Source organism: Dactylosporangium sp. NPDC050588, assembly GCF_040654975.1.
Lineage (GTDB): Bacteria > Actinomycetota > Actinomycetes > Mycobacteriales > Micromonosporaceae > Dactylosporangium > Dactylosporangium maewongense.
The window spans coordinates 1-56365 of sequence record NZ_JBFAJA010000037.1 but is presented as its reverse complement, the minus strand read 5'-3'; the positions used below and the strand labels follow the sequence as shown (position 1 = coordinate 56365).

At 72.2% G+C, this 56365-nt stretch carries 54 protein-coding genes and 1 pseudogene (1 of these 55 cut by a window edge); 40 read left to right on the top strand and 15 right to left on the bottom strand.

Translation table 11 applies throughout. The annotated features are described in order from the left end of the window. Positions 1 to 1407: the 3' portion of a CocE/NonD family hydrolase gene (locus AB0I21_RS25650; protein ID WP_360564772.1), read on the top strand. 243 nt of this gene lie to the left of the window's left edge; 1407 of the gene's 1650 nt are visible here — the last part of the coding sequence; its start codon lies beyond the left edge, outside the window; the stop codon is at positions 1405 to 1407. Here AB0I21_RS25650 and AB0I21_RS25645 read toward each other — a convergent pair. After that, positions 1398 to 1727 (bottom strand): hypothetical protein, encoded by a 330-nt coding sequence (locus AB0I21_RS25645; protein WP_344503486.1) that lies wholly within the window; start codon positions 1725 to 1727, stop codon positions 1398 to 1400. The genes AB0I21_RS25650 and AB0I21_RS25645 overlap by 10 nt on opposite strands. Positions 1728 to 1731: 4 nt before the next feature. Further along, positions 1732 to 2829 carry a winged helix DNA-binding domain-containing protein gene (locus AB0I21_RS25640; protein ID WP_360564771.1) on the bottom strand — a complete coding sequence of 366 codons (1098 nt, stop codon included), beginning with the start codon at positions 2827 to 2829 and terminating at the stop codon, positions 1732 to 1734. 183 nt (positions 2830 to 3012) lie between these two features. Here AB0I21_RS25640 and AB0I21_RS25635 point away from each other — a divergent pair, with 183 nt between their 5' ends. Then, complete coding sequence (locus AB0I21_RS25635) at positions 3013 to 3222, top strand: hypothetical protein (protein ID WP_360564769.1); 210 nt, start codon at positions 3013 to 3015, stop codon at positions 3220 to 3222. A 19-nt stretch (positions 3223 to 3241) separates the two neighbouring features. On the opposite strand, the gene AB0I21_RS25630 is transcribed toward AB0I21_RS25635, so the two are convergent. The 3 genes from AB0I21_RS25630 to AB0I21_RS25620 all read right to left on the bottom strand — a co-directional run bounded on the left by AB0I21_RS25630 (position 3242) and on the right by AB0I21_RS25620 (position 5458). Beyond that, on the bottom strand, positions 3242 to 3799 hold the full coding sequence (locus AB0I21_RS25630) for a DUF6745 domain-containing protein (protein ID WP_360564767.1): 558 nt from the start codon (positions 3797 to 3799) through the stop codon (positions 3242 to 3244). Positions 3800 to 4301: 502 nt separating this feature from the next. Beyond that, complete coding sequence (locus tag AB0I21_RS25625) at positions 4302 to 5138, bottom strand: hypothetical protein (protein ID WP_360564765.1); 837 nt, start codon at positions 5136 to 5138, stop codon at positions 4302 to 4304. After that, on the bottom strand, positions 5138 to 5458 hold the full coding sequence (locus AB0I21_RS25620) for a hypothetical protein (protein WP_344503490.1): 321 nt from the start codon (positions 5456 to 5458) through the stop codon (positions 5138 to 5140). Before AB0I21_RS25620 ends, AB0I21_RS25625 begins: the two co-directional genes overlap by 1 nt. A 258-nt stretch (positions 5459 to 5716) precedes the next feature. Between AB0I21_RS25620 and AB0I21_RS25615 the strand changes: the two genes are divergently transcribed. After that, on the top strand, positions 5717 to 6694 hold the full coding sequence (locus tag AB0I21_RS25615) for a hypothetical protein (protein ID WP_360564763.1): 978 nt from the start codon (positions 5717 to 5719) through the stop codon (positions 6692 to 6694). A gap of 188 nt (positions 6695 to 6882) precedes the next feature. Further along, positions 6883 to 7629: a methyltransferase domain-containing protein gene (locus AB0I21_RS25610; protein ID WP_360564762.1), complete on the top strand. Its 747-nt coding sequence runs from the start codon at positions 6883 to 6885 to the stop codon at positions 7627 to 7629. Positions 7630 to 7846: 217 nt separating this feature from the next. On the opposite strand, the pseudogene AB0I21_RS25605 reads toward AB0I21_RS25610, so the two are convergent. Beyond that, positions 7847 to 8290: pseudogene (locus tag AB0I21_RS25605) on the bottom strand (SRPBCC family protein); the annotation flags it as partial. Positions 8291 to 8395: 105 nt separating this feature from the next. Here AB0I21_RS25605 and AB0I21_RS25600 point away from each other — a divergent pair. Then, positions 8396 to 9244 carry an MHYT domain-containing protein gene (locus AB0I21_RS25600; RefSeq protein ID WP_360564760.1) on the top strand — a complete coding sequence of 283 codons (849 nt, stop codon included), beginning with the start codon at positions 8396 to 8398 and terminating at the stop codon, positions 9242 to 9244. 9 nt (positions 9245 to 9253) lie between these two features. On the opposite strand, the gene AB0I21_RS25595 is transcribed toward AB0I21_RS25600, so the two are convergent. Beyond that, positions 9254 to 10378, bottom strand: a complete 1125-nt coding sequence (locus AB0I21_RS25595) for a sigma-E factor regulatory protein RseB domain-containing protein (protein WP_360564758.1) — start codon at positions 10376 to 10378, stop codon at positions 9254 to 9256. 98 nt (positions 10379 to 10476) lie between these two features. On the opposite strand from AB0I21_RS25595, the gene AB0I21_RS25590 reads away from it, so the two are divergent. The 7 genes from AB0I21_RS25590 (at position 10477) to AB0I21_RS25560 (ending at position 20380) form a co-directional block, all read left to right on the top strand. Next, positions 10477 to 11136 (top strand): response regulator transcription factor, encoded by a 660-nt coding sequence (locus AB0I21_RS25590; protein ID WP_203849905.1) that lies wholly within the window; start codon positions 10477 to 10479, stop codon positions 11134 to 11136. Further along, positions 11133 to 12476 carry an ATP-binding protein gene (locus AB0I21_RS25585; protein WP_360564755.1) on the top strand — a complete coding sequence of 448 codons (1344 nt, stop codon included), beginning with the start codon at positions 11133 to 11135 and terminating at the stop codon, positions 12474 to 12476. Before AB0I21_RS25590 ends, AB0I21_RS25585 begins: the two co-directional genes overlap by 4 nt. Before the next feature lie 18 nt (positions 12477 to 12494). Further along, positions 12495 to 13070, top strand: coding sequence for a MerR family transcriptional regulator (locus tag AB0I21_RS25580; RefSeq protein ID WP_360564753.1), 576 nt, complete (start codon positions 12495 to 12497; stop codon positions 13068 to 13070). Further along, positions 13067 to 15553: a VIT domain-containing protein gene (locus AB0I21_RS25575; protein ID WP_360564751.1), complete on the top strand. Its 2487-nt coding sequence runs from the start codon at positions 13067 to 13069 to the stop codon at positions 15551 to 15553. The genes AB0I21_RS25580 and AB0I21_RS25575 overlap by 4 nt, the downstream gene beginning before the upstream one ends. 1690 nt (positions 15554 to 17243) lie before the next feature. Then, positions 17244 to 17825 (top strand): phosphoesterase PA-phosphatase, encoded by a 582-nt coding sequence (locus AB0I21_RS25570; RefSeq protein WP_360564750.1) that lies wholly within the window; start codon positions 17244 to 17246, stop codon positions 17823 to 17825. A 63-nt stretch (positions 17826 to 17888) separates the two neighbouring features. Beyond that, positions 17889 to 19868: a threonine--tRNA ligase gene (thrS, locus tag AB0I21_RS25565; RefSeq protein ID WP_360564748.1), complete on the top strand. Its 1980-nt coding sequence runs from the start codon at positions 17889 to 17891 to the stop codon at positions 19866 to 19868. After that, the gene (locus tag AB0I21_RS25560) at positions 19865 to 20380 is read left to right on the top strand and encodes an HIT domain-containing protein (protein WP_344503500.1); all 516 of its coding nucleotides are present in this window, start codon (positions 19865 to 19867) and stop codon (positions 20378 to 20380) included. The genes thrS and AB0I21_RS25560 overlap by 4 nt, the downstream gene beginning before the upstream one ends. A 3-nt stretch (positions 20381 to 20383) precedes the next feature. Here AB0I21_RS25560 and AB0I21_RS25555 read toward each other — a convergent pair whose 3' ends face one another. Next, positions 20384 to 21397: a hypothetical protein gene (locus tag AB0I21_RS25555; protein WP_360564746.1), complete on the bottom strand. Its 1014-nt coding sequence runs from the start codon at positions 21395 to 21397 to the stop codon at positions 20384 to 20386. 38 nt (positions 21398 to 21435) lie between these two features. On the opposite strand from AB0I21_RS25555, the gene AB0I21_RS25550 reads away from it, so the two are divergent. After that, the gene (locus tag AB0I21_RS25550; RefSeq protein WP_360564745.1) at positions 21436 to 21891 is read left to right on the top strand and encodes a GNAT family N-acetyltransferase; all 456 of its coding nucleotides are present in this window, start codon (positions 21436 to 21438) and stop codon (positions 21889 to 21891) included. 15 nt (positions 21892 to 21906) lie between these two features. Here the strand turns inward: AB0I21_RS25550 and AB0I21_RS25545 are convergent, their stop codons facing one another. Next, a complete protein-coding gene (locus AB0I21_RS25545; protein WP_360564849.1) occupies positions 21907 to 24069 on the bottom strand; it encodes an elongation factor G-like protein EF-G2 in 2163 nt (720 codons plus the stop codon). 189 nt (positions 24070 to 24258) lie between these two features. Here AB0I21_RS25545 and pgsA point away from each other — a divergent pair, with 189 nt between their 5' ends. From pgsA to AB0I21_RS25500, 9 genes are all read left to right on the top strand, one after another. Continuing rightward, positions 24259 to 24942 carry a phosphatidylinositol phosphate synthase gene (gene pgsA, locus AB0I21_RS25540; protein ID WP_360564743.1) on the top strand — a complete coding sequence of 228 codons (684 nt, stop codon included), beginning with the start codon at positions 24259 to 24261 and terminating at the stop codon, positions 24940 to 24942. Continuing rightward, positions 24939 to 25853: a phosphatidylinositol mannoside acyltransferase gene (locus AB0I21_RS25535; RefSeq protein WP_360564741.1), complete on the top strand. Its 915-nt coding sequence runs from the start codon at positions 24939 to 24941 to the stop codon at positions 25851 to 25853. The genes pgsA and AB0I21_RS25535 overlap by 4 nt, the downstream gene beginning before the upstream one ends. 17 nt (positions 25854 to 25870) lie before the next feature. Then, the gene (locus AB0I21_RS25530) at positions 25871 to 27010 is read left to right on the top strand and encodes a glycosyltransferase family 4 protein (RefSeq protein ID WP_360564847.1); all 1140 of its coding nucleotides are present in this window, start codon (positions 25871 to 25873) and stop codon (positions 27008 to 27010) included. Between the two features lie 29 nt (positions 27011 to 27039). Continuing rightward, positions 27040 to 27507: a hypothetical protein gene (locus tag AB0I21_RS25525; RefSeq protein ID WP_344503507.1), complete on the top strand. Its 468-nt coding sequence runs from the start codon at positions 27040 to 27042 to the stop codon at positions 27505 to 27507. 221 nt (positions 27508 to 27728) lie between these two features. Further along, positions 27729 to 28637 (top strand): pyridoxal 5'-phosphate synthase lyase subunit PdxS, encoded by a 909-nt coding sequence (gene pdxS / locus AB0I21_RS25520; protein ID WP_344503508.1) that lies wholly within the window; start codon positions 27729 to 27731, stop codon positions 28635 to 28637. Positions 28638 to 28645: 8 nt separating this feature from the next. Continuing rightward, on the top strand, positions 28646 to 29302 hold the full coding sequence (pdxT, locus tag AB0I21_RS25515) for a pyridoxal 5'-phosphate synthase glutaminase subunit PdxT (RefSeq protein WP_360564739.1): 657 nt from the start codon (positions 28646 to 28648) through the stop codon (positions 29300 to 29302). 3 nt (positions 29303 to 29305) lie between these two features. Then, positions 29306 to 30061: a YebC/PmpR family DNA-binding transcriptional regulator gene (locus tag AB0I21_RS25510; RefSeq protein ID WP_344503509.1), complete on the top strand. Its 756-nt coding sequence runs from the start codon at positions 29306 to 29308 to the stop codon at positions 30059 to 30061. Between the two features lie 123 nt (positions 30062 to 30184). Further along, positions 30185 to 30415, top strand: coding sequence for a hypothetical protein (locus AB0I21_RS25505; protein WP_360564737.1), 231 nt, complete (start codon positions 30185 to 30187; stop codon positions 30413 to 30415). Beyond that, the gene (locus AB0I21_RS25500) at positions 30412 to 30819 is read left to right on the top strand and encodes a PIN domain-containing protein (RefSeq protein WP_360564735.1); all 408 of its coding nucleotides are present in this window, start codon (positions 30412 to 30414) and stop codon (positions 30817 to 30819) included. Before AB0I21_RS25505 ends, AB0I21_RS25500 begins: the two co-directional genes overlap by 4 nt. Positions 30820 to 30840: 21 nt before the next feature. Here the strand turns inward: AB0I21_RS25500 and AB0I21_RS25495 are convergent, their stop codons facing one another. Both AB0I21_RS25495 and AB0I21_RS25490 read right to left on the bottom strand, forming a co-directional pair. After that, positions 30841 to 31518, bottom strand: a complete 678-nt coding sequence (locus AB0I21_RS25495) for a response regulator transcription factor (protein WP_360564733.1) — start codon at positions 31516 to 31518, stop codon at positions 30841 to 30843. Continuing rightward, on the bottom strand, positions 31515 to 32645 hold the full coding sequence (locus AB0I21_RS25490; RefSeq protein ID WP_360564846.1) for a sensor histidine kinase: 1131 nt from the start codon (positions 32643 to 32645) through the stop codon (positions 31515 to 31517). The genes AB0I21_RS25495 and AB0I21_RS25490 overlap by 4 nt, the downstream gene beginning before the upstream one ends. Positions 32646 to 32811: 166 nt before the next feature. Here AB0I21_RS25490 and AB0I21_RS25485 point away from each other — a divergent pair, with 166 nt between their 5' ends. After that, a complete protein-coding gene (locus AB0I21_RS25485) occupies positions 32812 to 34089 on the top strand; it encodes a hypothetical protein (RefSeq protein WP_360564731.1) in 1278 nt (425 codons plus the stop codon). A gap of 132 nt (positions 34090 to 34221) precedes the next feature. On the opposite strand, the gene AB0I21_RS25480 is transcribed toward AB0I21_RS25485, so the two are convergent. Genes AB0I21_RS25480 through AB0I21_RS25465 form a run of 4 tightly spaced genes read right to left on the bottom strand, consistent with a single transcriptional unit; the run spans position 34222 to position 38716 of the window. Next, complete coding sequence (locus tag AB0I21_RS25480; RefSeq protein ID WP_360564729.1) at positions 34222 to 35373, bottom strand: cytochrome P450; 1152 nt, start codon at positions 35371 to 35373, stop codon at positions 34222 to 34224. Further along, a complete protein-coding gene (locus tag AB0I21_RS25475; RefSeq protein ID WP_360564727.1) occupies positions 35370 to 37019 on the bottom strand; it encodes an FAD-dependent oxidoreductase in 1650 nt (549 codons plus the stop codon). Before AB0I21_RS25475 ends, AB0I21_RS25480 begins: the two co-directional genes overlap by 4 nt. Before the next feature lie 34 nt (positions 37020 to 37053). After that, a complete protein-coding gene (locus AB0I21_RS25470; protein WP_360564726.1) occupies positions 37054 to 38061 on the bottom strand; it encodes a sensor histidine kinase in 1008 nt (335 codons plus the stop codon). Between the two features lie 7 nt (positions 38062 to 38068). Next, a complete protein-coding gene (locus tag AB0I21_RS25465; RefSeq protein WP_344503517.1) occupies positions 38069 to 38716 on the bottom strand; it encodes a response regulator transcription factor in 648 nt (215 codons plus the stop codon). A gap of 146 nt (positions 38717 to 38862) precedes the next feature. Between AB0I21_RS25465 and AB0I21_RS25460 the strand changes: the two genes are divergently transcribed. The 17 genes from AB0I21_RS25460 to AB0I21_RS25380 all read left to right on the top strand — a co-directional run bounded on the left by AB0I21_RS25460 (position 38863) and on the right by AB0I21_RS25380 (position 56314). Continuing rightward, positions 38863 to 39474 carry a GtrA family protein gene (locus tag AB0I21_RS25460; RefSeq protein WP_360564724.1) on the top strand — a complete coding sequence of 204 codons (612 nt, stop codon included), beginning with the start codon at positions 38863 to 38865 and terminating at the stop codon, positions 39472 to 39474. Then, a complete protein-coding gene (locus AB0I21_RS25455; RefSeq protein ID WP_360564844.1) occupies positions 39410 to 40540 on the top strand; it encodes a glycosyltransferase in 1131 nt (376 codons plus the stop codon). The genes AB0I21_RS25460 and AB0I21_RS25455 overlap by 65 nt, the downstream gene beginning before the upstream one ends. Continuing rightward, positions 40530 to 42134, top strand: coding sequence for a glycosyltransferase family 39 protein (locus tag AB0I21_RS25450; RefSeq protein WP_360564722.1), 1605 nt, complete (start codon positions 40530 to 40532; stop codon positions 42132 to 42134). Before AB0I21_RS25455 ends, AB0I21_RS25450 begins: the two co-directional genes overlap by 11 nt. A 16-nt stretch (positions 42135 to 42150) precedes the next feature. Beyond that, complete coding sequence (locus tag AB0I21_RS25445; protein ID WP_360564720.1) at positions 42151 to 43638, top strand: hypothetical protein; 1488 nt, start codon at positions 42151 to 42153, stop codon at positions 43636 to 43638. Positions 43639 to 43643: 5 nt separating this feature from the next. Then, positions 43644 to 44693: an ATP-binding protein gene (locus tag AB0I21_RS25440; RefSeq protein ID WP_360564719.1), complete on the top strand. Its 1050-nt coding sequence runs from the start codon at positions 43644 to 43646 to the stop codon at positions 44691 to 44693. Next, positions 44693 to 45352, top strand: coding sequence for a response regulator transcription factor (locus AB0I21_RS25435; RefSeq protein WP_360564717.1), 660 nt, complete (start codon positions 44693 to 44695; stop codon positions 45350 to 45352). The genes AB0I21_RS25440 and AB0I21_RS25435 overlap by 1 nt, the downstream gene beginning before the upstream one ends. Before the next feature lie 190 nt (positions 45353 to 45542). After that, positions 45543 to 46673: a glycoside hydrolase family 5 protein gene (locus AB0I21_RS25430; protein WP_360564715.1), complete on the top strand. Its 1131-nt coding sequence runs from the start codon at positions 45543 to 45545 to the stop codon at positions 46671 to 46673. Positions 46674 to 46726: 53 nt separating this feature from the next. After that, complete coding sequence (locus AB0I21_RS25425) at positions 46727 to 47599, top strand: alpha/beta hydrolase (protein WP_360564713.1); 873 nt, start codon at positions 46727 to 46729, stop codon at positions 47597 to 47599. A 130-nt stretch (positions 47600 to 47729) separates the two neighbouring features. After that, on the top strand, positions 47730 to 48941 hold the full coding sequence (locus AB0I21_RS25420; RefSeq protein WP_344503526.1) for a substrate-binding domain-containing protein: 1212 nt from the start codon (positions 47730 to 47732) through the stop codon (positions 48939 to 48941). Between the two features lie 60 nt (positions 48942 to 49001). Then, entirely contained in the window at positions 49002 to 49745 is a 744-nt protein-coding gene (locus AB0I21_RS25415) for an ABC transporter ATP-binding protein (protein ID WP_360564842.1), read from the top strand. A 100-nt stretch (positions 49746 to 49845) separates the two neighbouring features. Then, entirely contained in the window at positions 49846 to 50568 is a 723-nt protein-coding gene (locus AB0I21_RS25410; protein WP_360564711.1) for an ATP-binding cassette domain-containing protein, read from the top strand. Continuing rightward, positions 50565 to 51452: a branched-chain amino acid ABC transporter permease gene (locus tag AB0I21_RS25405; protein ID WP_360564710.1), complete on the top strand. Its 888-nt coding sequence runs from the start codon at positions 50565 to 50567 to the stop codon at positions 51450 to 51452. Before AB0I21_RS25410 ends, AB0I21_RS25405 begins: the two co-directional genes overlap by 4 nt. Beyond that, on the top strand, positions 51449 to 52543 hold the full coding sequence (locus AB0I21_RS25400) for a branched-chain amino acid ABC transporter permease (RefSeq protein WP_360564708.1): 1095 nt from the start codon (positions 51449 to 51451) through the stop codon (positions 52541 to 52543). The genes AB0I21_RS25405 and AB0I21_RS25400 overlap by 4 nt, the downstream gene beginning before the upstream one ends. A gap of 203 nt (positions 52544 to 52746) precedes the next feature. Next, the gene (locus tag AB0I21_RS25395) at positions 52747 to 53505 is read left to right on the top strand and encodes an ABC transporter ATP-binding protein (protein WP_344503530.1); all 759 of its coding nucleotides are present in this window, start codon (positions 52747 to 52749) and stop codon (positions 53503 to 53505) included. Next, positions 53492 to 54184, top strand: a complete 693-nt coding sequence (locus AB0I21_RS25390; protein ID WP_360564706.1) for an ABC transporter ATP-binding protein — start codon at positions 53492 to 53494, stop codon at positions 54182 to 54184. The genes AB0I21_RS25395 and AB0I21_RS25390 overlap by 14 nt, the downstream gene beginning before the upstream one ends. Before the next feature lie 11 nt (positions 54185 to 54195). After that, positions 54196 to 55437 carry an ABC transporter substrate-binding protein gene (locus AB0I21_RS25385; protein ID WP_360564704.1) on the top strand — a complete coding sequence of 414 codons (1242 nt, stop codon included), beginning with the start codon at positions 54196 to 54198 and terminating at the stop codon, positions 55435 to 55437. Positions 55438 to 55441: 4 nt separating this feature from the next. Then, on the top strand, positions 55442 to 56314 hold the full coding sequence (locus AB0I21_RS25380; protein ID WP_360564702.1) for a branched-chain amino acid ABC transporter permease: 873 nt from the start codon (positions 55442 to 55444) through the stop codon (positions 56312 to 56314). Positions 56315 to 56365: the final 51 nt, after the last annotated feature.

Genomic DNA, 56365 nt, shown 5'->3' with positions numbered 1-56365 from the left:
TCGTGCCGGGGCACGTCGGACTCCGGCGGCACGTTCGAGCCGCTGCTGCAGGAGCGCGAGGACGGCCTCGACACCCTCGACTGGTTGCGGTTGCAGCGTTGGTACGACGGCCGCCTCCTCACCTACGGCCCCAGCTACGTCGGTTTCGTGCAGTGGGCGCTCGCGGCCGAGGCGGGCGACGAGCTCAAGGCGATGGCCACGATCGTCACCGCCTCCGACTTCGGCCCGCCGACCTACGCCGGCGGCGCCTTCTCCCTCGACACCGTGCTCACCTGGTCGGCGATCCTCGACGCGCAGCGCGGCACCCGGCTGGACAACGCCGTCGACCTGCTGCGAGGCCAGCCGAGACTGCAGCGCGGCCTCGCCCGCGTGCCGCTCGCCGAGGCGGACCGCATCACGACCGGCGCCGAGGTCGAGTTCTTCCAGCGGTGGCTCGCCGAGGCCGATCCCACCTCCCCTTACTGGACTCAGCGCGGCCACGCCCACACCCTGCCGAAGGTCACCGCGCCGGTCCTGATGATAGGCGGCTGGTACGACATCTTCCTGCCATGGCAACTGGCCGACTACACCGCGTTACGAGCGGCGGGTCTCCGGCCGCACCTCACCGTCGGCCCGTGGCACCACGGCAGCGCCGGGCTCTTCCAGCACTCCGCGGCCGAGGCCGTCGCCTGGTTCCGCGCGCACACCGGCGGCCCCGAAAGCATCCGCGAACAGCCCGTCCGGGTCCACGTCGGCGGCACCGACACGTGGCGGGAGCTGCCGGAATGGCCTCCCGCGGACGGTGGGACGCGCCGGTGGCACCTGGGCCGCGACGGCGGCCTGAGCGCCACCGCCGAGCCGGACGGCGAGCGGCTGGAAGGGTTCACGTACGATCCGAAGGACCCGACGCCGGCGCTCGGTGGCCCGCGGCTCATCGGCAAGATCTCCGGCCGGCGCGACAACCACCCGCTCGAGGCTCGACCGGACGTGCTGACGTTCACGTCCGAGCCCCTCGAGGAGCCCCTGGAGGTGGTCGGCCCGATCGCCGCGGAGATCACCGTCCGGGCGGCCTGCGTCCGGCCGGACGGCACGGCGTTCACCGACCGCGACCTCGTGCCGCACTTCGACGTGTTTGTCCGGCTGTGCGAGGTGGACGAGCAGGACCGCTCGTGGAACATCTGCGACGGGCTCGCCCGCGCCACCGGTGGCGGCGGGGTCGAGGTGCGGGTGGATCTGTGGCCGACCGCGTACCGGTTCGCGGCCGGGCGCCGCATCCGGGTCCAGGTCAGCGGCGGGGCGCACCCGCGCTTCTCGCGCAACCCGGGCACGGGCGCGCCGCTCGGTCATGAGCTGGAGCTGCGCGCCGTCCGGCAGGAGATCCTGGCCCCGTCGTCGATCATCCTGCCGGTGCCGGGGCCTCAGTCCTGAAACGTGGAGGGGCCGACGTCGGTGTAGGTGCCGGAGTCGGCGTCCCACTCGAACTGCCGCCCCTCGGAACCCGCGCTGACGACCTTGCCGAACGCCGGGTAGCGCTCGACGAGCCACTCCAGGTCGGGCATGAGCAGCTCACCCGCGTCGGCGAGCTGCTCGTCGGTCTCATCGCCGACCAGCAGGTTCCACCCGCTGGCCTTCCGCCCGTCGGGCGCGGCCGGCAGGGTCGCGTCCTCGGGGTCGTGGTACACGTACCCAGGGAGGAGCGACTCGTCCTCCACCAACCGCCGCGACGCGAACGCGATCAAGTAGCTCATGCGCTCAAGTATCCCCGCGCTCCACGGTGACCTCGGCGGTGGGGATGCCCCGCGCGGCCGCCGCCCGCTGCGCCTCCTCGTCGATCGCGGCCCGCACCGGCGCCCGCAGCGGCCCCCACGCCGACACCGTCACCGCCAGCCGCTTCCCCGCGACCTTCGCCCGCCACGACCCCGCGAGGTCCCCGTCGACCAGCAGCGCCCCGGGGTTGCCGAGCACCCGCCAGACCTCCCTCTCCCGTTCCTTCTGCGGCGTCAGCACGCCGCGGTCCCGCGCCTGCAGGAACGGATCGGACGCCGGCAGCAGCCGCACCCCGCGCACCGGCCCGGCGTCCAGCAGGTCCGCCAGGCACTCCTCGGGGATCCACGTCTTGCGCCCGTCGACGCTCACCTCGGCCAGGCCATCCGGCCACGCCGGCTTGATCGCCGTGACGGTCGTGCCGAGGTACTTCGCGACGTCGCTGGGCGTCGCGGGTCCGAGCAGCCGCAGGTACGCGCGGATCAGCCCCGACGGGTCGCCCGGCCCCTCCGGCACGGGCGGCGGGTCGTCGATCGGCAGCAGCACGCTGGTGGCCGCCGCCTCGTCGAGCTGCACCCCACCCGCGAGCCCGGCCTGCTGGAACACCGACCCGGCGATGTGCGTCGCTTTGCACGGCCCGCAGTGGTACGTCAACGCCTCCGGGACGAGGTCGCTGACGCCCCGGCTCGCGTCACCCTTCGACGTCGGCCCCTTGACCACCGCCGCGAACGCCTCGGCCGTCGCCCGGAACGCCCCGATCCCCAGCTTGCCGCCGTCGGGGATCTGTTTGCTGCCGAACCTGGCCTCCGCGTCGGCGTCGCTCACCGGCCACAGCGCCGCGACCAGCCCCGGCAGGTCCGCCCGTCGGTGCAGGTGCCGTGCGCCCCGGGTCGACCACACCATCGCGAGGTCCCCGTCGAACCTGCTCGTCCGCGCGGCGAGGGCCTGCCGCGCCGTCCCGGCCGGCACGTTGGGCACCCCGAGGTCGAGCACCGCGAGGTCACCCGGGTCGGTGTCGACCCGCTCGTGCAGCTGGTTGGCGACGGTCCGGTACGCGAGCACCTTCGCCCGCCCCACGCTCGGCATCACCCCATTCTCGTGGCCCACAGCTCCCCCCGCATCCCAACTCGCGACGCCCGTCACCCCTCGGGACCGCGAAGGGGGCCGCGGCGCCCATGCCACGGCGCCCGCCGCAAGGCGGTGAAGACGACCGTGCACGGCGCCCGGCGGCCTTGCGCACGGGCCCGAACCCGGCGGACGATTGTCGGTATGACGAGCGACACGGCGGAAGACGGCTCGGCCAGGATCACGTTCAGCGATCCGGACCTGGCCTTCCTGCGGCATGCCAGGTTCGGCGAGCTGCCCGCGCGCGTCCGCCCCAGCGACACGGTCGAGCTCGTCGAGACCGACCCGAAGCGCGACTGGCCGGACCTCGGCCCGAGCCGCGCGCAGGTCGAGGCGCAACACGGCGGCGGCTGACCCCGCCGGCCCGCGCCGGTCAGGTCTCGACCAGCGGCTGGTACTCCTGCTCGGTGAGCCCGAACGTCCAGGCCACCCCCTCCCGAGGGGTGCGGGTGGTCGGTGGGACGCGCAGCCAATAGATGCGGCTGGTGCCGTCGGGCTCCGGGGTGCTGTTGATGACCTCCACCATGGTGAGCGGCTCGTCGTCGGCGAAGCGCAGCTGCCACAGGACGCCGCACGCGTCGGAGCCGAGCCGCCGCGCGCCCGCTTCCCGCAGGTAGCGCTCATAGCCGAAGTGCTCGAGCATGACGCGCCGCAGCTCGGCGTTGCGCTCCGCGGCGATCTCGGCGTGGGTCAGGCGGGCGAGCCGGTGCACGAGCTCCGAGGGGATCGGCATGCCGCGCCACGCGTGCAGCGCGAACCCGTCGCCGTAGCGCAGCGCGGGCGTGTCGGCGGCGTGCAGCCGCCCCACGTTGTCGCGGTGCAGCTCGACGGGCCGGTCGGTCAGGATGGCGACGTTGGCATACGGCCACCACCACCCGGCGGACCGCGCCACACCCGCCAGCCCCGCGAGCCGCTGCGCGGCACGCAGCACTGCGGTGTCGGCCCTGCCCCCGTCGGCCCGCGCGCCGTCGACCCGCTGGGCGTCGACCCCGAAGCCACCGACCGGGTATGCGGCTCCCGCGCCGCTGGCCGGGCGGCCGCCGGCCTGAGCACCTCCGCCCCCTTCGCCGCGCCGGAGGCCGTCGCCCTGAGCGTTGCCGGCCGCTGGGCCGTCCCGGAGGCCGTCACCCTGGATGTCCTCGGCCCATCCGCCGCCCCGGACTTCTCCGGCCCCGCCGCCGCGCGGGCTGTCGGCCCGGAGCCCACCGCCCCGCGAACTGCCGGCCCAACCACCGGGAGCGCCGCCGCGCAGGGAACCACCCAGCCTGGAGCCCCCACCCCGCGAACTGCCGCCCCACCCTCCGCCCCGGGAACCGTCGCCCAAGGAAGCACCGGACGCAGAGCCCTGAGCGCCATCACCCAGGGACGCACCGGACGCGGAGCCCTGAGCGCCGTCACCCAACGACGCGCCGGACGCGGAGCCCTGAGCGCCATCACCCAGGGACGCACCGGACGCGGAGCCCTGAGTCACCCAACGACGCGCCGGACGCGGCGTCCCGGCCGTCGGAGCCGGCGTGCACGGAGCCGCCCGAGCCCGGACCGCCGTCCCGCGGCAGAGGCGGGGCCAGCGCGCCGGGTGTGTCGGCGCGGGAGGCGGCCGCGTCGAAGGCGGCGAGCCAGCCCGCGTCGTGCTGGCCGGAGACGGCGTCGAGCAGGACGGTGCGGGCGTGAGCGGGCAGCTCGCTGCGCAGGTGGGTCCGCAGCGGGGTGGCGACGCGGTCGTTGACCATGCGCCACACGTCGGCGCCGCAGGCGGCCCACAGGCGGGCCCAGCCGTCGGGGCCGAGCGACTCGTGGACCTCGGCGCGCGCGGCGGCCCACGGGGTGGTGCGGACGGCGGCGCGGACCGAGACGCCGGCCGTGCCCGGGACGGGTGGGCAGCCCTGGGCGCGCAGCTCCTCGGCCACGAGCACGTCGTCGTCGCTGAACGAGGCCGCGGCCCCCACACCCAGGCGGGTGGTGGGCAGGGCGAGACCGGCCCGGGCGGCGCGGCGGGCGGCGGTGGTCATGGGTCGCGGGGCGGCGGCCGGGCCCGGCAGGTCGCGGCGGCCGGTGAGCAGGGCGGCCGCCCTGGCGCCCGCGGCCGGTGAGGCGAACCACACGATGTGCGCCGGCTCGGGCAGGCCGGCCGAGCGGTAGGCCAGGCGGACCGCCTCGGCGGCGGCCTCGCGGTCGGCGGGCGCGGTCGACAGGCCCGCGGCGAGCCACTTCGCCGCGTTGGCGCCGAGCGCCGCGGCGCTGGTCTCGGAGGTGAGCGGGGTCGTGGTCATCAGTCCGCCACCGGACGCCACGAGCCGGGCACGTATTCGCGCTGGCGGATGATCCGGTACGCCCCGGCGGGGATCGCGATCGAGCCGTGCTCCTCGTGGACGACCCTCGCCTTGGACACGACCTTGACGAAGAGCCGGTCGATGTCGTCGCGGTCGGCGAGCAGCAGCGTGTCGGGCCCGACGATCACGTGGGCGTGGCCGGTCGCCTCGCCACGGGCGAGGATCATGCGGCCGGAGCGGTCGCGCGGGGCGGGCACCGCGGTCGCGGGCACCTCACCCGCGGCGATGGGCACCAGCAGGACGTCGCCTTGTCGATACACGGCCGTACCTCCAAGAAAGAAGCCGAACAAGAACAGCCGAACCAGCCGAACAAGCGCACGATAGCGCCGGGGTACGACACTTTTTCACGCCCGTCGAAGGCCGGGGACCCATGGACCTCGGTCAAGCTCAATACGGCACCTGTGCGGCCCGCGCGTAACTCGACAAAAAGGAATATCGACTCGAAACCCTCGAACAGGGTCGCGTAATCCCCGAAAAGCAGCGACCATGAAGACCTCCTGGGGCAAGAGGGGTGCATCATGCAGTCGACGCTGGCGGTCCTGTGCCCGTTCGCACCGCGCCTCTCGCCGCACGCCGACCTCGTCCAGCGCTGGTCGCTGCACTGGGCCACCCGGCACGGCCTGCTCGACCGCGCGGGCGCCCGGGCCGCGTTCGCCAGGGCGAGGTTCGCCAACCTGATGGCCCGCACCTACCCCGACGCCGCACCCGCCGACCTGCGGCTCGCCACCGCCTGGCTGATCAGCGTCTTCGCCCTCGACGACCGCCTCGAGCGGGCCGGCGACCCGGCGGCGACCAGGCGCCTCGTCGACGAGGTCATGCAGCTGCTCGGCGACGACGGCGAGGACCCGAAGGGCCACCTCAGGGCCGTCGCCGAGGTGTGGCGGCGCACCAGGCAGCGCGTCGGGCCCGCCTGGCGGGAGCGGTTCGTCGCCCACGTCGGCGACTATCTGGAGGCCACCGTCTGGGAGGCCGGCAACCGCGCCGCCAACCGTCCGCCGCCCGTCGCCGAGTACCGCACCATGCGCTTCCGCACCGCGGCCATCGACATGTTCTTCGACCTCATCGAGCCCATGCACGGCGTCGAGCTGTCCCCGGGGGTGTTCGAGGACGCGGACTTCGCCGTGATGCGCCGCTCCGCCGGGATGATCACCGCGATCTTCAACGATCTCGTGTCGTGGCCGAAGGAGGAGGCCGCCGGCGATCACCACAACATCGTGCTCGCCCTGCGGCACGAGCGCCGGCTGCCGGTGGAGGCGGCGGTCCGCGTGGCGGTCGCCGAGCACGACGCCCTGGTGGAGGAGTTCATCGCGGCCCGTGAGCGGTTCCAGGCCGGGCCGCTCGCGGGCGACTTCGCGGTCGCGGCCGTCGCCGGCGACTTCGCGCACTGGATCCGCGGCAACGTCGACTGGTCGATGGAGTCGGGCCGTTACACGCCCTCGGAGAGCACGACCCCGGCGGAGACGAGGGTCCCCGCGCAGCGCCGACCCGTCGAATAAGCGCTTCCGGCTGTCGATGCGTCGCTGGTACCGTCGGCGCAACAGCTTCTTGGAGGATGCCATGCCTGCCCGGGACACGGTCCCGGGTCGCCGGTGAACCACGGACCCGACGCGGTCCGATGGTCTGCCGAGGTGTGCCCGGGCGACGCAGAGACCCCGATCGTGCGCATCCAAGAGGAGATCCTCAGTTGTCCCAGCACGTCCAGTCCGCGTGGTACGCGGACTTCTTCACCGAGCTCCCGAACGAGTTCTGGCGCCGCGTCGCCGGACCCGAGATGACCGCCGCCGACGTCGACTTCATCGAGACGAGGATCAGACCCGGGGCACGGGTGCTCGACGTGCCCTGCGGCAGCGGCCGGCACAGCCTCGCCCTCGCCGCCCGCGGCCACCGTGTCACCGGTGTGGACATCTCCGAAGAGGCCGTCGCGCACGCAGTACAGGCGAAGAACGGCCTGGAGGTCGAGTTCAGGGTCGCCGAGATGCGGGACATCCCGCGGACCGGCGAGTTCGACGCCGTGCTGTGCCTCGGCAACAGCTTCGGCTACCTGGAGCCGGCCGAGCTGCCCGAGTTCGTGGCGGCGGCGGCCGCGGCGCTGCGCCCCGGCGGCTGGTTCGTCGTCGAGTTCAGCGCGGCGGCGGAGTCGGTCCTGCCCGGCTTCACCAGGGCGGACCGGGTGATGCGCACCGGCGACATCACCGTCGAGACGAGCACCGACTACGACGTGGTCGCGAGCCGGATGCTCAGCACCTACACGTTCACGCGCGGCGAGGAGCGGCTCACCGCGACCGCCGTGCACCACGTCTACACCAGCGGGCACCTCGGCGAGCTGCTGCGCGCCGGCGGGTTCGCGGACGTGGAGCTGTTCGGCGGGCCGGACGGCGCACCGTACACCCTGGGCAGCGGCCGGCTGCTCAGCACGGCGCGCCGGCGGTAGCCCCGGCACACAGCACGCCGGCCGGTCAGCGCGAACGCTGGCCGGCCGGCTTTTCCGGTGCGGTGGAGAGTGGAGCTCAGATGGCGTGCCGGGAGTCGTCCGCGTCCGGCATGCGCGTGACGTCAGTGCTCTGCGTGAGGTCGGGCGCGGCCTGGACCGCGTCGCCGTGCAGCCACGAACCGGGTTTCGGTGCGGCGGGAGCCGTCGAGGGGGAGGCCACGTCGCCGCGCCAGGCCCCGGTCTCCGTGCCCCGGTGCTCGATGAACTCGCGGAAGTTCGCCATGTCGGACTTGATCACCCGGTCCACGATGCCGACCTTGTCCGCGACGTTCTCGACGAAGCCCTCCGGGTCGATGTCGAGCTGCGCGGTCACCCTGCTGTGCGTGTCGTCGAGCCGGTGAAACGTCACCACACCGGCGTGCCGGGGGCCTTCCGTCGACGTCCAGGCGACCCGTTCGTCCGGGTGCTGCTCGGTGATGCGCGCGTCGAACTCACGCCGTACACCGCCGAACTCCACCACCCAGTGCAGCCTCGTGTCGTCGAGCTGGCGGATCTCCCGCACGCTGTGCATGAACGCCGGGAACTCCTCGAACTGGGTCCACTGGTTGTAAGCGGTCCGGACGGGCACGGCCACGTCCACGCTCTCCACAACCTGACTCATGTGTGCTCCCCTTACTCTCGGTGCTCACTCTCAGCTACCCCCGCAGGGTGAGGGCAAACGCGCACAGGTTGTCCGACCGACCCACCCATCGCGCTGGCTGAATGGGTGATCGTGGAGCACTTCGCCTACGGCGCCATCACGCCGGCGCTCGCCCTCGTCCTGTCATTCCTCGGATGCCTGCTCGGCGTGTTCATCGCCGCCCGGTCCAGGGCGTCCAGCGGCGGCGGCAGAGCCCGGTGGCTGACACTGTCGGCCGTCGGCATCGGGGGAGCGGGCAGCTGGGTGCCGCACTTCATGGCGCTGCTCGGCACCGACGTGCCCGACGGGGTGGTCCGCTACGACGTGCCGATCACGGCGCTCGGTTTCGGCATCGCGGTGGTGGTGTACTGCCTGGGCCTGTACATCGTCGGCTTCGGCCGGCCGTCGCTGTGGAAGGTGCTGCCGGCCGGGCTCGTCACCGGCGCCGGTATGGCCGCGGCGTACAGCACCGCGCCGCTCGCGATGCGTGTCGCCGGGACCGTCGGCTACGACCCGGCGACCGCCCTGGCCGCCCTCGTCGCGGCGGTCGTCGGGGCGACGGTGTCCCTGTGGTGCGTGTCGGCGGTCCGCGGCAACAGGGCGCTCGGCGTCGCCGCGGCGATCATGGCCCTGGCGGCCTGCAGCACGCATTACGCGGTGATGACCGCGGTGCGGGTCGACGCCGTGCCGTCGAGCGAGCCGGTCAGCGGTGCGAGCCCGCTGGCCCTGCTCACGCCGGTCTGCGTGGTCGCCTGCGTGCTGCTGAGCGTCCTGGCGTACGCGACGGTCGGCTTCTCCGTGCGGCAGAACACCGAGTCCGAGGAGGAGCTGCTGCGGCGGGCCCGCGACATGTACTCCATCGCGACGCTGCACCGCGCGGCGGCGGCCCGGCACGAGGAAAGGGACCGGGGCAAGGCCGCCCCGGTCCCTCAGTGATCTCGTTGCCTACTTGAGCGCGGCCGCCGGGTCCGCGGCCACCTGCGAGAGCCGCTCCGGGGTCACCGCGCCGGCCAGGATCCGGCCGTCGTCGGTGATCAGCACGCTGAACAGCTTGCTGTTGAACGTCCGGCCGCCGTTGCCCAGCGGGAGCTGGTTGATGGCGTCCTGCACCTTCTTCTCCTCGGCGGGGTCCGTCGAGGCCTGCCCCGGCTGCCCGGTCCGCACGACGAAGACCGAGGTCCAGCCGGTGCCGATGACGGTGCTCTTGGGCTGCTCACCGTTCTGCTGGCCGTTGTGCTCCGGCTGCTTGCCGGCGCCCTCGGCCTTGCCCGGGTCCGCCTCCTCGACCTTGGTGCCGGCCGGCGGGTTGAACACGAACTGCGAGTCGTCCGGCCGGGCGAAGCTCACCTGCGTGAACGCCACCTCGAACGCCGGGTTGGAGTCGCCCTTGGCGAGCACCTGCACCCGCAGCGGCAGCTTCTCCTGCGCGTCGATGGCCAGGCGGATCTGACCGATCGTCGACGCCGTGTCACGCGGGCGCAGGATCAGCTCGTACGCGTCCCGGCCGGCGATCTTCGCGGAGTTGCCGATGGAGACCTGCGTGGTCGGGTCGATCGCCTTGAGGGCGAGGTCGGCCGCTTCCTGAGGACTCTTCGGCAGCTCGCTCGGGACCGGACCCTTCTGCGTCGGGTCCGCCTCGGCGCCGTTCTTCTTGTAGTGCTGCGCCGTCGCGGACTTGCTGTTCCAGGTCCAGGTGTCGGAGCCGTTGTGGATGATGTCGCTCTGCCCCTGCGTGCCGAGCAGCGACAGCCGGGCCTTGTCAGGTCCCGAATACCACACCCGCAGGGTGTGCTTGCCCGACACGAGCGACGTGAGCTCCGAGCTCTGCTCGCCCAGCAGCGACGGCAGGGCCGGCAGGCCCAGGTCGGCGCGCTCGACGACGGTGCCGGACAGGCCGTCCAGCTGCGCGGTCTGCAGATCGACCAGCAGCTGCGCGGCGGTGCGCGGCGGCAGGTTCGGCTCGGCGGCGACGGCGAGGGTCTTTGCGGCCACGCCGGCACCCACCACGGCGACCGCGGCGACCGCGGGCACCGCCCACCGTAGGACAGGTCGTGACGTGAACTTCGACATTGGGTACACCTCCTGCCGACCATGGTGCGCGGGGTCGGCTGTGACATCGCTGAGACCGCCTGTGCGTTCCCACAGCACAGCGTGCCACGCTGGTGCACGTGAGGCTGCTGGTGGTCGAGGATGAGATCCGCATGGCGGGGGCGCTGCAGCGCGGCCTGCAGGCGGAAGGGTTCGCCGTGGACGTCGCCGGGGACGGGCCGACCGGCCTTGAGCTGGCCAGACACGGCGGCTACGACGCGGTGATCCTGGACATCATGCTGCCCGGCCTGTCCGGGTACCGGGTGGTCTCCGCGCTGCGCGCGGAGAAGAACTGGGTGCCGGTGCTCATGCTGTCCGCGAAGGACGGCGAGTACGACCAGGCCGACGGCCTCGACTGCGGCGCCGACGACTACCTGACCAAGCCGTTCTCGTACGTGGTGCTGGTCGCCCGCCTCCGTGCGCTGCTGCGCCGCGGCGCGCCGGAGCGGCCGAGCGTCCTGACGGTCGGGGAGCTGACCCTGGATCCGGCGCGTCGGCGGGTCACCAGCGGCGGCGAGGAGATCGTGCTGACGGCGCGGGAATACGCGCTGCTGGAGTACCTGATGCGCCGCCCCGGGCAGGTGGTGTCGAAGACCGAGCTGCTCGATCACGTGTGGGACGCCAGCATCGACACCGCGCCCAACGCCGTCGAGGTCTACGTCGGCTACCTGCGGCGCAAGCTGGGTCGCGACGCCCTCGAGACGGTCCGCGGCGCCGGATACCGGCTCAGGTCAGCATGATCTGGTGGTCGCGTCTGTCGCTTCGAGGCCGGCTGGTCCTCCTCGGTACGAGTGGGCTGGTCGTCGGGTTGGCGATCGCCGGCGTGGCGATGGCGACCGCGATGACGTACAGCTTCCGGGGCACCCTGGACCGCTCCGCCGACACCACGATCGCTGAGATCGCCGCCATGCTGGAGGAGGGCTCGACGCTGCCGTCGCCGCTGCCCGCCCCGGCGGGGCAGGTCGTGCAGGTGCTCGACGCCCAGCACCGGGTCGTCGCCGGCGACCGGAACGCCGACCTGCTCGTGCCGTTGCTGCATCGCGACGAGATCGACAAGGCCCTGCACGAGCGGATCACCGTGTCCGGCGACCGGGCGCTGCAGCCCGACCAGTTGCGGGTCACCGTGCGGCAGGTCGAGGACGGCCGGATCGTCGTGGTCGCGGTGCCGCTGGGCGACTACAACCGCAGCCTCGAACTGCTCAAGACGTCGTTGTGGGTGACGTACCCGGCGCTGGTCACCATCCTGGTCGCGATCGCCTGGAAGGTCGTCGGGCAGGCGCTGGCGCCCGTCGACCGGCTCAGCGCGTCCGCCGAGCGGATCACCGGCGCGGCGACCGACGAGCGGCTGCCGGTGCCGCCGTCCAGCGACGAGATCCAACGGCTTGCGGTGACGCTCAACCACATGCTGGACCGGCTCGCGACGACCCGGGCCAGGCAGCGGTCCTTCATCGCGGACGCGGCGCACGAGCTGCGCAGCCCGCTGGCGAGCATGCGCATCCAGGTCGAGGTGGCGCAGCAGCTCGGTGACTGGCAGACCGTCGGCGACGACCTGCTGACCGACCTGGACCGCCTGTCCCGGCTGGTCGACGACCTGCTCCTGCTGGCCAGGGCGGACGAGCGTGACGGGCGGCGGGTGGCGCGGGAGCCGGTCGAGATGCAGAGCCTGCTGAGGACCTTGGCGAAGCGGTACACCGGCGTCGACGTCGAACCGTCGGGCGAGTCGCTGTGGGTGGAGGGCGAGCAGGACGCGCTCATCAGGGTGGTGCTCAACCTCGCCGACAACGCGGTCCGGCACGCCCGCAACAAGGTGGTGCTGCAGGCGGAGTCCGACGGCCAGGAGGTCGTTGTCACTGTCACCGACGACGGGGAGGGCATCCCGGGGCCGCTGCGCGAGCGGGTCTTCGACCGCTTCACCCGCCTCGACGACGGCCGCGCCCGCGACGCCGGCGGCACCGGCCTCGGCCTGGCGATCGTGCGTGAGCTGGTCCGGCGGCACGGCGGCACGGTGCGGCTGCTGGACGCGCGGCCGGGGGTGCGGGCCGAGGTCCGGCTGCCCCGATTTGTTGACAGTGTCATGTGACAGTGTCATGATTGGCGGGTGACCGCGACAGGATGGACGCTTGACGAGCTGACGGCACGTGTTGCCGCCGCGCTCGAGGGCACCGCCTATGCGGGCGCACCCAACGGTCGGGTGCGCGACGTTCCCGACGCCCGTGCCATCAGGTGGTATGCGACGATCGGCCTCGTCGACCGCCCGACCATGCGGGGCCGCACCGCGCTCTACGGTCCGCGACACCTTGCGCAGCTGGTGGCGATCAAACGTCGCCAGTCGGAAGGCAGGCGGATCGCCGACATCCAGATCGAGCTTGCCGAGGCACCCGACGCTGTCCTGTGGGAGATCGCCGACCTGCCGAAGCACGAGCAACCCAGGACACGGTTCTGGGCCGAGCCGCCCGCACCGCACACACCGCCGCCACCGGCGCCGCCGCCCGCACTGCTCAGCGGGGTGCCGCTGGGCGGTGACGTGACGCTGCTGCTGCCCGGCACACCTGGGCCCGACGACGTGGCCGCCATCCAGACAGCCGCCAAGCCGCTGCTGGAGCTGCTGGCAGCGCTGGGTCTGGCCAACGGACTGACGCGTGATACGAGTGCCGAGCTAGGGAGTGGGCAATGAGAGTCGCCACGATGACCGAGGCCGAGGCCCAGCGGGTCGCCGCCCCGAAGGATGACGCCGGTCTCGGCGCGCTGCGCACCGAGCGGGGCAACCTGCCGCTCGACCGGATCGACGTGCGCACGGCCATCACCGGCCTGGTCGCGCGCATCGACCTCACCCAGGAGTTCGTCAACGTCCACGACGTGCCCCTCGAGGCCACCTATGTCTTCCCGCTGCCCGACCGGGCGGCCGTGACCCGCATGGCGATGACCGCCGACGGGCGGGTCGTCGAGGCGGAGCTGCAGGAGCGCGGCGCCGCCCGCGAGACCTACGACCGCGCCGTCGCCGCCGGCCAGCGCGCCTCGATCGCCGAGGAGGAGCGGCCCGACGTGTTCACCATGCGCGTCGGCAACATCCTGCCCGGCGAGCGGGTCAGCGTGTCACTGTCACTGGCGGGCCCGCTGGCGTTCGAGGACGGCGAGGCCACGTTCCGATTCCCGCTGGTCGTCGCCCCGCGCTACATCCCCGGCGGTGCCCTCGACGGTGACAGTGTCGGCGCCGGACACGCCCTGGACACCGACGCCGTGCCCGACGCCTCCCGCATCACGCCGCCGGTCCTGCTGCCCGGCTTCCCCAACCCGCTGCGCCTGAGCATCGACGTCGACATCGACCCGGCCGGGCTGCCGCTCGGCGAGGTCCGCTCCAGCCTGCACGCCGTGCAGCAGACCGAGCGCACCGTGTCGGTGCGCCCCGGCGAGCGGGCCGACCGCGACTTCGTGCTCCGGCTGGCCTATGGCGCCGGCGAGGCCGGGCTCGCGGTGGTGCCCGACGCCGAGGGCGGCGAAGGCACCTATCGGTTGACGGTGCTGCCGCCGGAGTCGCAGGCGCCGCCGAAGGCCAAGGACGTGGTGCTGCTGCTGGACCGCTCCGGCAGCATGGGCGGCTGGAAGATGGTCGCCGCGCGCCGCGCCGCCGCCCGCATCGTCGACACCCTCACCGCCACCGACCGCTTCGCCGTGCTGTCCTTCGACGACCGGGTGGAGACACCCGATTCGTTGCCGTCCGGCCTGGCCGACGGCACCGACCGGCACCGCTTCCGGGCCGTCGAGCACCTGTCCCGGGTCGACGCCCGCGGCGGCACCGAGCTGCTCCAGCCGCTCATCGACGGGCTGAAGCTGCTCGACGCCGCGACCGGCGACCGCGACCGGGTGCTCGTCCTGGTCACCGACGGCCAGGTCGGCAACGAGGACCAGATCCTGCGGACCGTCACGGGCGCGCTGCGCGGGGTGCGGGTGCACACCGTCGGCATCGACCAGGCCGTCAACGCCGGGTTCCTCGGGCGTCTCGCGATCGCCGGCGGTGGCCGCTGCGAGCTCGTCGAGAGCGAGGACCGGCTCGACGAGGCCATGGACCGCATCCACCGGCGGATCGGCGCGCCCGTCGTCAGCGGCGTCACCGTCACCGCCGAAGGGCTCGACCTCATCGACGGCACCCAGGCACCAGCCAGACTGCCCGACGTGTTCCCCGGCGTGCCGTTCGTCGTCACCGGGCGGTATCGCGGCCCGGCCGGCGGCACGCTCACCGTCGCCGGCACCATGCGCGACGGCACCCCCTGGTCGACCACCGTCACCGCCACCGAGCACGACAACCCGGCGCTCACCGCGATCTGGGCCCGCGCGCTGCTGCGCGACCTGGAGGACGCCTATGTCGCCGGGCCCGGCGCCCGCTGGGCCGCCACCAGCGACGACAACCAGCTCGAGCAGCGGATCACCGCGGTGTCGCTGCGCTTCGGGGTGCTGTGCCGGTTCACCGCGTATGTCGCGGTCGACAAGCGGGTCGTCACCGACGGCGCCGAGCCGCGCCAGGTGGTGCAGCCCGTCGAGTCGCCGGCCGGCTGGGAGCTGCCGACGGCGGTGCCCCCACCGCCGCTGCACCCGACGGCGATGTCGTATGCCTCGGCCGCGCCGGACCTGGCCCGGGCCGTCGCGATGCCCGCACCCGCACCGGGCGGCCCGCCGCCGATGCCGCCGATGGCGCCGCCACCGGCCCCGGGCGGCACCGTGCAGCGCAAGACGGCGACCGGTGGCGGCAGCGTGTTCGCCCGTCCCGCCGGCGGTGTCGCGCGGGCACTGCGCGGCCGGGGCTCGGTCCGCCCGCAGGCACCGGCCTCGGCGCAGCCCGCGGCCCAGCCGTCGGTCGAGGCGGAGCGCCAGCGCGCCGACTCGGCGGAGCTGCGCCAGCTCGCCGCCGAGGAGGCCCGCCGCCTGCGCGCCGCCGCCGACCGCCCCGACTTCGAGCGCCGCGAGCTGCTCGAAGACCTGGGCTCGCGCCTGGCGGTGCTGGGCATCGGCGTCCTGCGCCTCCTGGCCGACCGCCTCACCCCGGAGGCCATCGCCTCCCAGCCTCTCGACGAGCTGTGGCAGCAGGTCCTCGAGGAGCTCGACAAGGTCTCGGGCGACCACCCCGACCCGCCCAAGTCCAGGGGCGCCTTCTGGAAGCGCTGACCAGCCCCGGCGCCGCGGCCGCGCAGCACCCGCCGCGGCGCCACGGGCCTCCAGCGTCGATCCCGGCGCCATCCGGTCCTGGCTGCGCCGCCGCCGGGTCTCGGCTGCCGTGCCGCCGGGTCTCGGGTGTGGCTCAGGCGGGTCTCGGCTGCGGCGTTGACGGGCGTCGGGTGTGGCTCAGGCGGGTCTCGGCTGCGGCGTTGACGGGCGTCGGGTGTGGCTCAGGCGGGTCTCGGCTGCGGCGCTGACGGGCGTCGGGTGTGGCTCAAGCGGGTCTCGGCTGCGGCGCTGACGGGCGTCCGGTGTGGCTCAAGCGGGCTTCGGCGTGGGTCGCGGCGCCGTCGGGTTCCGGTGTCGGTTGCTTCGCCGTCGGGAGCCGCTGCGGCCGCGGCCGGGTGTCGGTTGCTGCACTGCGAGGCTGGCTGTAGCAGTCGTCGCGGCGCCTTCGGGTTCGGTGCCACCGCTCGGGCACGTCACCGAGCTTCGGCGCCGTCGGGGTCGGCGTTGGCTTCGGCGTCGTCGGGCTCCGGTGCTGGTCGCGGCACTGCTGGGCTCCGGCGTGGATGACGGTGCCACCGCTCGGGGTGCGCTACCGCTCGGGGTGCGCTACCGGGCTTCGGCGCCGTCGGGGTCGGCGTTGGCTGTGGCGTCGTCGGGGCTCCGGTGTCGGTTGCGGCGTCGTTGGGATTCGGCGTGGATGGCGGTGTTGGCGGGCTCCGGCATCCGTCGCCGCCGCGCCGGACCGCGGGTCTCAGCTCCACCCCTTGGTGCTGAGCCCGGCCGCGGTCGGGTGGGTGACCTGGGGACCTCGGCGGTGCGTGAGCTGAGGACGTCGCGCCGCGCCCAGGGCCTGACCTGGGGAGTCCGGCCTGCGTGAACTCGGGGCAGGGCGGAGCAGAGCGGGGCGCATTGATCGCTGGCACTTAGAGATCCGGCCGATTGAACGCCGGCTGGTTGGGCAGTGGCTCGGGGTTCGCCGGGCCGGTTGAGCGCAGACCGGTCGGGCAGTGGCTCAGAGCCGCCAGGCGGGTCGGGCGCGGGCCGGCCGGGTAGCGGCTCGGAGGTTCGGCAGGCCGGGTCGGGCGCGGGCGGTTGACAGGCGCCGGTTCGGCAGGGGCTGGTCCAGGAAGCGGCTCGGCGATCGACAGGCCGGTCCGCGGCGGGGCCGGCTGGGTTGTGGCTCGGGGCTTGGCGGGCTGAGCTGGGCAGGGGCTCGGGTTCGGCGGTCCGCGGCGGGGCCGGCTGGGTTGTGGCTCGGGGCTTGGCGGGCTGAGCTGGGCAGGGGCTCGGGTTCGGCGGTCCGCGGCGGGGCCGGCTGGGTTGTGGCTCGGGGCTTGGCGGGCTGAGCTGGGCAGGGGCTCGGGTTCGGCGGTCCGCAGCGGGGCCGGCTGGGTTGTGGTTCGGGCTTGGTGGGCTGAGCTGGGCAGGGGCTCGGGTTCGGCGGTCCGCGGCGGGGCCGGCTGGGTTGTGGCTCGGGTTCGGCGGGCTGGGTCGGGCGCGGGACGGGACGAGTGTTCGGTCGATCGAGGGTCGGCCGGGCATGTGGCGCTGGACGGATCGGGGCGTCGGCGCTGGTCGGGGTGTGCCGGTCGATGTGCTTCAAAACGGGGGAGCGCATCGGCCGGCATGGCTCGGGGGGTGGGGGTGTGCGCGGATCGTGGGGTGCTGCGGGGTTCTGTACGGTACGGCGGTGATCGTGCAGCGGATCGCTCGTGGGGTGACCGAGGTGCTGGCGCCGGCGGTGCTGGTGTCGGTGCTGCTGGTGCTGCTGGCGGTGCACGGGGCGCCGAGCGTCGGACGCGGGCTGCTGCTGGGGGTCGCCGCGGCGGTGTTCGAGAGTGTGCTGCCGTTCCTGTACATCCTGCGCGGCGTGCGGCGCGGGGAGCTCACGGACCGGCATGTGGGGGATCACCGGCAGCGGCGGGGGCCGTTGCTGGTCGGGCTGGTGTCGGTGGCGGTCGGGTTCGTGGTGCTGGTCGGGCTGGACGCGCAGCAGGAGCTGCTCGCGGCGGTCGTCGCCGGTGGGGTGGGGCTGGTCGTCGCGGCGGTCGTCAACCACTGGTGGAAGATGTCGATCCACACGGCCGTGGCCGCGGGGGCGCTGGTGATCCTGATGCTGGTCTACGGCTGGCTGTTGATCGTGACGGCGCCGCTGGTGGGGCTGGTCGGATGGTCGAGGGTGGCGCTGAAGGACCACACGGTGGCGCAGGTCGTCGTCGGGGCCGTGGTGGGCGCGGTCGTGGCGGGCGGGGTGTTCTCGGCCCTGCGGTGACGCGGCGGATAGAGTTTGCGGGGAATCAGACCTCTTCACGCTTGGGAGCAGACCGTGTCCACAGTGCGCTCGAATACCATCGTGGTCACGGCCGGCACGACCGCCGCCGCCGCGGTCGCGGAGGCCGGGCTGCCGACCAGCGGGCCCAAGGCGATCGTCGTCGTCCGTGAGGCCGACGGCCGGCTCCGCGACCTCGACTGGACGCCGGAGCAGGACACGGAGGTCGAGGCCGTCGACCTGTCCTCGCCGGACGGGCTCAACGTGCTGCGCCACTCGACCGCGCACGTGCTGGCGCAGGCCGTGCAGGACCTGTTCCCGGAGGCGAAGCTCGGCATCGGCCCGCCGATCGAGCACGGCTTCTACTACGACTTCCAGGTCGCCAAGCCGTTCCACCCCGATGACCTGGACAAGCTCGAGAAGCGCATGCAGGAGATCATCAAGTCGGGGCAGAAGTTCCGCCGGCGGCGGTTCGACTCGGTCGAGCAGGCCAAGGCCGAGCTGAAGGACGAGCCGTTCAAGCTGGAGCTCGTCGACGTGAAGAGCGACGTCGACGACAAGGAGGTCATGGAGGTCGGCGGCGGCGAGCTGACGATCTACGACAACCTCGACGCGCAGTCGGACAAGGTCTGCTGGTCGGACCTGTGCCGGGGGCCGCACCTGCCGAGCACCCGCATGATCCAGGCGTTCAAGCTGACCCGCGTCGCCGCGGCGTACTGGCGCGGGTCGGAGAAGAACCCGCAGCTTCAGCGCGTCTACGGCACCGCGTGGCCGACCCGCGACGCGCTGAAGGAGTACCAGAAGCTCCTGGAGGAGGCGGCGCGGCGCGACCACCGGAAGCTCGGCGCGGACCTGGACCTGTTCAGCTTCCCCGACGAGATCGGCTCCGGGCTCGCGGTCTTCCACCCGAAGGGCGGCATCATCCGCCGGGAGATGGAGAGCTACTCGCGGCAGCGGCACGAGGAGTCGGGCTACGAGTTCGTCAACACGCCGCACATCAGCAAGTCGAACCTGTTCCAGACGTCGGGCCACCTGCCGTACTACGCCGACACGATGTTCCCGCCCATGGAGATGGAGGGCGCGGAGTATTACCTGAAGGCGATGAACTGCCCGATGCACAACCTCATCTTCCGGGCCCGCGGTCGGTCCTACCGTGAGCTGCCGCTGCGCATGTTCGAGTTCGGCACGGTGTACCGCTACGAGAAGTCGGGCGTCGTGCACGGCCTGACCCGGGTGCGGGGCCTGACCCAGGACGACTCGCACATCTACTGCACCAAGGAGCAGATGGCCGGCGAGCTGCGCGGCCTGCTGCAGTTCGTGCTCGACCTGCTGCGCGACTACGGCCTGGACGACTTCTACCTGGAGCTGTCCACCCGCGACGACTCGCCGAAGTTCATCGGTGAGGCCGCGGAGTGGGAGGAGGCGACCGAGGCGCTGCGCAACGCGGCGCTCGAGTCGGGGCTGGAGCTCGTGCCGGACCCGGGCGGCGCCGCGTTCTACGGGCCGAAGATCTCCGTGCAGGCGCGCGACGCGATCGGCCGGACCTGGCAGATGTCGACGATCCAGGTCGACTTCAACCAGCCGAAGCGCTTCGAGCTGGAATACCAGGCGTCCGACGGCAGCCGGCAGCAGCCGGTGATGATCCACCGGGCGCTGTTCGGCTCGATCGAGCGGTTCTTCGGCGTGCTGACCGAGCACTACGCGGGCGCGTTCCCGGCGTGGCTCTCGCCGGTGCAGGTGGTCGGCATCCCGGTGCGCGCCGACCACGGCGACTACCTGGCCGAGTTCGCGGCGCGGCTGCGCAAGGAAGGCATCCGGGTCGAGGTCGACCACTCCGACGAGCGGATGCAGAAGAAGATCCGCACCGCGCAGCAGCAGAAGATCCCCTTCATGGTGATCGCCGGCGACGACGACGTCACCGGTGGCACCGTGTCGTTCCGCTACCGTGACGGCTCCCAGCGCAACGGTGTCGCCCTCGACGAGGCCGTCGCGCACGTGGTGGAGGTCGTCAGGTCCCGCACGAATGTGGGACCCTCGGCGGCATGACGACGGGTACGCCGGACGACATCGAGCGGTTGTGGACCCCGCACCGGATGGCCTACATCAAGGAGGACCGGGCGGGGGACCACGACGAGCCGACGGGGTGCCCGTTCTGCCGGGCGCCCGGCCTGCCCGATGAGGACAGCCTCGTCGTCGCCAGGGGTGGGCTCGTGTTCGCGGTGCTCAACCTGTACCCGTACAACCCCGGCCATCTGATGGTCTGCCCGTACCGGCACGTCGCCGACTACACGGACCTGACCGCGGACGAGACGGTGGAGCTGGCGACCTTCACGCAGGCCGCGATGCGCGCCGTGCGCCGGGCCAGCGGCGCGCACGGCTTCAACCTGGGCATGAACCAGGGCTCGGTCGCCGGCGCCGGCATCGCCGCCCACCTGCACCAGCACATCGTGCCCAGGTGGGGCGGCGACACCAACTTCATGCCCGTCGTCGGCCGGACGAAGGTCCTGCCGCAGCTGCTCACCGACACCCGGAAGCTGCTGGCGTCGGTCTGGGAGTAGCGCTCAGGACAGGTGCGCCACGGCCTCGAACGCGGGGTCGTGGCGCAGCTTCACCTTGGCCTTGCCGCCCGGCCAGCCGGCCGCGGCGGCCTTGACCTTCTCGCCGGCGCCGGACGTGCCGTCGAGGTAGCAGTGCAGGATGCGCCGGCCCGCGGTGGTCTCCTGCGCGACCATCTCGCCGGCGCCGCCCAGCGCCGCCTCGAGCGGCCCGTCCTCGAACGCCCGCAGCTCCTCCAGGGCGTCTTCGGTGGGCAGGCCGGCCTCCTCGGCTCGGTAGGGCAGGATCACCGCGGCGTGCGTGTCGAACCGCGGCCAGCGCGCCGACCGCAGCGGCCGCTGCGCCATCCCGGTCAGCGGGGCGCCGTCGACCACGGCGGAGAAGACGGCCCAGGTCGGCTCCCGGTGCCGCTCGCGCAGGTCGTCGACGGCGGCGGCGAGCTCGAGCGGGTCCCGCGCGCCGTCGGGCTCGTCGGCGCTGAAGCCGACCGACCCGACCCACAGTTCGACGCCCTCCTCGCCGAGCAGCCAGTCGAGGGCGAGGAACGTGATCTGGCCGCGGACCGGCTCCGGCAGCTTGCGGAACAGCGGGTGGTAGCCGACGACGTCGATCGCGGCGGAGTCCTCGTCGGGCGTGAACGCGAACCGCAGCAGCGCGAGGTCCAGCCGGGCGCCGGCGATCTCGATCGTGGCCGTCAGCGTGTCGTGGTCGGGCTGGCGCGCGGTGTGGAACTCCCACTCCGGGTCGGCGGCCGGGGCGAGCGCGCCCCAGCGGGCGACGACCGCGCGCAGCTCAGGGTTGCCGCCGGGGGAGACGACCAGCGCGTGCGTGGCGGTCGTGCCCTTGCTGAACTCCCAGGTCAGGTCCTTGTGGATGGCCGCGACCCGCTTGCTGATCTGCGGGGTGAGCGGCTCGAACTCGCCGGTGGAGATGGCGTCGATCACGGCCTGGCGGATCGTGGGCCACCAGGCCCAGAACTCGACGACCGGGTCCTGCTTCCTGCCCCGCGAGAAAATCATGCCGCGCAGTGTAGGCGGACCTGGCATCGTCTGGTGTCGTGCGAGTGGAGCTGTACGACGGTGACCGGGCCGGCCTGCGGTGGTCGTTCGAGCTGGCCGAGGACTCCGCCGTCGAGCTCGACGGCTATCTGGACGAGGGGCGGGTCCTCGTCGCCGTGCAGGACGGGCGGATCGTGGGGCACCTGCAGCTGGTCGGCCTGGAGATCAAGAACATGGCGGTCGTGCCGGAGCGCCGCGGCACCGGTGTCGGGGCGCGGCTCATCGAGGCCGCCGTCTCGCTGGTACGGGCGGAGCACGGCGGGACGATGCTCGTCGCGACCGGTGCCGCCGACGTCGGCAACCTGCGCTTCTACCAGCGGCAGGGCTTCCGCTTCCGGTCGGTGGAGCGCGACGTCTTCACGCCCGCGAACGGGTACCCGGCCGGCATCATGGTCGACGGGATCGAGCTGCGGGACCGGGTCTGGCTGGACCGGGAGATCCGGCCAGACCCGTGAACCACTCGGCGCCGCTCAGCGGGTCGCGGCGTGCTCCTTCTTCACCGCGTCCGCCAGGTGCGTCGGCATCGGGTCGTGCCGGGCGAACGCGCGGGTGAACGTGCCCGAGCCGGACGTCATCGCCCGCAGCTCCACCGCGTACCGGACGAGCTCGGTGGCGGGCACCTCGGCGTGCACGAGGGTCCGCTCGTGCCCGGCCGGGTCCGGCTCGTTGCCCAGCACCCGGCCGCGGCGGCCGGACAGGTCGCTCATGACCGCGCCGACGAACTCGTCGGGGACCCGGATCCAGACCTCGTCGATCGGCTCGAGCAGCGTCGTCTGGCCCTGCTCGGCGGCCTCGCGCAGGGCGAGCGCGCCGGCGGTCTGGAACGCCGCGTCGGACGAGTCGACGGAGTGCGCCTTGCCGTCGAACAGGGTGACCCGCACGTCGACGACGGGGTAGCCGGCGACCATGCCGCGCTCCATCTGGTGGCGGACGCCCTTCTCCACCGACGGGATGTAGTTGTGCGGCACGACCCCGCCGACGATCTTGTCGACGAACTCGAAGCCTGACCCGCGCGGCAGCGGCTCGACCTTGATGTCGCAGACCGCGTACTGTCCGTGTCCGCCCGACTGCTTGACGTGCCGCCCGTGGCCCTGGCTGGGCGCGGCGAACGTCTCGCGCAGCGCGACCCGCACCGGCTCGGTGTCCAGCTCCACGCCGCCGGAGCGCAGCCGGTCGAGCACGACGTCGGCGTGCGCCTCGCCCATGCACCACAGCACCAGCTGGTGGGTCTCGGAGTTGCGCTCCAGGCGCAGCGTCGGGTCGCCGGCGACGAGCCGGCCGAGGTTCTTCGCGAGAGCGTCCTCGTCGGAGCGGGTCTTCGCGACGATCGCGATCGGCAGCAGCGGCTCCGGCATCACCCACGGCGCCATGAGCATCGGGTCGTCCTTGCCGGAGATCGTGTCGCCGGTCTCCGCCGTCGTCGACTTGGTGATCGCGACGATGTCCCCGGCGACCGCGTACGGCACCTCCCGCAGCGCCGAGCCGAGCGGCGAGAACAGGTGCGCGAACCGCTCGTCGGCGTCGTGGTCGGGGTGGCCGCGCTCGGCCATGCCGTGCCCGGAGATGTGCACCGGGCTGTCGGGGCGCAGCGTGCCGGAGAAGACCCGCACGAGGGAGACGCGGCCGACGTACGGGTCGATCGTCGTCTTCACCACCTCGGCGATGAGCGGGCCGTCCGGGTCGCAGCGCATCGGCGCGTGCGGGTCGCCCGCGATGTCGGTGACCGGCGGCACGACGTGCTCCAGCGGCGACGGGAACCCGCTGGTCAACACCTCCAGGAGGGCGTCGAGGCCGAGGCCGGTCTGCGCGCAGACGGGCACGACGGGGTAGAAGGTGCCGCGGGCGACCGCCTTCTCCAGGTCCTCGATGATCACCGACGTCTCGATGACCTCGCCGCTGACGTAGCGCTCCATGAGCGTCTCGTCCTCGCTCTCGGCGATGATGCCTTCGAGCAGGCTGTTGTGCGACTCCTCGATCGCCGGCAGGTGCTGCGGCTCCGGGTCGCGGACCGACGGCGGGTAGCCCGCGGAGTAGTCGAAGACCCGGTGGGTGACCAGCGCGATGAGGCCCTCGACCGCGGTGCCGTCGTCGCCGAGCATCGGCAGGTACAGCGGCAGCACGTTGTCGCCGAACGCGTCCTGGCAGAGCTCCAGGGTGTCCTGGAAGTCGGCGCGCGGGTGGTCGAGGCGGGTGACGGCGACCGCGCGGGGCATCCCGACGGCGGCGCACTCCTCCCACAGCGCGGCGGTGGCGGCGTCGACGCCGTCGACGGACGACACGACGAACAGCGCCGCGTCGGCGGCCCGCAGGCCGGCGCGCAGCTCCCCGACGAAGTCGGCGTATCCCGGGGTGTCGAGCAGGTTGATCTTCGTGCCGTCGTGGAGGACGGGGGCGCAGGACAGCGTCACCGACCGCTGCTGCCGCACCGCCGCCGGGTCGTGGTCGGTCACCGTGGTGCCCTCGGACACCGCGCCGGCCCGTCCGATCGTGCCGGTCGCCGCGAGCAGCGCCTCCACGAGGGTCGTCTTCCCGGCGCCGGAGTGCCCGACGACCACCACGTTGCGTACCCTGCCGGGGTCATCAACCGCCGGCACCGGGCCGGCGACACCCTTCTCCTGGACCTTCTGCGCCATCATGCGCCTCCCGTCCTGCCTGCTGTGAGCAGTCTCACAGTCACGACCTGTTCACCGATCCCACACCCGAACCATCACCGACACAAGAGCCCTTCGACCCCACCGGCGGCCTACGGTTTACTCAAGCACCGTGAGCAGGCCCACGCGCAGGTATCCGGCAAGCTCCGCCGCCGTTATCGTGGGAGCGCCATGGCGAAGATCCTCAGCGTAGTCAGCAAGGCCGGACTGGCCCGCATCGTCAACCCCGTCGCGGCCGCGCTGTTGCGCGCCAAGGTGACCCCGAACGCGGTGACCGTCGCCGGCACCGTCGGCGTGCTCGTCGGCAGTCTCGGGTTCGCCACCCGCGGCCACATGGTCATCGCGCTCGTTATCGTCACCGTGAGCTGCCTGACCGACATGCTCGACGGGTCCATGGCCCGGCAGCTCGGCGTCAGCAACAAGTTCGGCGCCCTGCTCGACTCGACCATGGACCGCGTCTCCGACGGCGCGATCTTCGGCTCCGTCGCCTTCTGGTTCGCCTCCAAGGGTCAGCTGCGCGAGTGCGCGGCGGCGCTGCTGTGCCTGCTCACCGGGCAGGTGGTGTCCTACGTGAAGGCCCGCGCCGAGGGTCTCGGGATGACCGCCAACGTCGGGCTGGCCGAGCGGACCGAGCGGCTCATCCTGGTCGGGATCGGCGGCCTGCTGTTCGGTTTCCACGTGCCGCACGGCATGGAGGCGGCCCTGTGGCTGCTCGTCCTGCTGTCGGTCATCACCATCGGGCAGCGGATGACGCACGTGTACCGGCAGGCCCGCGACATCGCCGCCGCCGAGAGCGCGGCGCAGGGCGCCACCGGGGGCGGGGCCGGACCGGCCGGCGACCGGGTCGCCCGGTGAACCTCGCGGAGCTCGGCTACGGGGCCGCCTTCTCACTCATCCCGAAGCTCCCCCGGGCCGCCGTGTGGCCGTTCTTCGCCGCCGCCGCCCGGCACGGCTCCCGCCGGTACAGGAGCGGCAACGGCGGCAAGGGCACGGCGACGCTCGCGTCGAACCTGCGGCGGGTCATCGGCCCCGGGCCGTCGGAGGCCGAGCTCGCCGACCTGGTGGAGCGCGGGCTGCGCTCCTACGCGCGCTACTACCTGGAGGCGTTCCGCCTGCCGGGCCGCTCGAAGGCCGAGCATCTCAGCGGGTTCCGGCTGGACCGCGGCGAGCTGCTCGCCAAGAACGTCGCCGACAAGGTCGGCGCGGTCATCGCCCTGCCGCACGCGGGCAACTGGGACGCGGCCGGCGCCTGGGTCGCCGCCAACGGCTGGCCGATCGTGACCGTCGCGGAGCGGCTGAAGCCGGAGAGCGTGTACCGGCGGTTCCTGCATTTCCGGCGTTCACTGGGTATGGAGATCCTTCCGACGTCCGGCGGCGAGCGGCCCGCGTTCGACGTGCTGGAGGAGCGGCTGCGGGCCGGGTACGTGGTGCCGCTGCTCGCCGACCGGGACCTGACCGCCCGCGGCGTCGAGGTCGACTTCTTCGGCGGCCGGACGAAGATGCCGGCCGGCCCGGCGCTGCTGGCCCTGCGCACCGGCGCGCCGCTCTACGTGGTGTCGATGTGGTTCGACCCGGACGCGGCCGCCGGCCGGCTCGAGGGGCCGATCCCGCTGCCGGACGCCTCGGAGGGGGCGCTCGACGTGCGGGTCCGGCTGCTCACCCAGCGGATCGCGGACGTCCTCGCCGCCGGCATCGCCCGCAACCCACAGGACTGGCACATGCTGCAACGACTCTGGATCGACACCCCCGCCGTCGTGAAGGCTTAGGAGGCGTGGGAGGCGTGTTGCGCATCGGGATCGTCTGCCCGTACTCCTTCGACGTGCCCGGCGGCGTGCAGAACCACGTCCGCGACCTCGCCGAGACGCTGATCAGCCTCGGCCACGACGTCAGCGTCCTGGCGCCCGGCGACGACGAGAGTGCCGAGCAGCCGTACGTCGTGCCCGCGGGCCGGGCGGTGCCGGTGCCGTACAACGGCTCCGTCGCGCGCGTCTCCTTCGGTCTCATCTCCGCGACCCGGGTCCGGCGCTGGATGGCCGCCGGCCGCTTCGACGTGCTGCACGTGCACGAGCCGCTCACGCCGAGCCTGTCGATGCTGGCGGTGCTGTCGGCGCGCGGGCCGGTCGTCGCCACGTTCCACACCGCGATGACCCGCTCGCGGGCGCTCGCCGCCGCGCAGGGGCTGCTCCAGCTGGTGCTGGAGAAGATCACGGGGCGGATCGCGGTGAGCGAGCTGGCGCGCAAGGTCCAGGTCGAGCACCTGGGCGGCAGCGCGTGGGAGATCCCCAACGGGGTGCAGGTGTCGCGGTACCGCGCCGCCTCGCCGCTGCCCGGCTTCCCCGGCGACGGGGGCACGCTGGGCTTCCTGGGGCGGTTCACGGAGCCCCGGAAGGGCTTCCCGCTGCTGCTGACCGCGTTCGCGACGCTCGCCGCCCGCCGTCCGGGCCTGCGGCTGCTGGTGGCGGGCCCCGGCGACGTCGACGAGATCTTCACCGACTTCCCGGACATCGCGGCCTTCAAGGACCGGATCGTCTTCCTGGGGAAGGTGTCGGAGGAGGACAAGGCGCGGATGCTGCGCAGCGTCGACCTGTACGTCGCCCCCAACACCGGCGGCGAGTCCTTCGGCATGATCCTGACCGAGGCGATGTCCGCGGGCGCGACCGTCGTCGCCAGCGACCTGGACGCGTTCCGGCGGGTCCTGGACGGCGGGCGGGCCGGCGCCCTCTTCCCCGTCGGCGACGCCGCCGCGCTGACCACCACCATCGCCGGCCTGCTCGACGACCCCGCGCGCCGGGCCGCGCTCGCCGACCGGGCCGCCTCCGTCGTCGCCGCGTACGACTGGCCCGTCGTCGCCGAACGGGTCCTGGAGGTCTACTCGACGGTGATCGAGGTCGCCGGGGCCGTGGTCGAGGAGCCCGTCCCGTAGGCAGCCGGCCTTACCGTAGGCTTCCCGCCGTGTGGTGGGTGATCGCGGTGGTGGCGGTGGTGGTCCTGGTGGCTACCTACCTCACCTGGCTCGCGGCCCGCGTCGACCGGCTCCACGCGCGGGCGGTCGCGGCCTACGCCACGCTCGACGCCCACCTGGTCCGGCGCGCGGTGGCCGCGGTGGCCCTCGCCGAGGCGGCGCAGCTGCCCACCCTCATGTACGCGGCCCGGATCGCCGTCGACGCCCAGCCCGAGGACCGCGAGGTCGCCGAGAACGACCTCACCCGCCACCTGCGTGAGGCGGCCGCCGGTCCGGAGGACGTCGTCGGGCCGCTCGTGCAGGTCAGCAGGCGGGTCGCCCTCGCCAGGCAGGTGCACAACGACGTCGTGCGCGACGCCCTCGCCGTGCGCCGCCGGGCGCTGGTCCGCGTGTTCCGCCTGGCCCGCAAGCACCCCCGCCCCGCGTACTTCGACGTCGACGACCCGTCCCTGCCGTGAACCGGTACATGAGCGGCGAAACGCACACTGTTTCCCCTTTCCTTCCGGCTTATCAGGCGCTCCGCGCCCGCTAAACCGGAAATATCACCATTTTCGGGGGGTTCGGCCGGCTCGTGGGGCGCAACGTGGGCCGCGGGGTTCCCATTGGACGTCGGAACCTGTCACCCCGTCGGCGTAAACTCAAGGTGAATCCCGTTCAGCCCTGTGAGGAGTGCTTCGTCGTGTCCGAGTCGCCCACCACCAGCTCGTCAGTCACCGGCACCGCGCGGGTCAAGCGGGGCATGGCAGAGATGCTCAAGGGTGGCGTCATCATGGACGTCGTCACCCCCGAGCAGGCGAAGATCGCCGAGGACGCCGGCGCCGTCGCCGTCATGGCCCTGGAGCGCGTCCCCGCCGACATCCGGGCGCAGGGCGGGGTCTCCCGCATGAGCGACCCCGACATGATCGACGGCATCATCGCCGCCGTCTCGATCCCCGTCATGGCCAAGGCCCGCATCGGCCACTTCGTCGAGGCCCAGGTCCTGCAGGCGCTCGGCGTCGACTATGTCGACGAGTCCGAGGTGCTCACCCCGGCCGACTACAGCAACCACATCGACAAGTGGGCCTTCACCGTGCCGTTCGTCTGCGGCGCCACCAACCTCGGCGAGGCCCTGCGCCGCATCACCGAGGGTGCGGCCATGATCCGCTCCAAGGGTGAGGCCGGCACCGGCGACGTGTCCAACGCCACCACCCACATGCGCAAGATCCGCGGGGAGATCCGCAAGCTGACGTCGCTGCCGGAGGACGAGCTGTTCGTCGCCGCGAAGGAGCTGCAGGCGCCGTTCGAGCTGGTCAAGGAGGTCGCCGAGACCGGCAAGCTCCCGGTCGTGCTGTTCACCGCCGGCGGCATCGCCACCCCCGCCGACGCGGCCATGATGATGCAGCTCGGCGCCGAGGGCGTCTTCGTCGGCTCCGGCATCTTCAAGTCCGGCAACCCCGAGCAGCGCGCCGCCGCCATCGTCAAGGCCGTCACGTTCCACGACGACCCCGACGTCATCGCCAAGGTCTCCCGCGGCCTGGGCGAGGCCATGGTCGGCATCAACGTCGAGGAGATCCCGCAGCCGCACCGCCTCGCCGAGCGCGGCTGGTGACCGCCGGCATGATCATCGGTGTGCTCGCCCTCCAGGGCGATACGCGCGAACACCTGCACGCCCTGGCCGAGCTCGATGTCATCGCCCGTCCGGTGCGCCGCCCCGAGGAGCTGGACTCGGTCGACGCGCTGGTCATCCCGGGCGGCGAGTCCACGGCGATGAGCAAGCTGGCGATCGAGTTCGGCATGACCGAGCCGCTGCGCAAGCGGCTGGCCGGCGGCATGCCCGCCTATGGCTCGTGCGCCGGCATGATCATGCTCGCCGGCACGATCCTGGACGGCCGCCCCGACCAGGTGCCCTTCGGCGGCATCGACATGACCGTCCGGCGCAACGCCTTCGGCAGGCAGGTCGACTCGTTCGAAGGTACGGTCGACATTTCGGACATCGAAGGAGGGCCGTTCTCGGCGGTCTTCATCCGCGCCCCATGGGTTGAGGAGGTCGGACCGGAGGTGCGGGTGCTGGGTCGTGTAAACGGGCGGTCCGGACCTTCGGGCGAAGCCGCAAGGGCCGGACTGCCCGCACGTTCGGCCGCCGGTAGGATTGTCGCGGTTCGGCAGCAGCACCTGCTTGCCACCGCCTTCCACCCCGAGCTCACCGGCGACCTCCGAGTTCATCGGTACTTCGTGGAGATGGCGCGTGAGGCGGGCCAGACGACGGAGGGTTAGGCCATGTCCGGGCACTCAAAATGGGCGACGACCAAGCACAAGAAGGCGGTCATCGACGCCAAGCGAGGCAAGCTCTTCGCCCGCCTGATCAAGAACGTCGAGGTCGCCGCCCGCACCGGTGGTGGCGACCCGTCCGGTAACCCGACGCTCTTCGACGCCATCCAGAAGGCGAAGAAGAACTCGGTGCCCAACGACAACATCAACAACGCCGTCAAGCGGGGCTCCGGCCTCATCGGCGGTGGCGCCGACTGGCAGACCGCCATGTACGAGGGCTACGGCCCCAACGGCGTCGCCATCCTCATCGAGTGCCTCACGGACAACCGCAACCGCGCGGCGACCGAGGTCCGGGTCGCGCTCACCCGCAACGGCGGCAACCTCGCCGACGCCGGCAGCGTCTCGTACATGTTCACCCGCAAGGGTGTCATCATCGTGCCCAAGGCCGGCGAGCTGACCGAGGACGACCTGCTCCTCGCCGTCCTCGACGCGGGCGCCGAGGAGGTCAACGACCTCGGCGAGGCCTTCGAGATCATCAGCGAGGCGACCGACCTCGTGGCCGTCCGCACCGCCCTCCAGGACGCCGGCATCGACTACGAGTCGGCGGACTCCTCGTTCGTGCCGAGCGTGACCGTCCCCCTGGAGGAGGAGGGCGCCCGCAAGGTCTTCAAGCTGATCGACGCCCTCGACGACTGCGACGACGTCCAGAACGTCTACGCCAACTTCGACGTCTCCGACGAGGTCATGGCCCTTGTCGAGGCCTGACCGCACCGGCACCCGCACCGGCGCTCCGACCCTCCTGGGCCGGAGCGCCGTACCATTTTCCTGGACAGGTGCGCTCGCGGATTGTGCCTTATGGCCCTACGGTGGCAATGTGAGGAGGTGACCATGACTGAGATCGCTGTGACCAAGCTTTCCGGCTCCGGCCTTGACCGGGAACTGCTGGCCGAGGCGCAACGCCACCTCGGCGGCGCCTCCGAGGTGGCGGCGATGAACGCCGCGCTGCTGCAGTACGTCGAGGGTTGGCGAGCGCGTCGGCGAAGCGCACTGGAACGTCTTCAGCAGATGTCGGACGAAGGCTTGTTTGACTACAGCGCTTTGGACGAGATCGACAAGTGAAATACCTCGTCGATACCAGCGCGCTCGTCAGGATTTTGCGTCGCCAGGTCGACCCAGTGTGGTTCGACGTTGTCGACCGCGGACTGATCTCCGTCTGTATGCCGGTGCTCCTCGAAACGCTGTGCATCGCGGATGCCAAGGGGTATGCGGAGCTGGAACAGGATGTGCGGAATGCATGTCTCGCGATCGCCATGCCCGACGGCGTCTGGGATCTGGCCGCTGTCATCCATCAGGAGTTGGCATCGCACAGTGCGCACCACGGGCTGTCGGTGACCGATCTGCTGATAGCGGCGACGGCGATCCGGTTGAAGCTCGAGGTCCTGCACCAGGATGCCGACTTCGAGACAGTGGCGCGGTTCGTGCCCGAGCTGCGCCAGCAGCGGATCTGCGGCGAACCGGACTAAGGCGATCCGGAGCGGCCCGCGTCATTGGCCGGGGCGGACGAGGCCTGACTCGTAGGCGTAGACGACGGCCTGGACGCGGTCGCGGAGGGCGAGCTTCATCAGGACGCGGGCGACGTGGGTCTTCACCGTGGCCTCGCCGACCGTGAGGGCGGCGGCGATCTCGCCGTTGGACAGGCCGCGGGCCATGAGGCGCAGGACGTCCGTCTCGCGTGGGGTGAGCTCGGCGAGCTCGGGTGGGGGCTGCGGGCCAGGGGTGCCGGCGTATGAGGCGATCACCCGCGTCGTGACCGCCGGGTCGAGGAGGGCCTCGCCGGCGGCGACCACGCGGATCGCGGTGATGAGGTGCTCGGGGGAGGAGACCTTCAGCAGGAAGCCGCTCGCGCCGGCGCGGAGGGCCTCGTACAGGTTGTCGTCGGTGTCGAACGTGGTGAGCACGATGATGCGGGGCGGGTTCGGGGCGGCGAGCAGGGCGCGGGTGGCGGCGAGGCCGTCCTGGCGGGGCATCGCGATGTCCATGAGGACCACGTCGGGGCGTAGCCGGCGGGTGAGGGTGACCGCCTCGACGCCGTCGCCGGCCTCGCCGACGACGTGCATGTCGGACTCGGTCTCGATGACCATGCGCAGGCCGGCGCGGACCATCCGCTGGTCGTCGGCGATGACCACGCTGATCTTCGAGGCGGGTGCGGGACCGGAGCTCATGACGCCACCAGCCGCGGCAGCCGGGCGTGGACGGCGAAGCCGCCGGAGGGCAGCGGGCCGGCGTCGAGGTCGCCGCCGAACAGGGTGACGCGCTCGCGCATGCCGATGAGACCCTGGCCGGAGCCGGGGGCCGCGACGGTGACGGGGCCGCCCTCGTCGACGACGGAGAGGTGGACGCCGTCGTCGGCGTAGCGCAGGGACACGGTGACCGCGGCGGGCCCGGCGTGCTTGAGCACGTTGGTCAGGGCCTCCTGCACGATGCGGTACGCCGAGAGGTCCGCGGCCGGCAGCAGCGTCACCGGCGTGCCCGAGCGGTGCAGGGTGACCGTCAGCCCGGCCTCGCGGACCTGGGTGAGCAGCTCGTCGAGGCGGTCGAGCCCGACCGGTGCCGCGGTGGTGCCGCCGGTGCCGCCGGTGTCGCCCCGGAGCAGGCCGAGCGTGCGGCGCAGCTCGCCGACGGCGTCGCGGCCCGAGGACTCGATGTTGCGCAGCAGCTCGGCGTCGACGGTGAGGCCCGCGTCGAGGCGGCGGCGGACCACGCCCGCCTGGATGACCATGACGGTGACGCTGTGCGCGACCATGTCGTGCAGCTCGCGGGCGATCCGGACGCGCTCCTCCATGACCGCCTCGCGGACCCGCTGCTCGCGGATCGCGGCGCGGGCGGTGGCGGCGTCGGCGCTCTGGCGGTGCTGGACGCCGAAGACCGTGCCGAGGATCCACGGCGCGACGGGGAAGAAGAGCGCGCCCATCGGGTCGCCCGGGTCGACCTGCCAGAAGACGGCGCCGGTCGCGACGGCGAGCAGCAGGCCGGCGACCCCGCGGGCGCGGGCGAGCCGGCCGGTGGCGCCGAGCAGCGGCACGTGCCGCCCGACCGTGTACGCCGCGATGATCATCGCGGCGAGCTGCCACAGCCGGTAGTTGACGATCTGGTCCGGATACCAGTACTTGAGGCCGCCGACGCAGCTGGCGAGCAGGCCCGTGAGCGGGACGGCCCGGCGCAGGGCCACGAGCGGCGCGAACCCGGCCAGCACGAACGGCCACCAGCCGCCCGGCTGGTGCGCGACCGCCTCCTCGGTCAGGGCGAACGCCACGAACGCGCCCGTCAGCGCGAGATCTGCCCGCCTCATCTCCACGAGATGACCGTAAGCGGTCCCCGGCCGGGGATTCGCCCGTCCAAGGAATGACGGCCGGTCCCCCTGGCGGGGGAGGACGACTCCCTCGCCATGGTGGCGACGTGCGTGCCGGCTCATACGTACCTTGCTGATCCAACGTGAATTCGACAGGGGTACGGATATGCGGCTTCTCCTCTTCAGGCTCGTGCTCTTCCTCGCGCCCGCCTTCCTCGCCGTCGCCACGGCGGTCGACCCCGCCCTCGGCGAGGAGCAGGGCTTCGGGATCTACCGGGCGCACCCCGACGCCATCCAGTGGCACTCGGTGCTGCTGCACTGGGCGTGGGTGCTGTTCGTGCCGGTGTTCCTCGGGCTCCTCGCACCGATCCGGCGCAGGGGCGCCGTGCTCGCGCGGATCGCGTGGTGCGCCGCGGTGTTCGGGCTCGTCACGTTCTCCGCGATGATGGCGTACGACCTGGCGATCCTCGCCATGGAGCAGACGCTGACCGACGCCGACGTCAAGCGCGCCGACGAGGCGTTCCAGTCGATGCAGTGGGCGGCGTTCGGCTGGCAGGTGCCGGGCCTGGTCGGCTGGGCGCTGGCGCTGCTGCTGACCCCGGTCGCGGCCGCCTACGCGAAGGTCATCTCCTGGTGGACGGCGGCCGCCGCGCTGCTGGGTTCGGTGCTGTACCTGCAGTTCGCGATCTCGCCGCTGCCGGTGAACCTCGCCGGGCCGGTCGTGATGCTGGTGGCGTACTGCTATGCCGGGTGGGAGATGGGCCGGCGGACCGACCCGTCCCGGGCGGACGAGCCGGCGACGTTCGGCGTGTTCAAGGACCGGGTGGGCCGCTTCGGGCTCGTCGCCGCGCCGGTCGTGTTCGGGGCGGGGCTGCTGACCGTGCCGGGGCTTTCGCCGGACATCGAGGAGTCGGTGCGGCAGCCGGACCTGGCGCAGGTGAGCGCGCTGTTGCTGCACTGGGCGTGGGTGCTGTTCGTGCCGGGGATGCTGCTGCTGATGCGCCGCGGCCGGCGGTTCACCAGCGTGGCGGCCGCGGTCACCGCGTTTGCGCTGATGCACTTCAGCGGGCTGATGGTCGGCGACTTCAGCGACCTGGCGGTCCGGCAGACGGTGCCGGCCGAGCTCGCGGAGAAGGTGACGGAGGCCTTCGGCGGGTACGCGCTGTTCGCGATCGGCTGGGCCATGCCGGCCATGCTGGTGAGCCTGCTCGGCCTGATCGCGGTCCCGATCGGCGCCGCCGCCGACGGCCTGGTCCGCTGGTGGGTGCCGGTGCTGACGGGCCTGGGCGTGGTGGCGTTCCTCGCGGTGGGCGTCGGCCCGCTGTCGGTGCTCAGCCCGCTGCTCCTGCTCGCCGGCTACGGCCTGCTGGCCAAGGCCCTCCCGCCCCGCCCGCTGCAGGCGGCGACCCCCGCCCCCACGGCGGAGCCCCAACCCGCCGCGTGAGCGGACGGCCCGCGGCGCCGGCGACGGGTGGCGCCGGCGCCGCGGCGCCCGGTCACCGCAGAGCGGCGGCGGCGCCCGGTCACCGCAGAGCGGCGGCGGCGCCCGGTCACGGCAGGGCGCCGCGGCGCCGGCTCACTGCAGGGCGACGCGGAGGTGGCGGGGGCCGCGCAGGACGGGGCTCGGCCGGTACTCCGGCGGGTCCTCCAGCAGGCGGGCCCGCGCCAGGACCGGAGCCAGCGCGCGCAGGGCCACCTGCGCCTCCAGCCGGGCCATCGGGGCGCCGAAGCAGTAGTGGATGCCGTCGCCGAAGCCGAGGTGCTGGACGGGCCGGCGGTCCGGGTCGAAGCGGTCCGGGTCGCTGACGTGGGCGGCGTCCCGGTTGCCGGCGGCGAGGAGCAGCGTGACGGAGGCGCCCCGCGGGATGGTGGTGCCGCCGATGGGGATGTCGTCGAGGGCGGTGCGCCACGGCAGGAACTGCACGGGCGGGTCCCAGCGCAGCACCTCCTCCACGAGGGGGATCGCGAAGGACGGGTCGTCGAGGAGGCGCTCGATCCAGCGGGGCTCGCGGAGCAGGACCAGCGAGGCGTTGGCGATGAGGTTGACCGTCGTCTCGTGGCCGGCGATGAGCAGCAGGAGCGCCGTGCCGACCAGCTCGTCGCGGGTCATCCGGCCGTCGGGGCCGTCGTCGTGGGCGAGGGAGCGCAGCAGGCCCGGCTCGGGGTCGGCGTCGACGAGGTCGCCGAGGTAGTCCCCGAGCTCCCGGAAGGCCGGCGTGTCCCGCGGGTTCTCGGTGGCCAGCGCCTGGTCGATCCACGCCTTGAAGCGCGGCTCGTCGGCGAGGGGCACGCCGAGCAGCTCGCAGATGACGAGGACCGGCAGCGGGTAGGCGAACTGGTCGACGAGGTCCGCGGTGGAGGCGGGCAGGTCGGCGATGAGCCGGTCGACGATGCCCTCGAAGGACTGCTGCAGGTCCGCGACGAAGGTCGGGCGGTGCGGCGGGCCGAACTGGCGGGTGGCGAGGCGGCGCAGGCGGTCGTGCTGGGGCGGGTCGGTCCGCAGGAAGCTCGGCGCCAGCCCGACCGGCTCGCGGTCGGGGTCGACGGCGGAGCTGATCCGCGGGTCGTGCAGCAGGGCGGAGATCTCCCGGAACGTGGTGACCAGCCACGTGCCGTCGGGTTCGCGGCCGACGGGGGTGCGGCGCAGCGACGTGTAGAGCGGGTAGGGGTTGTGGCGGTTCACCGGATCCAGGACCGCACCGAACACGGAGCCGACGGAAGTGGTCATCGGGAACTCCTCAGGGAAGCGGACCGGGAGCTGGGATCGTGGCCGGTGACCACCACGGTCGCGTCGCGGGCCAGGAACTTGGGGTCGGGGACGTCGGCGGGGACGGGCACCATCGAGTCGGGCTGGTCGACGGTGGTGAAGTGCGGCGGAAACGGTGCCGCCTGCTCGATGAGCCGCGCGTAGAACGGCAGCCACTTGCCGTGGTTGAAGGTGACGGCGCCGGTGAGGCGTCCCTTGTACCCGTAGGCCGCGGCGAAGCGGCGGTCCGCCACGGAGCCCTGGGTGACGACGACCTCGTCGGAGAAGGTGGGCACGCCGACGGCCTTGATGTTGATGCCGAACTGCAGCGACCAGAAGGACGGCATGTGCAGGTGCGGCCAGCGGTCGGACTCGTCGCTGACCATGTTGTGGGCGGCGACCTCGGCCTGGGCGACGGCGTTCGCCCAGTGCTCCAGGGCCAGGAACTGGTAGCCGAACATCGCGTTCGGGGCGCGGGCGACGTCGCCGGCGACGAAGATGTCGTCGAGCACGAGGCCGTTGGCGTCGAAGGCGCGGCAGCCCGCGTCGCACGCGACGCCCCATTCGCCGACGGCGAGGCCGGAGTCGCGGAGCCACTCGATGTTGCGGACCCCGCCGAGCGCGGCGACGACGACCGCGACGTCGGCCACCGTGCCGTCGGAGAAGCGGGCCCGGCGCACGCGGCCGCCGGCGTCGCCCTCGATCGACTCGACGGTGATGCCGCAGCGCAGGTCGACGCCGTGCTCGCGGTGCACCTCGGCGGCGACGGCACCGATGACCCCGCCGAGCGCGCCGGCCAGGGGCGTCGCGGCGGCCTCGGCGACGATGACGTCCAGCCCCATCGACCGGCAGGTGGAGGCGATCTCGGAGCCGGTGAAGCCCGCGCCGATGACGAGGACGCGTGGTGTGCGGCCGGCGTCGCGCGGCTCGAGCGGACCCGGGACCGCCTCGCTGAGGTGGGCGGCGGCGCCGTACGGCGCGAGGAAGGCGAGCCGCTCGTGCAGGCGCACCGCGTCGTCGCGGGTGCGGAGCACGAACATGCCGTCCAGGGCTGCCTCGACCGGGTCGTGCCACGACCGGGCGCGGACGCCGGTGGTGATCAGCAGCCGGTCGAACGGCACCGACGAGCCGTCGTCGAGCTGGACCCGTCGGCCGGCGAGGTCGAGGCCGATCGCGTTGACCCCGAGCCGCCAGCTGGCGTCGAGGTCGGGGCGTGGCAGGGCGGTCGCGTCGGGCGCGACGTGGCCGCTGAGGGCCTGCTTCGACAGCGGCGGCCGGTCGTACGGCTCGCAGGACTCGCCGTCGATGAGCGTGAGGGACCCGGTGAACCCCTCCTCGCGCAGCGCCTCGGCGGCCCGCAGCCCGGCGAGGGACGCGCCGACGACGACGATGCGGGACGGGCGGTCCACGACGTGCACGGGTGGCATGTCCTGCACGGAGAGCCGGTCGATCTGGATCGCCTGGACGGGGCACGCGGCCGCTGCTCGCCGGACGCGTTCGCGCTGGTCCTCGGCGGGGGCGGGGTCGTACATGAGGGCCTCGTCGCCCTGCATCCGAAACGAGGAGGGCGCCAGGAAGGCGCACTGGGCGTAGCCCTGACACTTGGTGAGATCAACTACCACGCGCATGTCCCAACGGTCAGCCGGACCCGGCGGCGGTGCCTCACCCCGAGAGGACGGCGGGGGAACTGGGCAGGATCGCGCGGACGACGGTGCCGGCACCCGGCGCGCTCATCACGTCGAGGGTGCCGCCGACCAGCTCGGCCCGCTCCCGCATGGACCGCAGCCCGAGCCGGCCCGGCGACCCCGCGGCGAAGGGCAGGAACCCGACGCCGTCGTCGACGACCTCCAGGACCACGCGGGTGTCGTCGCCGGCGAGCCGGACGGTGACCTGCGAGGCGCCGGCGTGCCGGGCGGCGTTGCCGAGGGCCTCGAGGGCGATGCGGTACAGGGTCTCCTCCACCTGCGGGCTGACCGCCGGCTCGGCGTCCAGCTGCAGCCCCCACCCGGGCGGGACGGCGCCGGTGCCGGGCGCGAAGTGCAGCGCGTCGACGATGCGCCGCAGCGCCGCGGCGAGCCCCGCGCCGACGAGGGTCTCCGGGCGCAGCCGCACGATGATGCCGCGCAGGTCGCTGAGGCCGGCGCTGGCCGTCTCCTGGATCCAGGCGAGGGAGGCGCGGGCGTTGACCGGGTCGCCGTGGACGAGCTCGGCGGCGGTGCCGGCCCCGAGGCTGATGCCGTAGAGGGTCTGCACCACCGAGTCGTGCAGGTCCCTCGCGAGGCGTTCGCGCTCCCGGGTCGCCTGTGTCTCGCCGGTACCGATGGCGAGCGCGGCGACCGCGGCGAAGGCCTCGAGGCGGCGCGGTGGCGGAGGGCGGCGCCGGCCGGCGGCGACGAGCACGCCGGGGACCCCGCCGTGCCCGGGCATCGGCACGCAGCTGACGGTGCCCCGCAGCACCACCCGACCGCCCCGCATCGCGGCGGCGGCGGCGAGCGCGGCGAGGTCCGGCAGCGGCGGGCCGGAGCTCACCCGTACGGCACCCGCGGCGTCGACGACGAGGACCGCCGCCGCCGGAAGGGCACGCCGGGCGCGGTCGCACACCGAGTGGAGCACCTCGTCGACCGGGGCGCCGGCGCGCAGCTGCGCGTGCAGCGCCGCTATGTGTCTCAACGGTGCCTCAACTCGGGGCCGCCGCGTGGACCGGCACGAGCCCGACCCGCATGGCGTAGAGGGCGGCCTGGGTGCGGCTCTCGGCGTTGAGCTTCTGCAGGATGTTGCTCACGTGCGTCTTCACCGTCTGCGGCGCGATGTGCAGCTCCCGGGCGATCTGCCCGTTGGCCCGGCCGCGGGCCAGCAGCACCAGGACCTCCTCCTCCCGGCGGGTGAGCTGCGGCGGGGCCGTCGGCACGTGGACGTCCCGGACGAGCCGGGCCGCGACCGCCGGCGACAGCTGCACCTGACCCGCGGCGGCGGCGCGGACCGCCCGGTGCAGCTCCTCGGAGGAGGTGTCCTTCAGCAGGTACCCGACCGCGCCGGCGTGCAGGGCGTCGGCGATGAGCTGCGGCTCCAGGTAGCCGCTGAGGGCGACGACCTCGACCCCGGGCAGCTCACGGCGGATCACGGTGGTCGCGGAGATACCGTCGAGGACCGGCATGAGCAGATCCATGAGGACGAGGTCGGGGCGCAGCTCGTGGGCCAGGCGCACCGCCTCGCGGCCGTCCGCGGCGAACCCGACGGTCTCCAGGTCGCCGCTGAGGGACAGGAAGCCGCGCAGGCCCTCACGGACCATCGCGTGGTCATCGGCGATCAAGATCTTGATACTCATCGCCGCGCGCTATACCCCGGTGCGGCGTCGAATCACCACGTCCCCGGTCCCGTTCGGCCTACGCCGAATGGGGGAGGACGAAGGTCGCCGCCACCCACCGACCGTGGCCCGATGTAAGGCGCGCCCGGGGCGAGCATCGTTGCACCGTGACGCCCAACTTGCGCCGGCTGGGCCGGTTTTCGCTGGTGGGAGCCGGCGGTGTGGTGGTCAACAACGGCGCGTTGCTCGTGCTGCACGGGGTGCTCGGACTGGCGCTGCTGCCCGCCACCGTCGCCTCTGTCGAGCTCGCGCTGGTCACCAACTACGTGCTGCACGAGCTCTGGACGTTCCGCCGCCGCCGGTTGTCGCTGCAGCGGTTCGCCTACTTCAGCCTGGCCGGCCTCGCCGCACTGCCGGTCAACGTCGTCGCGGTCCAGCTGCTGGTCGCGCTCGGGATGCACTACCTGCCCGCGAACCTCATCGGCATCGTGGCCGGGTTCGCAGTCAACTTCGCCGTCAGCTCGAAGTGGATTTGGAGTGAACGCACCGATGGAACAGCTGGTGTTGACCATTCTCACCCTGATCTCGCTGGTGCTGACAGTGCAGGCGGCGCACGCGTTGTACCTCATGATCTACACGTGGGACCAGCCCGAGGCGGGCGACCGGGCGCGGGCGCCAGATCAACGTGCTACGCCGGCACTCTCCTTCACCGCCATCCTCCCGGCACGCCACGAGGAGGAGGTCATCCAGCACACCATCGCCCGCGCCGCGTCCGCTGACTACCCGCCGCACCTGGTGCAGATCCTCGTGGTCTGCTCCGCCGACGACGTCGGCACGATCGAGCAGGCACAGGCGCAGGTGAACCGGCTGCGCGCGATGGGCCGCACCAACGTCGAGGTGGTCGTGTTCGACGACGGTCCGATCAACAAGCCGCACGGGCTCAACACCGCGCTGCGGTATGCCACCAACGACGTCGTGGCGATCTTCGACGCCGAGGACGAGGTCCAGCCGCAGCTGTTCGACATCGTCAACACCATCATGATGGGCGAGGACGTCGGCTGCGTGCAGGCCGGCGTGCAGCTGATGAACTTCGACTCCAACTGGTATTCGACGTTCAACGTGCTGGAGTACTTCTTCTGGTTCCGCAGCCGGCTGCACTACCACGCGAAGAACGGCGCGATCCCGCTCGGCGGCAACACCGTGTTCTTCAAGCGGGGCCTGATCGAGCGCCTCGGCGGCTGGGACGAGTCGAACCTGACCGAGGACGCCGACATCGGCCTGCGCATCTCCAGCATGGGGGAGAAGGTCCGGGTCGTCTACGACGACCGTTACGTCACGAAGGAGGAGACGCCACCGACGCTGCAGAGCTTCATCAAGCAGCGGACCCGGTGGTGTCAAGGCTTCATGCAGACCCTCGGCAAGGGCACCTGGAAGCTCATGCCGACCCGCCGGCAGCGGTTCCTCGCCTGGTACACCCTGGCGTTCCCGCACGTGCAGGCGATGCTCGGGGTGTACCTGCCGGTGGCGCTGCTCAGCGCGTTCGTGCTGAGCGTGCCGGTGCCGGTGGCGATGATGTCGTGGCTGCCGGTGCTCCTGCTCGGCGCGCACTTCGTGATGAGCGTCGTGGGCCTGTACGAGTTCACCGGCGCGCACGGGCTGAAGGCCACCCCCGGCACGGTCGTGAAGATGGCGATCACCTGGTTCCCGTACCAGATGGTGCTGTCCTACGCGGCGGCGCGCGCCCTGTGGCGGCAGGTCAAGGGCGAACGCAACTGGGAGAAGACGGCCCACGTCGGTGCGCACCGCACCGCGGCGGAGACGGCGGAGCTGACCAATGTCGGCTGACACCCTGCAGCGGCCGGCGAGCCCGGCCGCGCCGACACCGAAGAAGCCGCAGACCCGCGGCTGGCCGCTCATCATCCTGAGCCTGGTGATCGGGCTGGTGACGCACGGCTGGAACATGTTCCGTTACCCGCTGTACCTCACCGACGAGGGCATCTACATGGAGCAGGCGTGGTCCGTGCTCCATATGGGCAAGCTGTCGCCCTACACGTACTTCTACGACCACGCGCCGATGGGCTGGCTCACGATCGCGGGCTGGGTCGCGATCCTGCCCGGCGGCTTCAGCGCCTTCGGCAACGCGATCAACACCGGGCGGGTCCTGATGCTGATCGTGCACCTGGTGTCGGTGTTCCTGCTGTACGAGACGATCCGGCGCTACACCGGCAGCAAGGCCGGCGGGTTCCTCGCGGCGTTCGTGTTCAACGTGTCGCCGCTCGGCGTGTACTACCAGCGCCAGGTGCTGCTGGACAACCTGATGATGTTCTGGATCCTGCTGGGCCTGTTCCTGCTGGCCCGCAAGGACGGGCGGATCGTCACCGTGATGGCCGCCGGGACGTGCTTCGGCCTGGCGCTCGTCACGAAGGAGAACGCGCTGTTCATCCTGCCGGGCTGCGCGTACCTGCTGCACCGCACGGTGAAGGAGCAGTCGAACCGGCGCTTCGGCCTGTCGTTCTGGTGGTTCGCCGCGCTCGCCCCGGTCGTCGGCTACCTGCTCTACGCGCAGATCAAGAACGAGCTGTTCCCGGAGGGGTTCAACTTCAACCTCGCCGCCGCCACCCCCGGCGACCACGTGTCGCTGCTCTACACCGTGTGGTGGCAGCTGCACCGCAACTCCAACAGCAGCAACGGCCTGTCGTTCACCAGCCTGCTCCAGGACAGCTGGCTGTTCAAGGATCGGCACCTGCTCATCGCCGGCACCGCGGCGACGCTGCTCGCCCTCTTCGCCGGCCGCAACAACAAACGGCTGCGAGGGCCGATGCTGGCGTGCGCACTGATGGCCGTCGGCTACGGCTTCTACCTGACCCGCAGCGCCCTGCTCGACTTCTACATCGCGCCGATGGTCCCGCTGTTCGCGCTCAACCTCGGGATGTTCTTCGGCTGGCTCACCCGGCGCACGAAGCCGGCCGGCGCGGCGGTGCTCGTCGCCTGCCTGCTGGTGCCGGTGCTCGTCATGCCGGGCGGGTTCCTCGTGAAGTACAACACCAAGGGTCAGCTGGAGTTCAGCGACGCCTACCGGCTGCCGCTGACCCGCCTGCAGGAGCAGCAGGTCGCGTGGATCAAGACGAACGTGTCACCGAACGCGAAGCTCATCATCGACGACGACATCTGGGTCGCGCTGCACGACAACGACCCGCCGTACAAGTACGCCTACCCGCACTACAAGGCCACGTCCGACCCGGACGTGCGGGACAAGGTCTTCGCCTCCAGCTGGCAGAACGTCGACTACGTCGTGATGTCGAACAAGATGCGCGACGCACTCGAACGCGGCGGCGAGACCTGGATCCTCGAGGCGATCGACCAACACGGGCAGCCCGTCTGGCAGGCGACCCGCGGCGACGTCTCACTGCAGATCATCAAGATCGGTGCAACCTCGTGAGCGAGCTGGAGTGACGATGCAAACCCTGAAGCGCCGGCTGGCGCCGGCGAAACGCCGTCCGTCGGCGGCGAAACGCCGCCGGCGGGTGTCCCGGCCGAAGATCTCCGGCCGCCGGCTGCTGATCGCCGCGGTCGCCGCGTTCCTGCTGATCAGCGTCGGTCGTTCGGTGCTGCCGGCGCTGGGTATCGAGACACCGAAGATGCCGTCGTTCGGCGGCGGTGGCGGCGACACGCCGACGGCGCCGGTGACCAAGGCGCCGAAGGCGCCGACCGTCGACCTCAACGGGGTCATGGTGCACGGTGGCGGCGATCCGATGGTCACGCTGAACCCCGGCCTGGTGCGGCTCGGCGGCTCGGTCACGGCCAGCGGGTCCGGCTTCGACCAGGGGTCCGTCGTCGACGTGTTCCTCGGGCCGTCCTCGTCCGGGGCGCAGCCGTCCAAGGGCGCCGCCAAGAGCGCCAAACCCGTCCAGGTCGGCACCGCGAAGGCCGGCAAGTACGGCATCTTCACGGTGAACTTCTCGTTCCCCACCAAGATGACCACGCCCGTGATGGAGGTGACCGCACAGGCGCGCGGCAGCGACAAGGTCGCCAAGGCCGAGGCGGCCGTCGCCCAGGGCGCCGGGCAGGCGACGCTGTCCGCCATAGTCGGCAAGCCCGGCGACGTCGTCAACCTGACGGTGAAGGGCTTCTCCCCGGGCGAGCAGCTGCTGGTCTACTGGGGGCGGATCAATGGTGACCCCACCCTCACCCTCAAGGCCGACGAGGATGGCTCGGTGGGTAAGACGCCGATCAAAGTCGGGGTCACGGCGGTAGGGACGACCAGTCTGGTGGTCGTGGGCAAGACGAGTGGGGCGGCGGCGAGCGCGCCGTTCCAGGTGCTGCGGCTGTACCCGTCGATCAAGCTCGCGCCCTACGCGGTGAAGGCGACCCAGTCGATCACCTTCTCCGGCGCCGGGTTCGCGCCGGGCGAGCGGGTCCTGGTGCGGCTGAACTCCGCCGGCGGGCAGCCGGTCATGGCGGTGCCGACCGACGGCGCCGGGTCCTTCAAGGGCGCCGGGCTCACCATGCCGTACCAGCTCAAGGGCGCCCAGTCGTTGGTCTTCATCGGCGAGCAGAGCCGGGCGGCGGCGTCCACGGGGTTCACGATCCTGCCCTACATGCCGCAGGCCCGGACCAACGCCTACGGCGGCCTGCCCGGCACGGTCGTCAACTTCTACGCCACGCAGTTCGCGCCGAACGAGGCCGTGCACGTCTACGCGAAGACCTCCAAGGGCGCGAAGGGTGAGCTCGTGTCCGCGTTCCGGGTCAACAAGGCCGGCACCGCCCGCGCCGTCGGGCAGTACACGATCCCCGGCAACACCGAGAACAGTGTCATCTTCGAGCTGAGGGGGCAGCTCAGCGGCTCGACCGCGACCGTCAACTTCAAGGTCGACTCCTCCGGCGGGCCGGTCGACATCCCGACGCCGAAGCCGTACGTGCTGCCGAAGGACTTGGAGAAGTAGCCCCGGTGTACTGGCAGGCATTCCGGGCCGCCCCGGAGGCGTTGGTCGTGCTCGACGCCGCCGGGGTGGTCCGGCTCGCCAGCAGCGCCGCCGAGGCGCTCTTCCACCGGGCCACCGTCGACCTGGTCGGGCGCCGGGTCGGGGAGCTGTTCGTCAGCGACCCGCGCGCCGCGCTCGGCGCGGAGACGGGCGACGAGCCCGTCTACACCGGCTCGGTGATCCGCCTGCCGGGCGGCGCCGAGGTGCCGGTCGACGTGCGACTGGGCACCCTGCCCGGCGACCCGAGCGGGCTCGTCGTGCTCGCCGTCGACGACCAGGGCGCCGGCGGCCTGTCCCGGTCCAGCCTCGAGCACCGCGTGACCCGGCTGCAGCAGGAGGGCGCCGCGCAGGAGCAGGCGCTCGGCGACGTCATCCTCAACCAGGAGCGGGAGCGGGCCCGCATCGCGGCCGGGGTGCACGACGACAGCCTGCAGGTGATCACCGCGGCGATGCTGCGGCTGCAGCACCTGCGCCGCCGCCTGCGCGACCCCCGCAACCTGGAGCTGCTCAGTAAGCTTGAGGAGAGCCTGGCCCTCGCCGCCGACCGGCTGCGGCGGCTGATCTTCGACTTCCGGCCGCCGAAGCTGACCAGCGAGGGGCTCGCCGCGGCGACGAGGGACCTGCTGGACGGGCTCGCCGAGGACCACTCGCTGGCCGTACACCTGGACAACCGGCTGCGGGACGAACCGGCGCTGCCCACCCGGCTCCTGCTCTTCAGGATGCTGCAGGAGGCCGTCGCCAACGTCTACAAGCACGCCGACGCCGACGAGTGCACGGTGATCCTCGACGAGCAGGACGGCGGCTACCTGATCCGGGTCGTCGACGACGGGGTCGGCGCCGAGGAGTTCGAGTCCGAGGCGGGGCACCTCGGGCTGGTGCTGATGCGGGAGCGGGCGGCGCTGGCCGGCGGGTGGTTCCGGATCGGCAGCGTGCCCAGGGGCAGCGCCGGCAGTGGCACGACCGTCACGTTCTGGGTGCCGCGCGGCGCCGACCTGCAATCCAAAGGAGCCGCCTGATGCGCTACCGAGTGCTGATCGTCGAGGACCACCAGGTGGTCGCCGAAGGCCTCGCCGCGCTGCTCAACGAGCACGCCGAGCTGCGGGTCGTCGCCATCGCCGGCGGCGTCGGGGAGGTCGAGCACCTCGCCGACGTCGAGCGGGTCGACGTGGTGCTGTGCGACTACTGGCTGCCCGACGGCACCGGCCCCGAGGCGGTCGCCGCGTTGCGGCTGCACCAGCCCGACGTCGCGATCGTGTTCCTCAGCGCCGACACCAGCGACGAGGTGATCCTCGCGGCGCTGGAGGCCGGCGCCGCCGGCTACCTGGTGAAGAGCGCGGGCGGGGCCGACGTCGCGGACGCGGTGCGCCGGGCGATCGACGGGGAGATCCTCGTGCCGGCCCGCCAGCTGGCGAAGCTGCTCGCACGGCGGCGGGAGCGCTCGCACCGCTCCGCGGAGCACGCCCGGCGGCTGGACAGCCTGACCCCGCGGGAGCGGCAGATCCTCTCCCTGATGACCTCCGGCATGGACAACCGCGACATCGCCAGGGAGCTGAGCATCAGCTACACCACCGTCCGCAGCCACGTGCGGCATCTACTGTCGAAGATGGGTGCCCGGTCGAAGCTGGAGGCCGTCGTACGAGCGGCGGACTGGGACGCTCCTACAGTTGCGCCATGAGGACGCTCCTACAGTTGCACTACGAGCATTTCGGACATTGGTACGCTGACCTGAAATTTCCGAATCCGTAATGTTTTGACCTGCCCGACGTCGTCGTACGTGAGGACAGGTCTTGAAGCGTTCCCGTCTTGTGTGGCTCAGCGCCACTCTTGTACTCGCCGCCGCCGCAGTCACCACCGGTGGTCTTGTCATGCGCGACTCCGAAGAGAAGCACGGTCCGGCCAAGGCGGCCGGCCGGCAACTCCAACTGCCGCTGCACACCAACGGCAACCGCATCGTCGACGCCGGCGGGCGGACGGTCACCTTCACCGGGGTCAACTGGTTCGGCCTGGAGACCAACACGTTCGCCCCGCACGGGCTGTGGTCCCGCTCCCTGGACGACATGCTCGACCAGATGGCCGCGCAGGGCTTCAACTCGGTGCGCCTGCCCTTCAGCAACGAGCTCTTCGACGCCGCCTCGAAGCCCAACGGCGTCGACTACAAGCTCAACCCGGACCTGCAGGGGCTCACCGGCCCGCAGATCATGGACAAGGTGGTCGAGGGCATCACCAAGCGCGGGATGATGGTCATCCTCGACCGGCACCGGCCGACCTCGCAGGGCCAGAGCAACCTCTGGTACACCGACAAGGTCAGCGAGGAGCGGTGGATCTCCGACTGGAAGATGCTCGCGAAGCATTACCGTGACAACCCACTCGTCGTCGGCGCCGACCTGCACAACGAGCCGCACGGCGAGGCCACCTGGGGCACCGGCGGCGACAAGACCGACTGGCGGGCCGCCGCGGAGCGGGCCGGCAACGCCATCCTGGCCGAGAACCCCGACTGGCTGATCGTCGTGGAGGGCATCGAGTCCTACGACGGCGACGGGTACTGGTGGGGCGGCAACCTCCAGGGCGCGGCCAAGGACCCGGTCCGGCTCAAGGACCAGTCGAAGCTGGTGTACTCCGCGCACGACTACAGCCCCAAGGTGTGGTCGCAGCGCTGGTTCACCGACCCCGCGTTCCCGGCCAACATGCCGGCGCTGTGGGACAAGCAGTTCGGCCACCTCGTCAAGAACAACGTGGCCCCGGTCCTGATGGGCGAGTTCGGCGGCCGCTCCGTCGCGGAGAAGGACGCCCAGGGCAACAAGGACCTCGAAGGCATCTGGCAGCGGCACCTCATCTCCTACATGAAGGAGAACGGGTTCAGCTACACGTACTGGTCCTGGAACCCCAACTCCGGCGACACCGGCGGGGTCCTGAAGGACGACTGGAAGACGATCGACCAGGCGAAGATGGACCTGCTCAAGTCGTACCAGTCGACGCCGACGGCCAAGAAGCCCTAGGCAGTCGTCGATGGCCCTCCCCGCGCTGTTATGTTCAGCGTGGGGAGGGCCTCATGCCTGAACGGGACCTTACGGTCGGCGACCTGCAAGCGATCCTCACTGTGCCGCCGGACGCGCCCAGGGCCGGTCTGGTGCTGATCGACGGCTCCGGACCCGCCACGCGGCACGACTGGGTCGGCATTCCCGGCTGGCTGGCCGGGCGCGGGGTGGCCACGCTGCGGCACGACAAGCCGGCCGGCTGGTGGGCGCAGAGCTTCGCCGACCGGGCCGCCGAGGCCCTCGCCGCCGTCGCCGCCCTGCGCGCCGAGACCGGCGTCGAGCGGGTCGGCCTCATCGGCTACAGCCAGGGCGGCTGGATCTCCCTCCTCGCCGCCAGCGGACGGCCGGAGGCCGTCGACTTCGTGATCACCGTGTCCGGGCCGGCCGTCGGCATCGCCGAGCAGGAGCGCGTCCGCATCGAGCGGGCGCTGCGCCGCGGCGGGCACCCGCCCGCCGTCGTCGACGAGGCGATGCGCTGGGTCGACGAGCGCGCCGCCAGGCTCGCCGTCGGCGACCCGCCCGCCCAGGTCCTCGACGCGCAGCGCCGGCTCGCCGGCCGCGAGTGGCACGACGTGGTCGCGGCCGCGCCGTACGACACCGTGGAGACCCTCGCGTTCTTCGCCCGGGCGCTGAGCTTCGACCCCGCCGCGGTCGTCCCGCACCTGCGCTGCCCGATCCTCGCCCTGTTCGGCGCCGCCGACGAGCTCGTGCCCGTCGAGCGCAGCGTCGCGGTCCTCGCCGAGCGCCTCTCCGGGCTGCACCGCGGGCGCAACTGTGTCGCCGTCCTCCCCGGCGCCGACCACATGCTCTTCGTCACCGAGCGTGACCACTCGCCGGTGTTTCTGCCGATGTTGGGGGCGTTCCTCGACCTCGTGGCCGTCTCGTAGGGCATCGAACCGGGCAACCCGCCCGACTTGTGTGGTGCGCCCACATAGCTCGGTGCCCTGCGCCACTCCTAGCGTGTGCGAACACCGCCAGCAGGCGCTGGCCTTAACAAGGCGTTCACACGGAGGAAGCGTGATTCGGCAGACGACTGCGCCGCGGCGGGTACTGTTCGCGGCGCTCGGGTTGGGCATCGCGGCGACGTTCACGGCGGCGTGCAGCAGCCCCCAGGAAGCGGCGCAGGAGCCGGCGAAGGACGGCACCCCCATCAAGGTCGGCCTCGTCTACTCGCAGACCGGCGCCCTCGCCGGCTACGGCAAGCAGTACATCGAGGGCTGGAAGGCGGGCCTCGCCTTCGCGACCAAGGGCACCGGCAAGGTCGGCAACCGCCCGGTCGAGGTCAAGGAGGTCGACGACGCGGGTGACCCGGCGAAGGCCGTCTCCGCCGCCAAGGACCTCATCGGCCAGGGATACAAGATCATCGCCGGCAGCACCGGCTCGGCCGTCGCCGGCCAGGTCGCGCCGCTCGCCGCGCAGAACAAGGTGCTCTTCATCTCCGGGCCGGCCGCGTCCGACGCGGTCACCGGCGTCAACAAGTACACCTTCCGCTCCGGCCGCCAGTCCTACCAGGACGTCCTCGCGGCGAAGTCCTACCTGCCGTCGCCCACGGGCAAGAAGGTCCTCGTGTTCGCGCAGGAGGGCACCTTCGGCAAGTCCAACGCCGACGCGGTCAAGGCCGTCATCGGCGGCGCCGGCGCGACCGTCGACAACCTGTTCGTCCCGGCCAGCGCGACCGAGTTCACCGGCTTCGCCGCCCAGGCGAAGGGCGCCAAGGCCGACATGATCTTCGTGGCGTGGGCCGGCACCACCGCCCCCGCCATGTGGCAGGCCCTCGACCAGCAGGGCGTGCTCGGCTCGACCATGGTCGTCACCGGCATCGACCAGCGCGCCTCGTGGGCCACGTTCGGCGCGGCCGGCAGCAAGCTGTCGCTGCTCGCGCACTACTTCGACGGCGCCAGCGACAACGAGGCCACCACCGCACTGCGCAAGGGTGTCGAGGGCGGCAAGGTCGACCTGTTCCACCCGGACGGCTTCACCGCCGCGCAGATGGTCGTGCGGGCGGCCGGCGAGGGCGGCGACGACGCCGACAAGATGGTCACCGCGCTCGAGGGCTGGAGCTTCGACGGCGTCAAGGGCAAGCTGACGGTCCGCAAGGAGGACCACGCCCTGCTGCAGCCGATGTTCCAGGGCAAGTTCTCCGGCTCCGGCGCCGACCTGAAGCCGGAGCTCGTCAAGGCGATCGACCCGGCCGACGCGGCCCCGCCGGTCGTGCAGATGAAGGGCTGAGGTTTGTTCCCCCGAAGCAACGCACCGGCGGCCGGGGTGGTTGACGCCCCGGCCACCGGCCTGCTGTCCACCAGGCGGCTGACCTGGAAGATCGGCGAGGTCGCGATCGTCGACCACGTGTCGATCGACCTGGCCGAGGGCGAGTTCCTCGCCGTCATCGGCCCCAACGGCGCCGGCAAGACGTCGCTGTTCAACCTGATCTCCGGACTGCGCAAGCCGACGGACGGCTCGGTCACGCTCGCCGGGCACGACGTCACGCGGCTCGCGCCGCACCGCCGGGCCCGCCGCGGCCTCGGCCGCACCTTCCAGTCCTCGTCGGTGTTCGGTTCGCTCACCGTCGAGCAGAACGTGCGGCTCGCCGTCCAGGCCCGCCGCGGCGGGTCGATCCGGCCCTTCCCGCTGCCGGGGTCCGACAAGGACATCGCCGAGCGGGCCGCCCGGGTGCTGTGGCGGGTCGGGCTCGACCACCGGGCCCGGACCCTGGCCGGCACCCTGGCCCACGGCGAGAAGCGCAAGCTGGAGATCGCGCTGCTGCTCGCCGGCGAGCCGAAGGTGCTGCTGCTGGACGAGCCGATGGCCGGCGTCAGCGCCGAGGACGTCCCGGGGCTGGTCGCGCTGATCAAGACGCTGACCCGCGACGAGCGGCGCAGCGTCCTCATGGTGGAGCACCACATGGACGTCGTGCTCGACCTGGCGGACCGGGTGGCCGTCATGCACCACGGCGCCCTGCTCATCTGCGACACCCCGGAGGTCGTCATGGCCGACCGGACCGTCCAGGAGGCATACCTGGGGGAGAAGCTGTGAGACATCCTCTGAGCTCGGTTGTGTCGACTCGCTTCGCTCCCCGACATAACCGAAATGTCGGACATGTTCGCGCAGCGGACATGTCCGGGAAGGTGGCACCGTGACCGCCATTCTCGATATTTCGGAATTGTCGGTCAAGGTGGGCGGGTCGCACATCCTGCAGGGCGTCACGTTCTCCGTGCAGCCGCAGGGCGTCACCGCGCTGCTCGGCCGCAACGGCGTCGGCAAGACCACCACGCTCAAGGCCGTGCTCGGGCTCATGCCGCGCGCCGCGGAGATCACCGGCCGGGTCGGCTTCGCCGGCGGCAGCATCCTGCGGCAGCCCACGTTCCGGCTGGTCCGGCAGGGCCTCGGCTACGTGCCCGAGGACCGCGGCGTCTTCGCCGGGCTCACCGTCGCGGAGAACCTGCGGCTCGCCGAGCGCGCCGGCACGGCCCCCGACTACGAGACCGTCCACGGCCTCTTCCCGGAGCTGCGCAAGCGGGCCCGGCAGCGGGCCGGCACCCTGTCCGGCGGCCAGCAGCAGATGCTGGCGATCGGCCGGGTCCTGCTCAACCCCAACCGGCTGCTGCTCATCGACGAGCCGACGAAGGGCCTCGCCCCGAAGGTCGTCACCGAGGTCGCCGCCGCGCTGGAGGCCGTCGCCGCCGTCGTGCCGATGCTGCTCGTCGAGCAGAACCTGGCGGTGGTGCGCCGGATGGCCCGGCACGCCGTCGTCATCGCCAACGGCCGCGTCGCGTACACCGGCGGGGCCGGCGACCTGCTCGACTACACCGAGAAGACCAAGGCGCTGCTCGGCGTCGGCAAGGGGGAGCACGCATGAGCACGTTTGTGCTGTTGACCTTGACCGGGCTGGGTCTCGCCGCCCTGTACTTCCTCGTCGCGTCCGGTCTCGCGCTGGTCTTCGGGCTCGCCGACGTGCTCAACTTCGCGCACGGGCTGTTCCTGTCCGTCGGCGCGTACGGCACCTGGTGGGCCTCCGGCAACCTTCCCGGCGCCGGGGCCTCCGGGTGGGGCTTCGTCCTCGCCGTCGTGTTCGGCGTCGTCTGCGGCACGGTCGTCGCCGCGCTCGTCGAGCTGGTGCTGATCCGGCCGCTGTACTCGCGCACCATCGAGCAGGTCCTCGTCACCGTCGGGCTGTCGCTGGCCGGCGTGGCGCTGCTGCAGGCGTCCTGGGGCGCGGACCCGCGGACCTACCCGCGGCCGCAGTGGACGCAGGAGCTGACCGAGATCGCCGGCGCGCGCGTCCCCAACGACCGCTTCCTGCTCATCGGCGCGGCCGCCGTGGTCCTCGCCGGCCTGCTCGCGTTCCTCAAGTACACCCGCATCGGCCTGGTCATCCGCGCCGGTGTCGAGGACCGGTCCATGGTCACCGCGCTCGGCATCGACGTGCGCCGCGCGTTCACGCTCGTCTTCGCGATCGGGGGCGCCGCCGCCGCGCTCGCCGGCGCGCTCGGCGGTGTCTACGCCGGCTCGATCTCCCCGACCGGCGGCAGCTCGCTGCTCATCTTCGGCTTCATCGTCGTCGTCATCGGCGGGATGGGCTCGGTGGTCGGTGCCGCCTACGCCGCCGTCGCCGTCGGGCTGCTGCAGCAGTTCGTCAACTACACCTCACCGGGGCTCGGCGACATCTGTGTCGTCGCGCTCCTGGCGATCGTGCTGCTCGTCCGCCCGCAGGGCATCACCGGAAAGGTCGCCACCTCATGATGACGGACACCGCGGTGACCCCTGGCGGCACCGTGCCGAAGCCGCGCCGGAAGTGGCACCCCGCCCGGTTCGGGCCGCTCGTCTTCCTGGCCGTGCTCATCGCGCTGCCGTACTGGTCGATCTCCATCCCGGGCGTGTTCGACGCGGCGATCAACAAGCCCGGCACCCTGCAGCTGCTCGCGCTGTGCCTGGTGTTCGGCGCCCTCGCCACCGGCTACGACCTGCTCTTCGGGCGCACCGGGCTGCTGTCCTTCGGTCACGCGCTCTACTTCGCCGCCGGCGTCTACGGCACCGACGTCCTCGTCACCAAGGCGGGCTTCCCGCTGTGGCAGGCCGTGCTCCTCGCCGTCGTCGGCACCGCCGCGATCGCCGCGGCGCTCGGGGCGATCGCGCTGCGCACCAACGGCATCGCCTTCGCCATGGTCACCCTCGCCTTCGCGCAGGTCGGCGCGATCACCATCGGGCGCGACCCGGGCGGGCAGACCGGTGGCGAGGAGGGCCTGCCGATGGACACGTCGGGCGTGCCCGACGCGCTCGTCGGCGTCACCAACACCGTGAACCTGTACTGGCTCGCGGTGGGCGTCGCCGTCGTCACCGTCCTGGTCGTGCACGCCATCGCCGACGCGCCCGCCGGGCGGGTGCTCGCCGCGATCCGCGACGACGAGCGCCGCGTCGGCGTGCTCGGCCTCGACCCGTACCGGTACAAGCTGTTCGCGTTCACCGTCGCGGGTGGGCTCGCCGGCCTCGCCGGTGCCATGTACGCGCTGCTGATCGGCGGCGCCACCCCGCACGTGGCGGCGTCCGACCAGACGCTGACGCTGCTCGTCATGGTCGTGCTCGGCGGCCCCGGCACCCGGTGGGGCCCGCTGATCGGCGGCATGCTCTTCACGTACCTCGACTACCGGCTCGTCGCGTTCGGCCGCTCCGACGCCGTCGACAACCTGCCGGGCGTGCTGAGCGGGCCGCTGTCGCAGCCGCTGTTCGTGCTCGGCACGGTCTTCATCCTCGCCGTGTACTTCTTCCCCGGCGGCCTCGCCGGCCTGCGGACCCGCCTCGGACCCCTTGCGAGGTGGATACCGGACCGCCGATGAGCGGTCCCCACGGGCACCGGTCGATTCGATCACCATCGAATCGACCGGTGTCTTTTTTGTGTGGGGTACGGGCACACGCTCACACGGGCAAATGTATGGATCGCCTCCATGGCCTGGGTGTGGCGCCGGTCATAGCGTTCGCCGCAACGGCGGGCCACATGTGACCGCCACCCGCCCACCGCCATGAGGAGGTGTGTCCCCCGATGGACGGTCCCGCCCTGACAGCGCGCGGTCTCACCCGTGACTTCCGCGGCTTCCGGGCCGTCGACGCGGTCGACCTCACCGTCGCCGCCGGCAGCGTGCACGCGCTCGTCGGACCCAACGGCGCCGGCAAGACGACGCTGTTCAACCTGCTCACCGGGTTTCTCGCACCGACCGCCGGGCGGATCGAGCTCGGCGGTCACGACATCACCGGGCTCCCGCCGGAGCGGGTCGCCCGCCTCGGCGTCGCCCGCTCCTTCCAGATCACCAGCCTCTTCCCGCAGCAGACCGTGCGGACCCACGTCGAGCTGGCCCTGCAGAGCGCGACGGGGCTCGGCTGGTCGTTCTGGCGCAGCCACCGGCTCCTGGACCGCTTCTCGGCCCGCGCCGGCGAGCTGCTCGACCTGGTCGGCCTCGGCGACGCGGGGGAGACCCTGGCCGGCAGCCTGGCGTACGGGCGCAAACGGGCCCTCGAGCTGGCGATCGCGCTCGCGCTGGACCCGAAGGTGCTGCTGCTGGACGAGCCGACCGCCGGGATGGGCCTGGAGGACGTCGACCGCACCGTCGAGCTCATCGCGGCCGTCCGGGACGGCCGGACGGTGGTGCTGGTCGAGCACAACATGCGCGTCGTCGGCCGGCTCGCCGACACCGTCACGGTCCTGCAGGCCGGCCGGGTCCTCGTCGAGGGCCCCTATGAGCAGGTCCGCACCGATCCGCGGGTGATCGAGGCCTATCTGGGGAGCTCCGATGTTGCACATTGACGGTCTCTCGGCGTGGTACGGCGAGGCGCAGGTCCTGCGCGACGTCGACCTGTCTGTGCAGCGGGGCGAGGTCGTCACCCTCTGCGGGCGCAACGGCGCCGGCAAGACCACGCTGCTGCGCTGCGTCATGGGGCTGCACACCGCGCAGTCCGGCACCGTCCGGCTCGCCGACGAGGACGTCACCGCCCGCAAGGTCCACCAGCGGGCCCGCCGCGGCCTCGGCTGGGTGCCCGACGACCGCGGCGCCTACGCCACGCTGACCGTCGCCGAGCACCTCACCCTCCCACCGGTCGTCGGGCCGGCCCCGTGGAGCCTGGAGCAGGTCCACGAGGCGTTCCCGGCGCTGTACACCCGGCGCTCCAGCCCGGCCACCAAGCTCTCCGGCGGCGAGCAGCAGATGCTGGCCCTCGCCCGCGTGCTGCGGATGGGCGCCACCGTCCTGCTCTGCGACGAACCCACCGAGGGGCTCTCCCCGCTGCTGGTCCAGCAGGTCGGCGAGATCCTGCGCCGGGCCAAGGAGCACGGCGTCACCGTCCTGCTCGTCGAGCAGAACCTGCACTTCGCCACCACGGTCGCCGACCGCCACTACCTCCTCGCCGAGGGGCGGATCGTCGGCGCTTTCGACAACACCGACATCCAGTCCCGCGAGGCCGAACTCCTCGCACACCTCGGGATCTAGGAGAAATATCAATGAGAAAAGCGATCGCGGCCGGTGCCGCCCTCTGTGTCGCCCTGTCGGGCTGCGGCGGCGGTGGACCCCGCTCCGGCGGGAGCTCGAAGCTCACCGGCGACAAGCTCGTCCTCGGCGTCCTCAACGACCAGTCCGGCGTTTACGCGCAGCTGTCGGGCAAGAACTCGGTGGTGGCCGTGAACATGGCGATCGAGGACTTCAAGGCCAAGTACGGCGACAAGGCGATCACGAAGAACATCACCGTGGAGACCGCCGACCACCAGAACAAGCCCGACGTGGCGAACACCCGCGCCGCGGAGATGTACGACCGGCTCGGCGTCGACGCGATCCTCGACGTGCCGACGTCCTCGGCCGCGCTGAAGGTCGCCGACGTCGCCAAGGCGAGCAAGAAGCTCTACTTCAACATCTCCGGCGCGACCACCGACCTGACCGGGAAGTCCTGCAACAAGTACACCTTCCACTACGCCTACGACACCGCGATGCTCGCCAACGGCACCGGCACCGCGACCACCCAGGCGGGCGCGAAGAACTGGTACATCGTCTACCCCGACTACGCCTTCGGCCAGGACATGGAGAAGTCCTTCAAGGCCGCGATCGCCAAGGGCGGCGGCAGCGTCGTGGCGAGCGACCCGACCCCGTTCCCCAACGACAACTTCTCCACGTTCCTGCTCAAGGCGCCGACGCTCAACCCGAAGCCCGACGTGCTCGGCACCATGCAGGCCGGCGCCGACCTGGTGAACCTGGTCAAGCAGTACAACGAGTTCAAGCTGCGGGACAAGGGCGTCGGGCTCGCCGTCGGGCTCATGTTCCTGACCGACATCCACTCGCTCACCCCGGACGCGCTCGCGGGCACGACGTTCACCGACGCCTGGTACTGGAACTTCGACGCCGAGAACCGCGCCTGGGCCGACAAGTTCTCCGCCCGCGCCGGCGGCCAGCGGCCCACGTTCGCCCACGCCGCCAACTACTCCGCGGCGATGCAGTACCTGGAGGCCGTGCAGGCCGCCGGTACCGACGACGCCGACGCCGTGGTGAAGCAGCTGGAAGGCAAGAAGGCCAACGACTTCTTCCTCCGCAACGGGGAGTTCCGCGCCGCCGACCACCGGGTCGTGCACGACGCCTACCTCGCCAAGGTGAAGCCGGCGAGCGAGGTCAAGGAGCCCTGGGACTACGAGCAGATCGTCAAGACGATCCCCGCCCAGGAGGCGTTCCGCGCCCCGTCGGCCGACTGCAAGCTCTAGTCCGATGGGTTTCCTCACCCACACGTTCAACGGACTGGTCGGGGGCAGCTTCTACGCGTTGCTCGCCCTCGGCCTGTCGGTCATCTTCGGCATGCTGCGGGTGGTGAACTTCGCCCACGGCGCGTTCTACATGCTCGGCGCGTTCGGCGCCTACGTGCTGCTCGCCGAGGCCGGGATCTCCTTCTGGTGGGCGCTGCTCGCGGTGCCGCTGGTGCTCGGCCTGCTCGGGATCCTGCTGGAGCGCGGGCTGATCCGCCGGCTGTCCGCTCTGGACCCGCTGTACAACTTCCTGCTCACGTTCGGGCTCACGCTCATGCTGCAGGACGTGGTGAAGTCGCGGTACGGCTCGCAGTCCAACCCCTACGGCGCGCCGGCCGGGCTGCGGGGGACCGTCGACCTCGGGCTCTTCGACTTCCCGGCCTACCGGGTGTTCGTGTTCGGCGTGGCCGTGCTGCTGTGCGTCGCCGTGTGGTGGCTGCTGACCCGCACCCGGGTCGGCACCGTCGTGCGGGCCGCCACCGAACGCCCCGAGCTGACCCGAGCCCTCGGCATCGACGTCGGGCGGTGGATCGCGCCCGTCTTCGGCTTCGGCGTCGCCCTCGCGGCCCTCGCCGGGGTGCTCGCCGCGCCGATGCGGGCGGTGAACCCGCTCATGGGCGCCGACCTGATCATCGGCGTCTTCGCGGTCGTCGTCATCGGCGGCCTCGGCTCGGTCTTCGGCAGCGTCGCCGCGGGTTTCGCGATCGGCCTGCTGCAGGCGTGGAGCGAGGCCTACGGGCCGGCGCTGCTCGCGCAGACCCTCATCTTCCTGGTCATGGCCCTGGTCCTGCTCTTCCGGCCGGCCGGGCTCTTCGGGCGAGAGGAGCTGCCGGCATGACCGGGCAGCGGAGCGGCTCGGCCCGGTCATCATGTGGCAGGTTCGGGGCAG

Coding starts and splice junctions, on each gene's coding strand:
- AB0I21_RS25635 (WP_360564769.1), top strand. CDS start 3,013: ATGACGAGCGACACGGCGGAAGACGGCTCGGCCAGGATCACGTTCAGC.
- pgsA (WP_360564743.1), top strand. CDS start 24,259: ATGGCGAAGATCCTCAGCGTAGTCAGCAAGGCCGGACTGGCCCGCATC.
- AB0I21_RS25385 (WP_360564704.1), top strand. CDS start 54,196: ATGAGAAAAGCGATCGCGGCCGGTGCCGCCCTCTGTGTCGCCCTGTCG.
- AB0I21_RS25560 (WP_344503500.1), top strand. CDS start 19,865: ATGACGACGGGTACGCCGGACGACATCGAGCGGTTGTGGACCCCGCAC.
- AB0I21_RS25625 (WP_360564765.1), bottom strand. CDS start 5,138: ATGACCACGACCCCGCTCACCTCCGAGACCAGCGCCGCGGCGCTCGGC.
- AB0I21_RS25450 (WP_360564722.1), top strand. CDS start 40,530: ATGTCGGCTGACACCCTGCAGCGGCCGGCGAGCCCGGCCGCGCCGACA.
- AB0I21_RS25445 (WP_360564720.1), top strand. CDS start 42,151: ATGCAAACCCTGAAGCGCCGGCTGGCGCCGGCGAAACGCCGTCCGTCG.
- AB0I21_RS25595 (WP_360564758.1), bottom strand. CDS start 10,378: ATGTCGAAGTTCACGTCACGACCTGTCCTACGGTGGGCGGTGCCCGCG.
- AB0I21_RS25435 (WP_360564717.1), top strand. CDS start 44,693: ATGCGCTACCGAGTGCTGATCGTCGAGGACCACCAGGTGGTCGCCGAA.
- AB0I21_RS25640 (WP_360564771.1), bottom strand. CDS start 2,829: ATGCCGAGCGTGGGGCGGGCGAAGGTGCTCGCGTACCGGACCGTCGCC.
- AB0I21_RS25380 (WP_360564702.1), top strand. CDS start 55,442: ATGGGTTTCCTCACCCACACGTTCAACGGACTGGTCGGGGGCAGCTTC.
- AB0I21_RS25490 (WP_360564846.1), bottom strand. CDS start 32,645: ATGAGGCGGGCAGATCTCGCGCTGACGGGCGCGTTCGTGGCGTTCGCC.
- AB0I21_RS25645 (WP_344503486.1), bottom strand. CDS start 1,727: ATGAGCTACTTGATCGCGTTCGCGTCGCGGCGGTTGGTGGAGGACGAG.
- AB0I21_RS25615 (WP_360564763.1), top strand. CDS start 5,717: ATGCAGTCGACGCTGGCGGTCCTGTGCCCGTTCGCACCGCGCCTCTCG.
- AB0I21_RS25475 (WP_360564727.1), bottom strand. CDS start 37,019: ATGCGCGTGGTAGTTGATCTCACCAAGTGTCAGGGCTACGCCCAGTGC.
- AB0I21_RS25575 (WP_360564751.1), top strand. CDS start 13,067: ATGAGAGTCGCCACGATGACCGAGGCCGAGGCCCAGCGGGTCGCCGCC.
- AB0I21_RS25390 (WP_360564706.1), top strand. CDS start 53,492: ATGTTGCACATTGACGGTCTCTCGGCGTGGTACGGCGAGGCGCAGGTC.
- AB0I21_RS25405 (WP_360564710.1), top strand. CDS start 50,565: ATGAGCACGTTTGTGCTGTTGACCTTGACCGGGCTGGGTCTCGCCGCC.
- AB0I21_RS25395 (WP_344503530.1), top strand. CDS start 52,747: ATGGACGGTCCCGCCCTGACAGCGCGCGGTCTCACCCGTGACTTCCGC.
- AB0I21_RS25400 (WP_360564708.1), top strand. CDS start 51,449: ATGATGACGGACACCGCGGTGACCCCTGGCGGCACCGTGCCGAAGCCG.
- AB0I21_RS25465 (WP_344503517.1), bottom strand. CDS start 38,716: ATGAGTATCAAGATCTTGATCGCCGATGACCACGCGATGGTCCGTGAG.
- AB0I21_RS25555 (WP_360564746.1), bottom strand. CDS start 21,397: ATGATTTTCTCGCGGGGCAGGAAGCAGGACCCGGTCGTCGAGTTCTGG.
- AB0I21_RS25430 (WP_360564715.1), top strand. CDS start 45,543: ATGCGCGACTCCGAAGAGAAGCACGGTCCGGCCAAGGCGGCCGGCCGG.
- AB0I21_RS25495 (WP_360564733.1), bottom strand. CDS start 31,518: ATGAGCTCCGGTCCCGCACCCGCCTCGAAGATCAGCGTGGTCATCGCC.
- AB0I21_RS25480 (WP_360564729.1), bottom strand. CDS start 35,373: ATGACCACTTCCGTCGGCTCCGTGTTCGGTGCGGTCCTGGATCCGGTG.
- AB0I21_RS25505 (WP_360564737.1), top strand. CDS start 30,185: ATGACTGAGATCGCTGTGACCAAGCTTTCCGGCTCCGGCCTTGACCGG.
- AB0I21_RS25545 (WP_360564849.1), bottom strand. CDS start 24,069: ATGGCGCAGAAGGTCCAGGAGAAGGGTGTCGCCGGCCCGGTGCCGGCG.
- AB0I21_RS25425 (WP_360564713.1), top strand. CDS start 46,727: ATGCCTGAACGGGACCTTACGGTCGGCGACCTGCAAGCGATCCTCACT.
- AB0I21_RS25485 (WP_360564731.1), top strand. CDS start 32,812: ATGCGGCTTCTCCTCTTCAGGCTCGTGCTCTTCCTCGCGCCCGCCTTC.
- AB0I21_RS25510 (WP_344503509.1), top strand. CDS start 29,306: ATGTCCGGGCACTCAAAATGGGCGACGACCAAGCACAAGAAGGCGGTC.
- AB0I21_RS25585 (WP_360564755.1), top strand. CDS start 11,133: ATGATCTGGTGGTCGCGTCTGTCGCTTCGAGGCCGGCTGGTCCTCCTC.
- pdxT (WP_360564739.1), top strand. CDS start 28,646: ATGATCATCGGTGTGCTCGCCCTCCAGGGCGATACGCGCGAACACCTG.